Annotated in this window: 50 protein-coding genes and 2 pseudogenes; 23 read left to right on the top strand and 29 right to left on the bottom strand. The window is 69.7% G+C overall.

Annotated features, from left to right (window positions below):
* Positions 1-13: 13 nt before the first annotated feature.
* Positions 14-748 (bottom strand): AraC family transcriptional regulator, encoded by a 735-nt coding sequence (locus F8A92_RS09720; RefSeq protein WP_228389335.1) that lies wholly within the window; start codon positions 746-748, stop codon positions 14-16.
* A gap of 278 nt (positions 749-1,026) precedes the next feature.
* The gene (locus tag F8A92_RS09715) at positions 1,027-1,977 is read right to left on the bottom strand and encodes an NADP-dependent oxidoreductase (RefSeq protein ID WP_153504963.1); all 951 of its coding nucleotides are present in this window, start codon (positions 1,975-1,977) and stop codon (positions 1,027-1,029) included.
* A 153-nt stretch (positions 1,978-2,130) separates the two neighbouring features.
* Here F8A92_RS09715 and F8A92_RS09710 point away from each other — a divergent pair, with 153 nt between their 5' ends.
* Together F8A92_RS09710 and F8A92_RS09705 are read left to right on the top strand one after the other, a co-directional pair.
* Positions 2,131-2,994 carry a LysR family transcriptional regulator gene (locus F8A92_RS09710; RefSeq protein ID WP_153504962.1) on the top strand — a complete coding sequence of 288 codons (864 nt, stop codon included), beginning with the start codon at positions 2,131-2,133 and terminating at the stop codon, positions 2,992-2,994.
* Between the two features lie 324 nt (positions 2,995-3,318).
* Positions 3,319-4,731, top strand: coding sequence for an IS30 family transposase (locus tag F8A92_RS09705; RefSeq protein WP_407643689.1), 1,413 nt, complete (start codon positions 3,319-3,321; stop codon positions 4,729-4,731).
* A gap of 303 nt (positions 4,732-5,034) precedes the next feature.
* On the opposite strand, the gene F8A92_RS09700 is transcribed toward F8A92_RS09705, so the two are convergent.
* Both F8A92_RS09700 and F8A92_RS09695 read right to left on the bottom strand, forming a co-directional pair.
* Positions 5,035-6,006 (bottom strand): amidohydrolase family protein, encoded by a 972-nt coding sequence (locus F8A92_RS09700; protein ID WP_153504961.1) that lies wholly within the window; start codon positions 6,004-6,006, stop codon positions 5,035-5,037.
* Positions 6,003-6,722 carry an SDR family oxidoreductase gene (locus F8A92_RS09695; protein WP_153504960.1) on the bottom strand — a complete coding sequence of 240 codons (720 nt, stop codon included), beginning with the start codon at positions 6,720-6,722 and terminating at the stop codon, positions 6,003-6,005. The genes F8A92_RS09700 and F8A92_RS09695 overlap by 4 nt, the downstream gene beginning before the upstream one ends.
* 89 nt (positions 6,723-6,811) lie before the next feature.
* On the opposite strand from F8A92_RS09695, the gene F8A92_RS09690 reads away from it, so the two are divergent.
* On the top strand, positions 6,812-7,345 hold the full coding sequence (locus tag F8A92_RS09690; RefSeq protein ID WP_153504959.1) for a TetR/AcrR family transcriptional regulator: 534 nt from the start codon (positions 6,812-6,814) through the stop codon (positions 7,343-7,345).
* Positions 7,346-7,475: 130 nt separating this feature from the next.
* Here the strand turns inward: F8A92_RS09690 and F8A92_RS19335 are convergent, their stop codons facing one another.
* Both F8A92_RS19335 and F8A92_RS19330 read right to left on the bottom strand, forming a co-directional pair.
* Entirely contained in the window at positions 7,476-8,099 is a 624-nt protein-coding gene (locus F8A92_RS19335; protein WP_407643688.1) for a transposase, read from the bottom strand.
* A pseudogene (locus tag F8A92_RS19330) lies at positions 7,981-8,325 on the bottom strand (DNA cytosine methyltransferase); the annotation flags it as partial. The gene F8A92_RS19335 and the pseudogene F8A92_RS19330, both read right to left, overlap by 119 nt.
* A gap of 261 nt (positions 8,326-8,586) precedes the next feature.
* On the opposite strand from F8A92_RS19330, the gene mobF reads away from it, so the two are divergent.
* Both mobF and F8A92_RS09670 read left to right on the top strand, forming a co-directional pair.
* Entirely contained in the window at positions 8,587-12,126 is a 3,540-nt protein-coding gene (mobF, locus tag F8A92_RS09675; protein WP_153504958.1) for a MobF family relaxase, read from the top strand.
* Between the two features lie 173 nt (positions 12,127-12,299).
* Positions 12,300-12,599: a hypothetical protein gene (locus F8A92_RS09670; RefSeq protein ID WP_228389333.1), complete on the top strand. Its 300-nt coding sequence runs from the start codon at positions 12,300-12,302 to the stop codon at positions 12,597-12,599.
* Here the strand turns inward: F8A92_RS09670 and F8A92_RS09665 are convergent, their stop codons facing one another.
* From F8A92_RS09665 to F8A92_RS09645, 5 genes are all read right to left on the bottom strand, one after another.
* Positions 12,600-13,589 (bottom strand): tyrosine-type recombinase/integrase, encoded by a 990-nt coding sequence (locus F8A92_RS09665; RefSeq protein ID WP_153504957.1) that lies wholly within the window; start codon positions 13,587-13,589, stop codon positions 12,600-12,602.
* Positions 13,586-14,578 (bottom strand): tyrosine-type recombinase/integrase, encoded by a 993-nt coding sequence (locus F8A92_RS09660; RefSeq protein ID WP_194291431.1) that lies wholly within the window; start codon positions 14,576-14,578, stop codon positions 13,586-13,588. The genes F8A92_RS09665 and F8A92_RS09660 overlap by 4 nt, the downstream gene beginning before the upstream one ends.
* Positions 14,579-14,613: 35 nt before the next feature.
* Positions 14,614-15,783, bottom strand: a complete 1,170-nt coding sequence (locus F8A92_RS09655) for a tyrosine-type recombinase/integrase (RefSeq protein WP_194291430.1) — start codon at positions 15,781-15,783, stop codon at positions 14,614-14,616.
* A 223-nt stretch (positions 15,784-16,006) separates the two neighbouring features.
* A complete protein-coding gene (locus F8A92_RS09650; protein ID WP_153504954.1) occupies positions 16,007-18,478 on the bottom strand; it encodes a heavy metal translocating P-type ATPase in 2,472 nt (823 codons plus the stop codon).
* Complete coding sequence (locus tag F8A92_RS09645; RefSeq protein ID WP_228389332.1) at positions 18,475-18,699, bottom strand: heavy-metal-associated domain-containing protein; 225 nt, start codon at positions 18,697-18,699, stop codon at positions 18,475-18,477. Before F8A92_RS09645 ends, F8A92_RS09650 begins: the two co-directional genes overlap by 4 nt.
* A 139-nt stretch (positions 18,700-18,838) precedes the next feature.
* Here F8A92_RS09645 and F8A92_RS09640 point away from each other — a divergent pair, with 139 nt between their 5' ends.
* Entirely contained in the window at positions 18,839-19,282 is a 444-nt protein-coding gene (locus tag F8A92_RS09640; RefSeq protein WP_153504953.1) for a MerR family transcriptional regulator, read from the top strand.
* Between the two features lie 6 nt (positions 19,283-19,288).
* On the opposite strand, the gene F8A92_RS09635 is transcribed toward F8A92_RS09640, so the two are convergent.
* Positions 19,289-19,678, bottom strand: coding sequence for a heavy metal-responsive transcriptional regulator (locus F8A92_RS09635; RefSeq protein ID WP_153504952.1), 390 nt, complete (start codon positions 19,676-19,678; stop codon positions 19,289-19,291).
* 95 nt (positions 19,679-19,773) lie between these two features.
* Between F8A92_RS09635 and merA the strand changes: the two genes are divergently transcribed.
* The 5 genes and pseudogenes from merA to F8A92_RS09610 all read left to right on the top strand — a co-directional run bounded on the left by merA (position 19,774) and on the right by F8A92_RS09610 (position 25,993).
* Positions 19,774-21,207: a mercury(II) reductase gene (gene merA / locus F8A92_RS09630; RefSeq protein ID WP_153504951.1), complete on the top strand. Its 1,434-nt coding sequence runs from the start codon at positions 19,774-19,776 to the stop codon at positions 21,205-21,207.
* A 45-nt stretch (positions 21,208-21,252) separates the two neighbouring features.
* Positions 21,253-21,924 (top strand): organomercurial lyase MerB, encoded by a 672-nt coding sequence (gene merB, locus F8A92_RS09625; protein ID WP_153504950.1) that lies wholly within the window; start codon positions 21,253-21,255, stop codon positions 21,922-21,924.
* Between the two features lie 56 nt (positions 21,925-21,980).
* Complete coding sequence (locus F8A92_RS09620) at positions 21,981-22,235, top strand: hypothetical protein (protein ID WP_153504949.1); 255 nt, start codon at positions 21,981-21,983, stop codon at positions 22,233-22,235.
* Positions 22,236-22,758: 523 nt separating this feature from the next.
* The gene (locus F8A92_RS09615) at positions 22,759-23,613 is read left to right on the top strand and encodes a TIGR02391 family protein (protein ID WP_153504948.1); all 855 of its coding nucleotides are present in this window, start codon (positions 22,759-22,761) and stop codon (positions 23,611-23,613) included.
* A 91-nt stretch (positions 23,614-23,704) separates the two neighbouring features.
* Positions 23,705-25,993 (top strand): annotated as a pseudogene (locus F8A92_RS09610) (AAA family ATPase).
* A 471-nt stretch (positions 25,994-26,464) separates the two neighbouring features.
* On the opposite strand, the gene F8A92_RS09605 reads toward F8A92_RS09610, so the two are convergent.
* On the bottom strand, positions 26,465-27,064 hold the full coding sequence (locus F8A92_RS09605; protein ID WP_153504947.1) for a hypothetical protein: 600 nt from the start codon (positions 27,062-27,064) through the stop codon (positions 26,465-26,467).
* A 1,141-nt stretch (positions 27,065-28,205) separates the two neighbouring features.
* Here F8A92_RS09605 and F8A92_RS09600 point away from each other — a divergent pair.
* From F8A92_RS09600 to F8A92_RS09590, 3 genes are all read left to right on the top strand, one after another.
* Positions 28,206-28,874 carry a hypothetical protein gene (locus F8A92_RS09600; protein ID WP_153504946.1) on the top strand — a complete coding sequence of 223 codons (669 nt, stop codon included), beginning with the start codon at positions 28,206-28,208 and terminating at the stop codon, positions 28,872-28,874.
* Positions 28,875-28,952: 78 nt separating this feature from the next.
* Positions 28,953-30,158, top strand: a complete 1,206-nt coding sequence (locus F8A92_RS09595; protein ID WP_153504945.1) for an MFS transporter — start codon at positions 28,953-28,955, stop codon at positions 30,156-30,158.
* A 1-nt stretch (position 30,159) separates the two neighbouring features.
* Positions 30,160-31,032: a DNA-formamidopyrimidine glycosylase family protein gene (locus tag F8A92_RS09590; RefSeq protein WP_153504944.1), complete on the top strand. Its 873-nt coding sequence runs from the start codon at positions 30,160-30,162 to the stop codon at positions 31,030-31,032.
* Between the two features lie 34 nt (positions 31,033-31,066).
* Here F8A92_RS09590 and F8A92_RS09585 read toward each other — a convergent pair whose 3' ends face one another.
* Together F8A92_RS09585 and F8A92_RS09580 are read right to left on the bottom strand one after the other, a co-directional pair.
* On the bottom strand, positions 31,067-32,341 hold the full coding sequence (locus tag F8A92_RS09585) for a cation:proton antiporter (RefSeq protein WP_153504943.1): 1,275 nt from the start codon (positions 32,339-32,341) through the stop codon (positions 31,067-31,069).
* Between the two features lie 112 nt (positions 32,342-32,453).
* The gene (locus F8A92_RS09580; RefSeq protein WP_153504942.1) at positions 32,454-32,933 is read right to left on the bottom strand and encodes an SRPBCC family protein; all 480 of its coding nucleotides are present in this window, start codon (positions 32,931-32,933) and stop codon (positions 32,454-32,456) included.
* A gap of 108 nt (positions 32,934-33,041) precedes the next feature.
* Here F8A92_RS09580 and F8A92_RS09575 point away from each other — a divergent pair, with 108 nt between their 5' ends.
* Positions 33,042-34,553 carry a fatty acyl-CoA synthetase gene (locus F8A92_RS09575; protein ID WP_153504941.1) on the top strand — a complete coding sequence of 504 codons (1,512 nt, stop codon included), beginning with the start codon at positions 33,042-33,044 and terminating at the stop codon, positions 34,551-34,553.
* Here F8A92_RS09575 and F8A92_RS09570 read toward each other — a convergent pair.
* Positions 34,550-35,635: an IS630 family transposase gene (locus tag F8A92_RS09570; protein ID WP_153504940.1), complete on the bottom strand. Its 1,086-nt coding sequence runs from the start codon at positions 35,633-35,635 to the stop codon at positions 34,550-34,552. The genes F8A92_RS09575 and F8A92_RS09570 overlap by 4 nt on opposite strands.
* A gap of 43 nt (positions 35,636-35,678) precedes the next feature.
* Complete coding sequence (locus F8A92_RS09565; protein WP_153504939.1) at positions 35,679-37,247, bottom strand: TM0106 family RecB-like putative nuclease; 1,569 nt, start codon at positions 37,245-37,247, stop codon at positions 35,679-35,681.
* A 185-nt stretch (positions 37,248-37,432) separates the two neighbouring features.
* Here F8A92_RS09565 and F8A92_RS09560 point away from each other — a divergent pair, with 185 nt between their 5' ends.
* Both F8A92_RS09560 and F8A92_RS09555 read left to right on the top strand, forming a co-directional pair.
* On the top strand, positions 37,433-38,629 hold the full coding sequence (locus F8A92_RS09560; RefSeq protein ID WP_153504938.1) for a cytochrome P450: 1,197 nt from the start codon (positions 37,433-37,435) through the stop codon (positions 38,627-38,629).
* A gap of 60 nt (positions 38,630-38,689) precedes the next feature.
* Positions 38,690-39,454, top strand: coding sequence for an SDR family NAD(P)-dependent oxidoreductase (locus F8A92_RS09555; RefSeq protein ID WP_153504937.1), 765 nt, complete (start codon positions 38,690-38,692; stop codon positions 39,452-39,454).
* Positions 39,455-39,484: 30 nt separating this feature from the next.
* Here F8A92_RS09555 and F8A92_RS09550 read toward each other — a convergent pair whose 3' ends face one another.
* The 3 genes from F8A92_RS09550 to F8A92_RS09540 form a co-directional block, all read right to left on the bottom strand.
* Positions 39,485-40,489 carry a hypothetical protein gene (locus tag F8A92_RS09550; RefSeq protein WP_153504936.1) on the bottom strand — a complete coding sequence of 335 codons (1,005 nt, stop codon included), beginning with the start codon at positions 40,487-40,489 and terminating at the stop codon, positions 39,485-39,487.
* 123 nt (positions 40,490-40,612) lie between these two features.
* Positions 40,613-41,179, bottom strand: a complete 567-nt coding sequence (locus F8A92_RS09545) for a carboxymuconolactone decarboxylase family protein (RefSeq protein ID WP_153504935.1) — start codon at positions 41,177-41,179, stop codon at positions 40,613-40,615.
* Between the two features lie 17 nt (positions 41,180-41,196).
* Positions 41,197-42,762, bottom strand: a complete 1,566-nt coding sequence (locus F8A92_RS09540) for a serine/threonine-protein kinase (RefSeq protein ID WP_153504934.1) — start codon at positions 42,760-42,762, stop codon at positions 41,197-41,199.
* 105 nt (positions 42,763-42,867) lie between these two features.
* On the opposite strand from F8A92_RS09540, the gene F8A92_RS09535 reads away from it, so the two are divergent.
* Positions 42,868-43,401, top strand: a complete 534-nt coding sequence (locus F8A92_RS09535; protein WP_153504933.1) for a hypothetical protein — start codon at positions 42,868-42,870, stop codon at positions 43,399-43,401.
* A 77-nt stretch (positions 43,402-43,478) separates the two neighbouring features.
* Complete coding sequence (gene rfbB / locus F8A92_RS09530) at positions 43,479-44,477, top strand: dTDP-glucose 4,6-dehydratase (protein ID WP_228389331.1); 999 nt, start codon at positions 43,479-43,481, stop codon at positions 44,475-44,477.
* Between the two features lie 15 nt (positions 44,478-44,492).
* On the opposite strand, the gene F8A92_RS09525 is transcribed toward rfbB, so the two are convergent.
* A complete protein-coding gene (locus tag F8A92_RS09525; protein WP_153504932.1) occupies positions 44,493-45,599 on the bottom strand; it encodes a D-alanine--D-alanine ligase family protein in 1,107 nt (368 codons plus the stop codon).
* An 88-nt stretch (positions 45,600-45,687) separates the two neighbouring features.
* On the opposite strand from F8A92_RS09525, the gene F8A92_RS09520 reads away from it, so the two are divergent.
* The 3 genes from F8A92_RS09520 to F8A92_RS09510 are packed head-to-tail and all read left to right on the top strand — an operon-like array spanning position 45,688 to position 48,091.
* Positions 45,688-47,016, top strand: a complete 1,329-nt coding sequence (locus F8A92_RS09520; protein ID WP_194291429.1) for a UDP-N-acetylmuramoyl-tripeptide--D-alanyl-D-alanine ligase — start codon at positions 45,688-45,690, stop codon at positions 47,014-47,016.
* A gap of 56 nt (positions 47,017-47,072) precedes the next feature.
* Positions 47,073-47,666: a hypothetical protein gene (locus tag F8A92_RS09515; RefSeq protein ID WP_153504930.1), complete on the top strand. Its 594-nt coding sequence runs from the start codon at positions 47,073-47,075 to the stop codon at positions 47,664-47,666.
* Positions 47,663-48,091, top strand: coding sequence for a hypothetical protein (locus F8A92_RS09510; RefSeq protein ID WP_153504929.1), 429 nt, complete (start codon positions 47,663-47,665; stop codon positions 48,089-48,091). Before F8A92_RS09515 ends, F8A92_RS09510 begins: the two co-directional genes overlap by 4 nt.
* Here F8A92_RS09510 and F8A92_RS09505 read toward each other — a convergent pair.
* Positions 48,077-49,240 (bottom strand): amidase family protein, encoded by a 1,164-nt coding sequence (locus F8A92_RS09505; protein WP_194291428.1) that lies wholly within the window; start codon positions 49,238-49,240, stop codon positions 48,077-48,079. The genes F8A92_RS09510 and F8A92_RS09505 overlap by 15 nt on opposite strands.
* A gap of 118 nt (positions 49,241-49,358) precedes the next feature.
* Here F8A92_RS09505 and F8A92_RS09500 point away from each other — a divergent pair, with 118 nt between their 5' ends.
* A complete protein-coding gene (locus F8A92_RS09500; RefSeq protein WP_153504927.1) occupies positions 49,359-50,126 on the top strand; it encodes a crotonase/enoyl-CoA hydratase family protein in 768 nt (255 codons plus the stop codon).
* A 104-nt stretch (positions 50,127-50,230) separates the two neighbouring features.
* On the opposite strand, the gene F8A92_RS09495 is transcribed toward F8A92_RS09500, so the two are convergent.
* From F8A92_RS09495 to mshD, 7 genes are all read right to left on the bottom strand, one after another.
* Entirely contained in the window at positions 50,231-50,779 is a 549-nt protein-coding gene (locus tag F8A92_RS09495) for a YbhB/YbcL family Raf kinase inhibitor-like protein (protein WP_153504926.1), read from the bottom strand.
* A gap of 34 nt (positions 50,780-50,813) precedes the next feature.
* Positions 50,814-51,665, bottom strand: coding sequence for an SURF1 family cytochrome oxidase biogenesis protein (locus tag F8A92_RS09490; protein WP_153504925.1), 852 nt, complete (start codon positions 51,663-51,665; stop codon positions 50,814-50,816).
* A gap of 68 nt (positions 51,666-51,733) precedes the next feature.
* Positions 51,734-52,510 carry a phosphate ABC transporter ATP-binding protein PstB gene (gene pstB, locus F8A92_RS09485; RefSeq protein ID WP_153504924.1) on the bottom strand — a complete coding sequence of 259 codons (777 nt, stop codon included), beginning with the start codon at positions 52,508-52,510 and terminating at the stop codon, positions 51,734-51,736.
* Between the two features lie 31 nt (positions 52,511-52,541).
* Positions 52,542-53,624, bottom strand: coding sequence for a phosphate ABC transporter permease PstA (gene pstA / locus F8A92_RS09480; protein WP_228389330.1), 1,083 nt, complete (start codon positions 53,622-53,624; stop codon positions 52,542-52,544).
* A gap of 8 nt (positions 53,625-53,632) precedes the next feature.
* Positions 53,633-54,643, bottom strand: coding sequence for a phosphate ABC transporter permease subunit PstC (pstC, locus tag F8A92_RS09475; RefSeq protein WP_153504922.1), 1,011 nt, complete (start codon positions 54,641-54,643; stop codon positions 53,633-53,635).
* 186 nt (positions 54,644-54,829) lie between these two features.
* Entirely contained in the window at positions 54,830-55,939 is a 1,110-nt protein-coding gene (gene pstS / locus F8A92_RS09470) for a phosphate ABC transporter substrate-binding protein PstS (protein ID WP_153504921.1), read from the bottom strand.
* 249 nt (positions 55,940-56,188) lie between these two features.
* Positions 56,189-56,730: mycothiol synthase (mshD, locus tag F8A92_RS09465; RefSeq protein ID WP_153504920.1), on the bottom strand; the 542-nt coding region annotated here is incomplete at its 5' end.

Below are 56,730 nucleotides of genomic sequence, written 5' to 3'. Positions count from 1 at the left end.
CAGCGGGCAGTTCTCACGTCCGCCACCAGGCAGCCTCGTGGCCGTCTCCGGGCAGTCTCTCGTGGCCGCCGACACGCAGCATCGTCAGGTAGGCGATCGGGGACTTGCCGTACGCCTCGACGAACACTCGACCGATCTGGGACTTGGACAGGTGCACCTCGCGGGCGAGATCGGTCACCGACCACTGTCGTGAGGGGTCGGCCCGCAGCAGGTCGGCCGCACTCCGAGCCTCCTGTCGTAGCGGTGCAAAGCGGCGGTGCCGTGGCGTCGTCGGCCAGGTGGTGGCTCGCTGGGTCGGCGACGTTCGCACGGCCGAGGTCTTCACGAACGGAGCGACGACGTGTGAGACGGAAAACCAGAGAGCCTGAATTCGATAGAAGTTCGCCACCGGCTCGTCCTTGACGTCCAGCGTCACCAGCTCATCCAGCCACGGCATTAGCAGCCCGGCTCTGTCCTGGCCGATGCGGAGAACCTGGGCAGGTTCGGTGTAGATCGTCGCCGCGAACTCCTGCGCATCGAGGCGGTCCTGTAGCAGGCCGATGTACTGCCAAAACACTTGATCGATCACGTAGTCGGTGTCGGCGTAGATGGTCGTGGCAGTGACGTGCCCGTCAGGCTCACCGCCGCAGAGCACGTTCGGGCCGATAAGCACGACATCGCCCAGGTTCACGGCCCTCGTTCCGAACTCGCTGAACAAGATGGCCGAGCCGTCGCGAACCACGATCACCCTTACGCAGTCGTACGCCACCGGTCCGACGGCACGGTGCACCGTGCCCGTGCGCGCCGAGACCGGCTGGTCGCCATACGTTTGTGACATGGGGCAGTCCTGAACGAGGCAGCACGAAGCCAGGAGCGGGCCTCTTCGCGGCCCTAGGTCAAGGAGCCGACATCTGCGATGAAGGGGGTTGGGCGTGCTTTGTCGGCTCCCCGCGTAGGTCTGTGAGGACGGCCTGTTCAAGGTCCGCCCCTGCATCGAATGTCATGGCGGGGATGAGGCCTCGTGAGCCGGGTGGTAGGTGCCAGTCGCTATCGAAGACGAATCACGGTCTTACCGCGAAGTCCGCCGTTAACCGGTGCGACTCCGCGGGCGGCATCCTCAAGCCCGATCTCATGAGCGATGACAGGCCGAATGGTGCCGGCGGCCAACGAATCAGCGAGCTGGTCGAGCCGAGCTGGCTTCTCGTCGAGCACGTAGTCCATTGCCACGATTCGGTTCTGCGAGCGCAGGGAGTCAGGCACGCCATAAGCCGTCGATACGACTGTCCCGCCGTCCCGCACGCCCTCCGCGGCGACTTCCACGCTGTCCGCCGCACCGGCAAAATCGAGAACGGCGGCGAAACCGGTTGCGCCGAGGCCGACAACTGCGTCTGCGAGGTCCCCATCGCGGGGTAGAAGCTCGTCGACTCCGAGTTCGCGTAGCGCATCGGTAACTTCACCGCGGGCCGGTGCAATGACACGGATGCCTCGCGCCTTCGCCTCCTGAACAGCGAACGTGCCGACGCCGCCGGTTGCACCGAGGATCAGGATCGTGTCGCCTGGCTTCGCGCCGCTGCTGTCGAGGGCGCCCGCGGCGGTCATGGCAGCAGTGGGCGCCGCCGCAGCGTACTCAAAGCCGACGCTGTCAGGGATGCGGCGCAGCGCCCCGAGGGTGGGCCGGGCCTGCACAAGGGCGGCCTCGGCGAAGGTACCGAACTGCATCGGGACGCCCCAGAATTGACCGAACACACGGTCACCCGCCGCGAACTCGTTGACGCCGCTGCCCAGGCGTCGGACGACGCCCGCGCCGTCAAAGCCCAGAATGAGCGGGAAGCGGAACTCGCCGAGCCCGGCGAGGTACCCGGCCGCGACCGCCTCATCGAGAGGATTCCGCGACGCCGCGTAAAGTTCCACCTCGATCTCGCCCGCGCCCGGGTCGGGTAGCGGGACGTCGATGAGGTGAGGTTGTTCCCCGTAGTTTTCGATGCCGATTCCCTGCACGTGCTGCTCCTCTATACCGATCCGACGGTGACGCGAGTGACGCGCCACCTCAAGGCTTTCGGCTCTCGCGAGGAAACTGAAGGTCCGGTTCGGCAGCCATTCATACCGCTAAGGCACGAATGGTATGAACGTTCTGGTCATAGACTGCTTACCGTGCCTGTCGAGCCGCGGTCGTTGCGCTACTTCGCTGCCGTCGCCCAGCAGCGCAGCTTCGCTCGCGCAGCGGAGGAGTTGGGGATCGCCGCGCCAGCGTTGTCCCGCGCCGTTCGCGCCCTTGAGTCCGAACTCGGCGTCGTGCTCCTTCGCCGAACAACCCGATCGGTCACACTGACCGATACGGGATCCGCTCTCCTGGCGGACATCAAGCCTGCATTGGAGGATCTGGACGCTGCAACTCGCCGTGCTCGCCGCGCCGCGGCCCCGACGCGGAGTGTCCGCCTTGCGGTGAAGGCGGATGCTGACGGCGGCCTGCTGGACGACGTTCTGGCTGCGACTGCGGCCGAGCCCGGTTCTGAACCTGTCGCCGTGAAGCTCTGCGCCTGGGGAGAGCATGCGGACCTCATCCGTAAAGGCGAGGTCGATGCCGCACTCGTCTACGACCCATACGATCGACGGGGCCTTGATACCGAGACAATATTCACTGAACCGCGAGTCGCTGCCCTGCCTGCCGACCACCCCCTTGCTTCAAGCGGTTCGGTCACACTTGCCGCGCTCAACATCCCTGTCGAGAGCCTTGATCGCGAAGCCGAGCGGGTTTTCGATACCCATCAAGCAGCCGACCTCGCCCAACTCCTCACCCTGATAGCCCTGGGCGGCACCGTAACGACGGTGTTGGCGAGCTCGATCGCCACGCGATATCCGCGACCGGCAATTAGCTATGTCCCGATCGCCGACGCACCGCCCGCATCCCTCACGATCGCTTGGCACCAGAACGCCCACTCGACTGCCGTGGCCGCGCTTGTCCGCGGTGCTGTCGCTGCCGGCGCCGAGAAGCGTCTGTCGCACGCTGGGCCGTGAGCTGCGTCCGCAGCTCTTTCTCGGGCAAGGCGGGCTTGACCGATCATCGCCTGGCCGCACGAACGCCCCTGAATCGCTGCCGTCAAACGGGAAGACGCCCGCGATCACCCCAGGCGTAAGAACCAGATCGTGCGGGCGCTAAAGGCTTCTCGATAGCGAGAGTCGAGTCCGCCATAGCGGAGAACAGTGACCCGCCCCGCACACGCCGGTCGTTGTTCGCGTCGTTCGGTTCACGCATAAGGACTCCGGCAGATAGGGCGGATTCAACTGGTCGTCGCAACACCTCGATCACGGAGGTGTTCGATGGGACGACCGAGGAAACCGATGCCGCAGGCGCCGGCTGGGGCGCGACGGCAGTGGGCCGCGGACAGGGCGATGCGGGCGCCGATGCGCTCACCGGGCCGGCCCGAGCCGTCGCGCGCTGTGCAACGGGAGTTCTGGCGGCTGATCGCGACGGGGATCACGACGGTCCGGGCCGCTGAGGGGGTCGGCGTGTCGGCGCCGGTCGGGATCCGATGGTTCCGTCACGCTGGCGGGATGACACCGCTGAGCCTGGACGAGCCTACTGGCCGGTATTTGTCGTTCGCCGAGCGTGAGGAGATCGCGCTGCTGAAGGCCCAGGACAAGGGCGTGCGGGAGATCGCTCGGGAGATCGGTCGCGATCCCGGGACGGTGTCTCGTGAGCTGCGCCGCAACGCCGCGACCAGGAGCGGCAAGCTGGTCTATCGCGCCGTGGTGGCGCAGTGGAAGGCGCAGCAGGCCGCGAAGCGTCCGAAGACGGCGAAGCTGGTGCGCGACGAGCGGTTGCGCACCTACGTGCAGGATCGGCTCGCAGGCAACGTCCGTCGGCCCGACGGCACGATCGTGTCGGGTCCGAAGACGCCGCCGTGGAAGGGTTTGAACAAGCCGCATCGTCAGGACCGGCGGTGGTCGACGGCATGGAGCCCGGAGCAGATCGCGCAACGCCTGAAGGTCGAGTTCCCTGATGATGAGTCCATGCGTATCAGCCACGAGGCGATCTATCAGTCGCTGTTCATCCAGGGGCGTGGTGCACTCAAGCGTGAGCTAGTCACGTGTCTGCGTACGGGCCGCGCCCTACGGGAGCCGCGGGCCCGGTCCAGGAACAAAGCGCAAGGACACGTGACCGCTGACGTCGTCCTCAGCGAGCGTCCCGCCGAAGCCGAGGACCGCGCTGTCCCAGGTCACTGGGAAGGCGACTTGATCATCGGTGCAGGCCGCTCAGCGATCGGCACCCTCGTCGAGCGCAGCAGTCGCTCGACGCTCCTGGTGCACCTGCCGCGCCTCCAGGGATGGGGCGAGAAGCCGTACGTGAAGAACGGCCCCTCGCTCGGTGGCTACGGTGCCGTCGCGATGAACGCCGCGCTGACGGCGTCGATGACCAAGCTGCCCGAGCAACTGCGCAAGACCCTGACGTGGGACCGCGGTAAGGAGCTCTCGAATCACGCCCTGTTCGCGTTGGAGTCCGGGACACGGGTGTTCTTCGCTGATCCGCACTCGCCATGGCAGCGCCCGAGCAACGAGAACACCAACGGCCTCCTACGGCAGTACTTCCCCAAGGGAACTGACCTGTCGCGCTGGTCTGCCGAAGACCTCGAAGCCGTCGCGCACGCGCTCAACAATCGGCCCCGAAAAGTCCTCGGCTGGAAGACACCCGCAGAGGTCTTCGACGAGCAACTACGCTCTCTTCAACAGGACGGTGTTGCATCGACCAGTTGAACCCGCCTAGGAATGCGGGCACTTCCTTCGAGCAGATGCACGATCTTGCTCTGATTAAACACGGTCCTCGTTGTCGGTCTCGTGCGCACATGTTCGACGGAACTGACCCAAAGGGGGCGGCCATCAGGCCCGACCGGAGCCGCTGTCGAGGGGACCGATGCAGCCTCTCTCGCCTCAACGCGCGCCCTGCTCATCGCGGTCTCCGCAGGCCGTACCGTTGCTGTTTGCGAGCTTGAGAAGGAGAGCGCCAACCTTCATCAGTTGAACCCGGGCAGCCGCTTGGGAGGGCAACGGCGAGCCTCGTCAAATCCGGAACAGGGTGCGCGCATTGCCGGAGGCGAACGCGTTCCGTGCGTTGTCGTCGGCGAAGGCGGCGAGGAAGTGGTCGATCTCCTGGCGGCTTGGCGTCTGGAACGGATAGTCGGTGGAAAAGAGGATGCGGTCGGCTGTCGTGACGGCGAGGGTGTGCTGGAGCAGGGCGGGGTCGAGTATGCCGGAGGCGGTGATCCACACGTTCTGCCGCAGGTATTCGGTGATGGACCGGTCCAGGCCGGCGATGCGGGCGAGGCTGTCGGCGCGCTGGTGCCAGAACAGCAGCAGCTCGCCCCAGTGTCCGAGCACGAGCTGGAGGTCCGGATGCCGGTCGAGGACGCCGCGGGCCATGAGACGCAGCGCGGCGGTGCCGGCCTCCAGGTGCCAGCCCCACGCGAAGGTGGAGAGGGCGAGGTCGGCGGTGTCGCCAAGCCCGCGATAGGCGGTGTCGCGGACGGCGTCCGCGGGGATCTGCGGATGGATGAAGATCGGCTGATGCAGATGCGCTGCGACCGCCCAGATGTCGTCGAATCGCGGATCGTCGAGCGGGAGCTCGCCGACGCGGCCGTAGACCATCGCGCCGGTCAGCCCGAGTCCCGTGGCGCGTTCGAGTTCGGCGCCGGCTGCGGCGGGCGCCTCCAGCGGCAGGGTCGCCATGGCACGGAACCTGTCCGGATGCGCGCGGACGGCAGCTGCCGCAGCATCGTTCGCGTCGCGGCTGAGCGCGATCGCGTCCGACGCCGTCACACCCTGGGTCCCCGGGGGCGCGAGTGACAGCACCTGCATGTCGACGCCCTGCTCGCCCATGGCCGCGATGCGTCCCGCGCCGAGCTCGGCGAGTCGGCCTGCGGTGTCGCCCTGCTCGTTCAACACCAGGCTGTCGTCGACGGGACCTGGCGCGGTGCGCAGCGCGCGGTCGACGCGGCCGAGCGTCCAGTGCTCCTCGATGCCGATCAGGCTCACCAGGCCACCGTCTTCCCGTGGCGGTCCAGGTACTGGAGCCCGGGGGTGCCGCGCTGCGCGTCGATGGTGTCGATGAGCGGCGGGATGCTGTCGCTGATCTCGAGCATCGCGTTTGGTCCGCCGAGGCCGGTCTTGACCCAGCCGGGTGCCAGGAGGAGCAGCGCGCGCTGCTTGCCCTCATGACGGACGGCGTAGCTGCGGAACATCTGGTTGAGCGCCGCCTTCGTGGCCCGGTACACCTCGAAGCCCCCGTTCGTGTTGCCGGAGACGCTGCCCTGGCCGGAGGACATGACGGCGATCGTGCCGGCCGGGTCGACGAGCTTCTGCAGCTCCTCCACGGTGCGCATGACGCCGAGGACATTGGTGTCCATCATCCGCTCGAAGTCGCGCGTGTCGATGTCCGCGCCGATTGCGTCCTGCGGGGCCAGCGAGATCCCTGCTACGACGAACAGCAGGTCGAAGACGCGGCTTGCCAAGCGTTGGCGCAGCGCGGCAATCTGGTCTGGCTCGGTGACGTCGACTCGCTCGATCTCTACTGCCGAACTGTTCCGGCGCGCGAAATCATGCAGCGGTGACGGCTCGTCGTTCTGCACGGTGCCCACCACGCGTGCACCGCGAGCGACGTAGTCCTCGACGATCGCCTCGCCCAAGCCTCGCGAGGCTCCGATGACGAGCACGTTCTGGTTCGGTGTCGTTTCCTGTGCTGTTTCATTCATGGCTTGCGGTCCTTCCTGCGCCGATCGCCTTTCGCTCATCGGCTGTTGAGTGAATCTATCGCATGGCTCAACGTGTGTAGAGTGAATGCATGCAGGCACGACAGACCCGGGCAGAGCGGCGAACGGCAACTGCGGCGCGGATTCTCGAAGCAGCGCAGATCGAGTTCGGCACCCATGGCGAAAGCGCGACCATCCGAGGCATCGCGCGGCGAGCCGGGGTCGACCCGTCGCTCGTGCTGCAGCACTACGGATCGAAGCAGGCGCTGTTCTCGCTGGCCGTGCGTCCGGCGACGGACTTGACCGCGGAAGGCGTTCCGGCGCACCTGGCGGAGGTCCTGGGTCTCCGGCTGAGCGAACTCCCCCCGGAGACGCGCGCCCTGATGCGCTCGATGCTCACCTCATCCGAAGCGGCGACCGTGATGCGCGATTACCTCCAGGAGCGGGCAGCGAACCTCGCCCAGGCGATGACCGGCGAGGACGCCGAACTGCGCGCCGCCGTCATGGTCTCGAGCATCCTCGGCATCACCATCGCCCGGCACTTCCTGAACCTGGCACCGCTCGCCGACCTCGGCAACGAACGGATCGCCGCCCTCTTCGACGCGTGGCTAGTTCCGCTAGCCTGACGGTGAGGACGTCGTTGTTCTTACTCCGAGGCCGATGCGAAAGTTGCCGGGGCTCGAAGGCGACGGCATTGATGCCATGCCGTCGTGGTGATGTTCGAGTTACTCGAAATCCCGTGACAAGGGGCTCTGCTTACTTGAGGTGGGGGCTGGTCAGTCCGCCGCCGATCAGGAGCATGCGTAGGCGGTAGTTGTCGTAGTTGCGGAACCCGCGGGCGACGCGTCGGTGGAGTTCGATGAGACCGTTGATCGCCTCGGTGCCGCCGTTGTTGGATCGGCCGGTGTCGAAGTAGGCCAGGAACGCGTGACGCCAGCGCTTCAGGGTTCGTCCGAGTCGTGCGATCTCGGGGATGGGGCAGGTCGGGAACGAGTCGAGGACCTTCTCGGCGATCTTGCGGCCCTCGGCCGGGTTGGGGTGTCGGTAGGCCGAGCGGAGCTGTTGGGCGCACGACCACGCGAGATAGACCGGCAGGTGCTCGTCGGGTCGGGCCGCGATCGCGTTCTCGAGCCTGGTCCACTGCTTGGCGGTGAGCTTCTCTGCGCCGGCGCGCAGGAGGTTCGTCTCCTTCCGGGGTTGCGCGACTGGCAGATGCGGAGAGCAGGCCGCGGACGTTCTCGATGACGACCCATTCGGGTTGCAGCGCCTCGATGGCCGTCGCCATATGCGCCCACAGCCCGGAACGGGTGCCGGGCACGAGGCCTGCTCGCTTGCCGACCGTGGAGACGTCCTGACAAGGGAATCCGCCGCAGAGCACACCGACCGGCTCGACAGTGCTCGAGTCGATGGCGGTGACGTCTCCGAGGTTCGGGGCGTCGGGCCAGTGGTGGGCGAAGACGCGGGCGACGGGATCGTTGATCTCGGAGAACCAGACCGTGCGGGCGTCGAAGACCTCCTCGACGGCGAGGTCGAGTCCGCCGTACCCGGAGAACAGCGACCCGACCCGCCGACGGCAGTCGTGTTTTTCGTCGCTGACTTCGTGCATGAGGACTCCGGCAGATCGGTGATCCTCGGCCGTCATCCTCGCTAAGAGACCCGGCCGGGCTGGTCACCTGCCAGGTGCTCGCCGTCCTCCCGCGACCGGCCCCGCGCCAGCCGCCCCGCCCCGCCGGGCGCCCTCGCCTCCACCCCGTTTCTGAGCCACCACGCCTCTTGCAGATCGAGGCCGCCCGTCCTTCGTGCGGGCGATCGCTCACCTCCCCAACGAGCAAGCGGAGGCGGAGCGGTGACGGTTTCGATGCGCGTGATGAGCGCGGGCGACGGCTACAAGTACCTGCTGCGCACGGTCGCCGCGGCAGATGGGGACAGGTCGCTCTCGACGCCGTTGACGCGGTATTACAACGCCGAGGGCACCCCGCCCGGTAGGTGGCTCGGCGCCGGAGTCGCAGGGCTCGGCGGCGGACAGATCGCGGAGGGCGATCAAGTCTCCGAAGCTCAGCTCCAGCTCCTCGTCGGCATGGGCCGCGACCCCATCACCGGAGCCCCGTTGGGCCGGGCCTACCCCGAGTACCAGCCCGTCGCGGAGCGGATCGCGCAGCGCGTCACCGACCTCGACCCCGAGCTGGGTCCTGCGGCTCGCGGCGAGGCGGTCGCTGCCATCGAGACCGAGGAAGTCGAACGCGGCGCGAAGAGGGCCGTCGCCGGCTATGACTACACCTTCTCGATCCCGAAGTCCGCATCCGTGCTCTGGGCGGTCGCGGACGCCGGCACACAGGCCCTCATCGGGCAGGCGCATCACGCGGCGGTTGCGGAGGTGGTTGCGTTCATGGAGCGAGAGGTTGCGGCCACGCGCACGGGCGCAACCGGCCGCGACGGCGCGATTGCACAGGTCGACGTTCACGGGCTGATCGCCACCGCCTACGACCACTACGACAGCAGGGCCGGCGACCCGCACCTGCACACGCACGTCGTCATCTCCAACAAGGTGCAGACCGTCCTCGACGGCAAATGGCGCTCCCTCGACGGACGGCCGATGCACGCCGCAACCGTCGCTCTCTCCGAGCTGCACGAGGCAGTGTTCGCGGATCATCTGACCCGGATGTTCGGCGTGACGTGGGAGGCCCGTCAGATGGGTCGGGACCGGAATCCGGCGTGGTCGATCGCCGGGGTGCCGGAGGAACTGGTGGCCGAGTTCTCAACGAGGTCGCGGCACATCGACGCCGAGACCGATCGCCTCATCGACCGCTACGTCACCGAACACGGGCGGCGCCCGTCGCCAGCGACGATCATGAAGCTCCGCGCTCAGGCCACCCTCTCGACCCGGCCGGAGAAGGAGATTCACTCGCTCGCGGACCTCACCGCCGATTGGCGGGCTCGCGCCGGTCGTGTCCTCAATGCGGACGCGACAGCGTGGGCGCGGAGGGTCGCGGCGAACGAGGAGCCGCTGCTGCTCCGGGTCGACGACGTGCCCTTGGACGTGATCGCGTCCCTCGGAGGAAGCGTGGTGGAAGCGGTCGGTGAGAAGCGGTCGACCTGGCGGCGCTGGAACCTCACGGCCGAGGCGGCCCGGCAGACGATGGGCTACAGGTTCGCCTCCACCGAGGATCGGGAGGCCGTCGTCGGCCTGGTCGTAGACGCCGCCGAGGCCGCGTCTCTGCGGCTGACCCCTCCCGAGCTCACGTCGAGCCCCGCCGCGTTCCGCCGGTCGGACGGGACCAGCGTGTTCCGGCCGAAGCACTCGGCGGTGTTCTCCTCCGAGATTCTGCTGGCGGCCGAAGACCGCCTCCTCGAGCGCGCTCGCGCGACGACTGGCCCGATCGTGCCGCTGGCGACGGTGGAGCGGATCGTGGCCAGGCCCGACCGGGAGGGTCGACTGCTTGGCGACGACCAGGCCGCGGCGCTGGCGAAGGTCGCCGTATCCGGGCGCATCGTCGATGTCCTCGTGGGGCCGGCGGGTGCGGGCAAGACCACGGCCATGTCCGCGCTACGGCGAGCGTGGGAGCGCGAGCACGGCCCCGGCTCGGTGGTCGGGCTCGCGCCGTCCGCGGTCGCGGCGCAGGTCCTCGCGGATGACCTCGGCATCCAGACCGAGAACACCGCGAAGTGGCTCGACACGCACGACCGCACCGGCGAGACGTTCAGCGTCGGGCAGCTCGTCATCGTGGACGAAGCATCCCTGGCCGGCACGCTCTCCCTCGACCGCATCACCGCCCTGGCCGCCGACGCGGGGGCGAAGGTGCTGCTCGTCGGGGACTACGCCCAGCTCCAGTCGCCGACCGCCTCCGGGGCGTTCGCGCTTCTCGTCCACGACCGCGATGACGCGCCCGAGCTGATCGACATCCACCGCTTCACGAACCCCTGGGAGAAGGTCGCATCCCTCGGGCTGCGGCACGGGCACACGGAAGTCATCGACACCTACATGAAGCACAGCCGCGTGATCGGCGGCGAGACGGAGGCGATGGTCGACGTAGCCTACGCGGCATGGCGGGCCGACCGCCTCGCCGGCCGGGCCACGATCCTGGTCAGCGACTCGAACGAATCCGTCCAAGCGCTCAACCAGCGCGCCCGTACCGACTTGATCCTGGACGGCACCGTGAACGCGCTGCGCGAGGTCGAACTGCACGACGGCACGAGGGCCGCAGTCGGAGACTCGGTCATCACTCGGCACAACGACCGCCGCCTGCGCGCCGGCCGCGGCTGGGTCCGGAACGGCGACCGATGGACGGTCACCGAGGTCCGGGATGACGGCTCCCTCACCCTTCGCCGCGTCACCCGCAAGTGGGGCGGGTCGGTCGTGCTCCCGGCCGACTATGTGGCCGAACACCTTGACCTCGGCTACGCCGTCACCTCCTACCGCGCCCAGGGCATCACCGTCGACCGCTCCCACGTCCTGGTCGACGCGGCCATGACGCGGGAGAACCTATATGTCGCGCTCACCCGTGGCCGCGACGCCAATCTCGCCTACGTCGCGATCGACCAGCCCAATGACTCCCACGAAGGGCCGCACCCTGGCGACAACATCGAGACCACGGCCAGGTCGGTGCTGTTTGGGGTTCTCCAGCATGTCGGCGCCGAGCTCTCCGCCCACGAAACCATCACCGCCGAGCAAGACGCCTGGGGGTCGATCGCCCAGCTCGCCGCAGAGTACGAGACCATCGCCGCCGCAGCCCAACACGACCGCTGGGCGAGCCTCATCCACGCATCCGGGCTCACCGGCGAGGAAGCAGAGGCCGCGATCGAGTCCCCGGCGTTCGGCGCCTTGACCGCCGAGCTGCGCCGGGCCGAGGCCAACCACCACGACATCGACGTGCTGCTCCCGCGCCTCGTCCGCTCCCGTGGGTTCACTGACGCCGACGATATCGCCGCCGTCCTCCACTACCGAGTCGCCAAAGCTAGCGAGGGGCCCGCCGGGTCCGGCCGCGCACGGAAAACTCCGAAGCTGATCGCCGGCCTCATCCCCGAAGCCACCGGCACCATGAGCCCGGAGCTTCGGCAGGCGCTCACCGAGAGGCGTGACCTCATCGAGGCCCGCGCAGTCGCGCTTCTCGACACCGCGCTCACGGAGGACCAGGACTGGACGAAGCTCCTCGGCAGCGCGCCGAAGCAGGCTCGCGCCGCTGCGGCGTGGCGGTACGCTGCCCGCGCTGTCGCCGCCTACAGGGGCCGCTACGGCATTACCGGCAACGCTCCGCTCGGGATGACCCCGCCGGAGAGCGAGGCACAGAAGATCGACGCGGCCCGAGCCCGCGCCGCCCTCAACCGAGCTCGGAGCCTCACCGACGCTGAGCGACAGGCGCAGGAACCGCGCCGCCGTACCGGACCGGAGCGGGTCGGGCCGAGCCTGTAGACCGGCGCGAGCGGCGTGGGATCGCCGGCGCACCTCTTACGGATGTCCCCGCCGAGTCGTATTCTGGGAGCGAGGCAGATTCCTCCTTGATCTGGCGCCCCGTTCGGGCAGGCCCTCGGGCCACTCTCTCCGCACTGTCTCGTCACTTGACCGTGCAATGAGAGGACAGCGCAATGATCCGCCTGCTCTGGGCTGGCAGCGTCCACACCCGAGACTTCCTGCGGCGCTACATGCCCACCAACATCCTGCTCGACCTGATCCGCACCCGCCGAGGCCTCAAGTGGGGCGTCCCCGCGATGCTCCTGGCCGTGCCTTACCTGCTCGCCGCGAGCATCTGTACCCATTTCATCGCGAACGGCGCCCCCAGGCTGGCTAAACATCCTTGTGCTCCTGTTCATCTGTTATGCCGAGTCTCAGGTTATGCCGACTTGAATCTGTGGCAGGCGGTGCCCGGGGTGGTTTGGTCGGCATAGTCAGAGGCTGGCGAGGAAGGCGAGGACTGGGTCGGGCGGCAGGTAGCGGCCAGCGACGGCGTCTTGCGGGGTGATCTTCGCGATGGCGTTCTCCTTGATGGTCATGTCGGCATGCAGGTAGATGTTCGTCGTGGCGATCTGTTCGTGACCGAGCCAGCGCGCGATCACGGTGGTGTCGACGCCCGCGTGGAGTAGCCGCATCGCGGCGGTGTGGCGCAGGGTGTGGGCGGTGACACGCTTGCCTGCCATTGAGGGGCACATCGCTTCCGCTCGGGTCGTGGCCAGGTCGATGCGGCGTTCAACCGCGTCCCGGCTCAGCGGTCGCCCGGTCGAGGTCGCGAACAGTGGGGCATCGGACTGCCCGCCGCGCTCCCTGATCCAGGCATTCATCACCGCGACGGTGGCCGGCAGCAGGGGCGTGCGGCGTTCCTTGCGACCCTTGCCGATGCAGTGGACGTGGGGTCCGGCTCCGAGGTGGACGTCGACCACCCTCAGGCCTGTCAGCTCGCTGACGCGAAGGCCCGTTTGGATCGCCAGCGTGAACAGCGTGTGGTCACGACGTCCGGTGCGAGTGGTCTGGTCGCAGGCGGCGAGCAGGGCGTCGGCTTCGGCGTGGTCGAGGTAGGTGACCAGGTTGCGCTCCATCCGTGCCGTGGGGATCGCGAGCACGCGCTGGATCACGGCGGCGTGTTCGGGGTGCCGGAGCGCCGCGTAGCTGAAAAGGGAGTGGATCGCGGCGAGCCGGGCGTTGCGAGTGCGGACGCTGTTGCCGCGGACCTGCTGGAGGTAGGTCAAGAAGCCGGTGATGCAGGGTGCGTCCAGGTCGTTGACCTGCAACGCCGATGGCGCGGTCCCGGTCTGGGCGGTGACGTATCCCAGCAGCAGTCGGAAGGTATCGCGGTAGGCGGCGATGGTGTGGGGACTGGCGCGGCGTTGGGTCATCAGCCGGTCGGTGAAGAACGCTTGCAGCAGCGGCGCGAGGCTGGTCACGACGCATCCACCCTTCCCGCGTCTCCGCCCTGGTCTAGGCCCTGCAGGTGCTCGCTGATGGAAAGACGGTCGGCGGCGTAGGCCATGAGTTCGGGGGTCGCGGTCAGATACCAGTAGGTGTTGGCCGGGTGGGTGTGTCCCAGGTAGGTCGACAGCACCGGCATCTGTGCGGCGACGTCGCGGCCGTCTCGATACCAGCCCAGTAGCGTATTGACCGCGAACGTGTGTCGCAGGTCGTGGATGCGCGGCCAGAACTGCTCGGTCCGAATGCCTGCCCAGGTGGTGACCTGTCGGAACGCGTGGTGCACGTTGCACGGTGGCAGCGGCCCACCGCTCGGCAGCGTGAAGAGCCTCGGCCCGTCGCCGTTTTGGCTCACTTGGCCGCCGTTGCGGTGGGCCGGGGCGATCCGGTTAACGTAGTCGCGCAATACGTCAGTAGTGGTCGGGTGTATGGGCACCAGCCTGGGGTCGCGGGACTTGCCCCGGGTGATGGTCAAGGTCCCGGCGTCGAGGTCGACCTCGTCCCAGCCCAGTCCGAGGGCTTCGCCGAGCCGCAGCCCGGTTGCGGCGATCAGCCCGAAGAGCACCGGGTAGAGGTGTCGGCGTCCATAGCGGATCAGCCCCGTGCAGGTATCGAGCAGCGCCGCGATCTCCTCGGCCGTGTAGATGTAGGGCATTGGGCGCGTCTTGCGCCAGCCGAACACGTCACGCGGCGAGATCTCGTGGACCGGGTCCAAGGAGTGCAGGTAGGTGGCGAACCCGCGGATCGCGGTCAACCGGACCGTCGCTCGAGTCACAGGGCGATGGGTCTGCCCGGCTGGGAGGGCACCGGCCCACGCGATCGCGTCGGCCACGGTGAGCACGGTGATCCCCGACCGAGCCAGGTCGACGGTGAACCGTCGCAGCAAATGCTCGTCCCAGACCAGCGCAAACCCGAGCGAACGCCGCAACTTCAGATAGTCCTCGACCCGACCAGCCCACGTGTCCACCAAGGTCTCACTCCGGGCGACGTCCGCCCCGGGGCTCATTGCGAGTCTCCCGCCGGCCAAGGGAGCGCGAGGCTTCGGAGCCGTTCGACGTCGACGCGAGCGTAGTTGGCTGTGGTCAGCGGGTCGTGGTGGCGCAGCACCTGCCCGATCGCGGGCAGCGGGACCTCGGCACGAATCATCTCCTCGCCCAGCGAGTGCCGCAACAGGTGCGACCCGGTCGGCTGGATTCCGGCGCGTTGGCAGGTCCGGGCGATCATCGAGGAGACCGTGACCCGATCCAGCGGCCGTCGTGGAGCACGTGCCGCGAGGAACACGGCGCGCAACTCGGGTGCGTCGGTGGGCCGCGACCCCATCAGGTAGTCGACCAGGGCATTGCCGACCTCGGCCGGCAGCGGCATTCGCTCATCACGGTGACCCTTGCCGCGTACGACGATCTCGCCGTGATGCCAGTCGATGTCACTCAACTGAAGCCGAGCAACCTCGATGGCCCGCAGTCCGAGCCGGGCCAGCAGCAGGATCACCGCGTAGTCACGGCGGCCGACCATGGTGCCGCGATCACATGCCGCAAGCAGCATGGTGGTCTGCTCCCGGCTGATCCCGACCGGCAGCAGCGAGGGCTGGTGGGACTTCACCGCCACGGTCGCGCCGGTCAGGTCGCGGTCGATTAGCCCGGTCAGGAACGCATAGCGCAGAAACGACTTGATCGTGTAGCCGAGCCGCTTAACCGACGACACCGCGTGATCGGCGCCCTCGTCCAGCAGCGCCCGAGTGACATGGGCCGTGGTCAGCTGCTCGACACCTTCCGCAGGGCAGTAGTCGGCCAGGAACCGGCGTACTCGCGCCACCTGTGCTGCCGTTGTCTTCGGCAACAGGCCACGCTCGGCCAGCAGATACCGCTCGAATCCCGCGACCGCCAACTCGGTCGACGTCGACGGCGGCTTCTCCTCGACTGGAAGCACGCCCAGCCCGCTCAGGTAGCCCAGCAGCAAGCGCAGCGCCCGCCGTGAGTACAGCGCCGTGTAGGTCGCGCGACGCTCGGTCAGGAACTCGTCGACCCGAGCCTCGATGAGCTGTCCGACCCCCAGGCCGTGCGCGTGCATCCAACGGCTGAGATGAGCCAGCAGCCGCACCTGATGCTCCACCGACAACGGCATGAAGCCCCGTCGCCCGAGCTCTGCCGCAAACCCAGGCCCGTACGCGGCCAACGGTCCGGACAACACGACGCCCTTCGGCGTCCTCGCAGGAACCGTCATGATCGTCTCCTTTTCCGTAAACAGCGAGAAGGACAGGCGACCAGCAGCACCGCGTTATGCCAACAAGATCACCGGCGGCACGCGGCGGGCAGGGGCCGGTGCCGCCGTTACGGTGAGGCTGCAGGCCACCTGCCCGCGGCTCCGACCAGGCCCGCCGCCGTGGGCGTGGGCAGCCTCACGGCGACGCCTGCGCGGTGTGAGCGGAAGCCCGACCCGGACGCTCGGGGGTGCGGCCGACGCTGCCGATGGCCCGGACGAGCAGGGTGGGTCGGGCGCCGATGGAGTTGGCGAAGATGGCGGTGACCGACGCGGCCATGGCGATCATCGCCCAGACCGGGTAGACCAGGCCGGTGGCGGCGGCCGGGATGCCGATGCCGTTGAACGCGAAGGCCAGGGCGACGTTCTGCTTCACCTTGCGGTAGCTGGTGCGGCTGATGTCGTGGGCGGTGAGCAGCAGGTGCAGGTGGTCGCGGACCAGGATAATGTCGGCGGACTCCATCGCGATGTCGGTGCCGGTGCCGATTGCGATGCCCACGTCGGCCTGCATCAGAGCGGGGGCGTCGTTGATCCCGTCGCCGACCATCGCCACCCGCTGTCCGCCGGCCTGCAGCTCGCGGACGACCGCGGCCTTGTCGTCGGGGTGGACCTCGGCGTGCACGTCGGTGATGCCGACCTGGGCGGCGACGTGGGCGGCGGCGCGGCGGTTGTCGCCGGTGAGCAGCACCGGGGTGATCCCGATCCGGCGCAGCGCAGCGACGGTCTCCGCGGCCTCCGGGCGCAGCGTGTCGCCGAGCGCGATCACCCCGGCCGCCGCGTCGTCGAGGGCCACCGTGATGACGGTGTGCCCGGTGCGCGTCCAGGCCTCGATCGCCGGGTTCAGCGGCGTGGTGTCGATGCCGTGCTCGGCCAGCAGGGTGGGCCGGCCGACCAGCACCCGCCGGCCCGCGACCTCGGCGGCCACCCCCAGTCCGGTGAGGGAGGTGAACTGGCCTACCTCCGGCCAGCTGAGTCCGCGGTCGTTCGCGGCAGCCAGCACGGCCCGGGCCAGCGGGTGCTCGGAGGAGTGCTCCGCGGCCGCGGCCAGGGTGAGCAGCTGGTCCTCATCGATGCCGTGGGCGTGGATGCCGCGGACGGTGGGCCTGCCGACAGTCAGGGTGCCGGTCTTATCCAGGACCATGGTGCGGACCTGGCGCAGGGTCTGGAACGCCTCCCCGGTACGCATCACGATCCCGTCGCCCGCGGCCTGGCCGGCGCCGCGCACGATGGCCAGCGGGGCGGCGATACCGACCGCGCACGGGTACCCCATCACCAGCACCGACAGCGCGGCGAAGATCGCCCGCCGGGCGTCCAACTCGCCGGTAGCGATGGTTGAGCCGGCAAGCCAGGCGAGCAGGGCCACCGCGGAGGCGGTCAGCACCAGCGGGGTGTAGAACCGCAGGACGCGGTCGACCAGGTGCAGGATGCCGGGCTTGAGGGCGCGCGCGTCCTCGACGTGCCGCACGATCTGGGCCAGGAAGGTCTCCTCGCCCACCCGGGTGACCTCCACCAGCAGGGTGCCGGTCCCGTTGACAGACCCGCCCACGACATCATCGCCGGGTACGCGTTTCACCGGCACGGGCTCGCCGGTGACCATGGACAGGTCCAAGGTCGAGTAGCCGGAACGGACCAGGCCGTCGACCGGGACCCGCTCACCGGGCCGGATCCGGACCAGGTCCCCGATCCTGACCTGGTCGAGGTCGACCTCGGTCTCGGTGCCGTCGCGGACCACCCAGGCGACATCGGGGCGCAGGTCGAGCAGCTTCTTCACCGCCTGGCTGGAACGGGTCTTGACCAACAGCGAGAGCCACTCGGAGAAGGTGTGGTAGGTGGTGATCAGCACGGTGACGGTGAAGAACGCGGCCGTCGGATAATCGGGCAGCAGGCCGGTCAGCCCGATGATGCCGCCGGCGATTCCGGCCAGCGCGCCCACCTCCAACAGCACGTGCTGGTTGAGGATGCCGCGCCGCGCGGACTGGTAGGCCATCCGGGCGAAGTGCGGGGTCACCACCGCCATCATCAGCACCGCCAGCGCACCGGTGACCCAACCGGTGAGCTCCTCGCCGAGCCCACCGGTGCCCCGCAGCGCGAGCGCCGCCGCCCCCGGGGCAACGACGCCGAGCGTGCCCGCCGTCGCGCGCACCCGGCCCGCGGGCCGCAGGATCGCCGCCGCGACCGGCACCATGAGCGCCACCACGGACGCGGACACCAGCGCCCCGGCCAGCCCGGCGGCCGCGACCAGGGCGATCGCGGTCAGGCTGGCGCCGACCGCGGCCAGCAGCCGCAGTCCCTCGCGCACCAGCACGGCCTCCTCTTCCTCGAAGGGCCGCAGCTTGCGCGGGTCGTACAGGTCGTAGCCGATGTCTCGCAGCGTGGCGAGGATCTGGCCGCCGCTGACCTGGTCCGGGTTGTAGTCGACCAGTGCCTGCTCGTGGGTCAGGCTGACGGCGACCTTCGCCACGCCCGGTTGGCGGCGCAGCGCCTTCTCGATCGTGCCCGTGCACAGCGAGCAGTGCAGCCCGGAGATCCGGGCCCGAACTCGCGCGTGCCCGGGAAGGTTGCTGGGCTCGGCCGCCCACGCTGGCGTCTGATCCCTCACCGTGGTGGTCACGACCGCGTCTCCTGACCGGTGACGGTGTAGCCGGCCTCGGCCACCCGCGCGGTAACCGCGTCGCGGTCTGCCCCCGGGTCCAGCTCGACGCGCAGAGTCCCGGTGGTGTGGTCCGCAGTGGCGTCCCGAACTCCATGCACACGGCCGACTGCGGTCGCTAGCCGCTGCTCGCACCCGACACAGTCCATTCCCTCCACCTTGAGCACCATCCGCTCGTTCATGACCGGCTCCGTTCCTGCGTCTCCCGCGGGTTGCCCTACTGGCGCGTCCCGCCCGATGGTGAGAGGCTAGAACCTGGCCCCAGGGGCCACGTCAAGTCCGGAATCAGCCATCGAATTTCCCACGTCACCGGAGGACCCAATGACCATCGACCAGAGCCTCCACACCGTCAGCCGCGCAGCCCAACGGGCCGGCGTGACCCGCAAGGCCATCCGCACCTGGGAGGACAGGGGTCTGCTGCCACCCGCCGAGCGCACCGAGGCGGGTTACCGGCTGTTCACCGATGACGACATCGACGTGCTCCGGTTCATCCGGCAGGCGAAGACCCTCGGCCTGACCCTCACCGAGGTCAACGACATCCTCGACCTGCAACGCGGCGGTGCCCAACCGTGTGGCCGGGTCACCCAGCTCCTCGACACCCACATCGAACAGATCGACCGCACTCTCGCCGAACTCCGGCAATTGCGGCGGGCCCTGCTCAACGCCCGCCGAAGAGCCGACCAGATCCGCCGGGCCGGCGGCGACGCCGTCGTCTGCCGAATCATCGAAACCGCAGAAGACTCAGACCAACTGCCGCCCGACTGAACATCCTCACAGGTATCGGCAGACCTGGTCGGCGCTGCAGGTCTCGGGCTCCACCTGGGTGGCCTGGTCGCGGAGCTGGGTGATGGTCGCGCGCAGCTCGAGAAGCTGGGCGATCTGCTGGTCGAGGTCGACAAGGCGAGTGTCGAGGAGGTCCCGGACGTGTTCGCAAGGCGCTTGCCCGCGGTCGCGAATGTCGAGGATCTGACGGATCTGGGCGAGGGCGAGTCCCGCGGCCTGGCCGCGATGGATGAAGTCCACCCGGGCAACGGCCTCGGGGCCGTAGTCCCGGTACCCGGCCGGGGTCCGGTCGGCGGGCGGCAACAGGCCTTCGGCCTCGTAGAACCGCAACGTCTTCGTGGTGGCGCCGGCAGCCTTGGCGAGCTCTCCGATTCGCACTACCTCGCGCCTCCCCTGCTGGATTGACCTTCCCCTGTACTGGAAGGTCCAGTATGGCCGCATCGGACCGGGAACCCAACGAACCGGAGGAACCAATGACCCAGGACAGGGTTGATCTGGCGGTGATCGGGTCGGGTGGGGCGGCGTTCGCCGCGGCCATCCACGCCACCGCTCTCGGGAAGCGGGTGGTGATGATCGAGCGCGGCACGATCGGTGGCACGTGCGTGAACACCGGCTGCATCCCGTCCAAGGCACTCATTGCGGCGGCGGAGGCCCGGCACGTCGCCGCGGACGCCGACCGCTTCCCGGGGATCACCGCCGCCGCCACCGGACCGGTGGACATGGCCGGACTCATCGGCGGGAAGCAGGCGCTGGTGGAGTGGCTGCGGGCCGAGAAGTACCTCGACATCGCCGACGCCCACGGCTGGCCGATCCTGCAGGGGACGGCGAGGTTCGAGGGCACACCCGACTCGCCGGTCCTGCTGGTCACCACCGCCGACGGCACGAGCGAGCCGATCGAGGCCGACCACTACCTGGTCGCCACCGGCGCCCGGCCCTGGATCCCCCGGATCGATGGCCTGGACGCTGTCGACTACCTGACCTCCACCTCGGCGATGGAGCTGACCGAGGTCCCGGAGTCGCTGCTAGTCCTCGGCGGCGGCTACGTGGCCTTGGAGCAGGCGCAACTGTTCGCCCGGCTGGGGTCGAAGGTCACCATGCTGGCCCGCTCCCGGCTGGCATCCAGGGAGGAGCCGGAGGTCTCCCAAGCACTGCAGCAGGTCTTCGCCGACGAGGACATCCGCGTCGTGCGTCGGGCTCTCGTCTCCAAGGTCCAGCTCGACGAGGCGACCGGCCAGGTGGTCGCCACCGCGTCGATGTCCGGCGGCCAGGCGGAGTTCCGGGCCCACCAGGTGCTGGTCGCCACCGGCCGTCACCCGGTCACCGACGGCCTGAACCTGGAGGCGGTGCAGGTCAAGACCGGCGACCTGGGCGAGATCGTGGTCACCGACCAGCTGGTCTCCTCCAACCCGCGGATCTGGGCTGCCGGCGACGTCACCGGCCACCGCGAGTTCGTCTACGTCGCCGCCCACCACGGCGCCCTGGTGGTCGATAACGCCTTCGCCGGCGCGGACCGGTCGGTGGACTACACCCACCTGCCCCGGGTGACCTTCACCAGCCCCGCCGTCGGCGCGGTCGGCATGACCGAGGAGCAGGTGCTCGCGGCTGGCATCCGCTGCGATTGCCGGGTGCTGCCGCTGGCCTACGTGCCGCGGGCGCTGGTCAACCGCGACACCCGCGGCTTCATCAAGGTCGTCGCCGACGCCGACACCGGCCGCATCCTCGGGCTCACGGCGGTCGCCAAGGACGCCGGCGAGCTCGCCGCCACCGGCGTCTACCTGCTGGAGGCCGGCATGACGATCGAGCAGGTCGCCCACTCCTGGGCGCCCTACCTGACCATGGCCGAGGGCATCAAGATCGCCTGCCAGTCCTTCACCACCGATGTCTCCAAGCTCTCCTGCTGCGCCTGACCCGCCGCAACCAGAACCTCCACAACCCGAAGAAGGACAGCATCCATGACGAACCCCATTCCCAGCCCATCTGCCAGCCTCGTCGACCGGCTGGCCACCCCCACCGAGTCCGGGTTGGACCTGGTGCTGTTGGTGCCGCTGCTGCGGCTCCTGGCAGGCGGCGAGCCGGTCGAGGTAGCCGCGCTCGCCGGCGCCGCCGGGCGCACCGTCGAGGAGATCCGCGACCGGTTGGCCGCGGTACCCGACACCGAGTACGACGAGGACGGTCGGATCATCGGCCAGGGCCTGACCCTGCGCCCCACCCGGCACCGGTTCCCCGTCGACGGGCAGGAGCTCTACACCTGGTGTGCCCTGGACACCCTGATCTTCCCGACCCTGCTCGGCCGCGCCGCACGCGTCGAGTCCACCTCGCCCAGCAGCGGCCAGTCGATCCGAATCACCGTCGAGCCGGCAGGCGTCACCAGCGTCGAACCCGCCACTGCAGTGGTGTCCCTGGTCAACCCCGCGGACATGATGTCCTCGATCCGCTCCTCGTTCTGCAACCAGGTGCACTACTTCACCTCGCCCGAGGACGCCCGCCCCTGGCTGGAGGCGCACCCCGGCGGCGAGGTCCTCCCCGTCGCCGACGCCTACCAGCTCGGCGCCACCATGAGCCGTAGCGCTCTCGAACAGCCCAACGCGGACATCGATCCTGCCGCCGGCTCCTGCTGCCACTGATCAGGGCTGTCCAGACCGAACCAAGTGCAGCACCGAGAGAGCAAGACCGACCGCGAATGAAAAGCCCCCGGAGCCCACGTCGAACCCCCGACCAGCCCGGATCGGGCTCGCTGCTCTGGGGCGCCGGCGCGGCACTGCCGGCGGTGCTCTGCTGTGCCGGGCCCGCACTGCTCGCTGCCGGCGCCGCGTCCGGCGTGCTGGGTGCCATCGGCGCCTGGCTGGCCAGCCCCTGGGTCATTGGCCTCGCCGTGGCGATCGCCGCCATGGCCGTGGCCGGCCTCGTGCGGCGCACCGGCGAGCAACACGAATGACTGCTGCGCACTCCGGACCGGTCCCTCCACCACCGGCGCCGCCACGCCGGGCACCGGCCGAGACGAGGACCCGCTGCTCTAGCGATGAGCTGCGGCCCGTATCGCCCGCGCCTCGTTATGCCAACGGGGTCACCGGTGCACAGGCGACACCAGCCGCGCGACCAACCCAGTTCGGCATAACCAAGTCCCCGGCATAACAGAAGCTATGCCGATGTCGGCATAGCGGCTGGAACGCGATGAAGTTCCTCGTCATGGGACCGGTCAGTCTCGTCCTGCTGATACGAGCGCACGTTCAGCAGGCCATCGCCCGGCGCCATCCTCGGGTGGCAGAAAGTGACAGCCGGGCGCCAGCGGAGGTGTGATGCACGAGGTGAGGCCAGACCCTTGTCGCTGACGCTCAACACGCGGAGCGATCGTCGTGTCGGTGCCGCGATCGAGTCGATGCGCGGGATCATAGGAACGTCATGACAACTACTCGCTAGGCGCAGCACCTTGGTCCGTCGCCTGAGAACAGGGACACTCGATGGCGACCGCCGCACCTCAACAGACACCCCGGAAGATTCCGCCTTTCTCCCCGGACTTCGTCAAGGGCGTCTGTGACGTGCTTGCGCAGACAGACTTCCCCGGACTTACGGGTTCAGAGATCGACTCCTTGCTCCAAATGGTGCGGGTCAGCCAGCGTGAGCCCGGGGGCAACAAGCGCGAGAGCTTGTATGTCACTCTCTACAACATCCAGGTTCGACAGCACGCCGGCAACGTCGTCGGCGGGTTCATCGCGAAGGCCATGAGTCCAGGCAGGTATGCGGCTCAGCCAGGTCGTTTCAACGACCTGCGCGACCAGCTCAACGAGTTCCTCGTCTTCTACGGCTACTCGGTCAGTGATGCCGGCAAGCTCGTAACCGGACAGAGGGCATCCAGTATCTCTGAGGGTGCTGCCCTCGCGGGACGCCTTCAAACTGAGTTGAAGCGCCGAGGATGTCACGCCGAGCTGCTCCGCTACTGCGACGAGGAACTCGTCAGCCGCTCACTGTTCCACGCCATGTCGGAGGCATCAAAGAGCATTCCGGCGAGAGTCCGTAACATCACGGGTCTCGCAGGTGATGGCGCAGCTCTCTACGACGGCGTGTTCGGCACCAATCGCGAACATCCCGTTTGGTCCATCAACGCCCACGAATCGGACTCCGACATCAGCGAGCACCGCGGCTTCAAGAACCTGCTCGTAGGCATTCACGGGCACTTCCGAAACCCACGTGCGCACTCCAGCCGAATCTTCAAGGATGAAGAGCTGGTCGACTTCTACGACGCGTTCTCGCTCTTTTCCTACGTACATCGTCGGCTCGACTCAATGAAGAAACTGACCCCACGAGGTGACAACTGATGACTAAACCGCGGGGCGACAGCCCGAGACTCCTTAGCTTTTCGGACGCGGCCGCATCGCAAGTACCAAGTATCGGGGCTGAGGTCTGAAAGTGCTTCGCCGACTCGACCTCAAGGACTCCTGGCGTTCTCTCGACAAGGGCTTCTGGCCCGACGACCTCCCCTTGGGTGATCGCACCGTCGTGTACGGGCACAACGGCAGCGGCAAGTCGACACTGTCCGAGTTGCTCCTCAGCCTCGCGGAGGGCGCCTGCGCGACTGCTGTTACTTGGGAAGACGAGAACAAGCACCGCGCGAACGTCGCAGCGGGCGGAGTCGGTCCCACGGTCTCGATAGCAGTGTTCACACGCAAGTGGGTCGAAGCCAATCTGTCCGCCTTTCTTGACGGCGCCGGCGCCTCGGCCATCGTGACATTGGGACGGGAGGCTATCGACGCCAAGGAGGAGGAAGACCGACTTACCGAGGAAATCGCCACGTTGCGAGAAGAGGCCACGGAGACTGCCAAACAACAGAAGGCCGCCAACGACAAGGTGGCCAAGCTCGCCCGCGACCTCCAGGACCGTATCGTCTCCGAGCTCAAAGAGTTCGACTACAACTACTTTACGAAAAGCCGGTTCTCGGTCCCCAAGGTTCAGGACGATCTGCGCAAGTACAGGGGCGATTTTCCGGACAGCAACGCCCACGCAGAAGCCCTCAAACGCCTGGGTGAGGGGGCACCATCCCTCGTGCCGGAAGTTGCCGCTCCGCCCGCCCGTGCGGCTAATGCTCTGACTGGTCTGGCGGAGCTACTGGCCGAGACGCCCACCCGAGTTGCGATTCAGGCGCTGGAGGGCAACCCGGCAGCTCAGACATGGGTCGAGACGGGTCTTCAACTGCACGAAGGGCTCGACCACTGTCTCTTCTGTGCCGGAGAGATCGGCAGCGCACGACGCGACCAGCTCGCTCGTCACTTCGACGAGAGCTGGCTGCAGATCCGCGGTAAAGCGAAGGCTCTTCTCGCTACCGTCAGGGACGAGAGACAGGCGCTCATCGACTGGCATGCCGCGCTGCCGGCCACGACGAGCTTGGCTAGTGAACTGCAGTCTGTTTACGAGGATGGCGTCAAGCGAGCCGAGATCGAGGTGGATAACCGCGTCGCCGCGCTCCTGGTAATCGAGACGGCCCTCAACGCCAAGGTCGAGGACCCCAGTGCCACGCCATCCACGCCAAGCTGGTCGGCGCTTGAAACCGCGCCGTCGACCACGGTGCTGGCCGGAGCGATCGCAGAACACAACGCGCAGGTGCGACGCCACGCAGAGGTCACCGCCGAGCGAAAGCAGGCCGTCCTCGACCATCTGGTCGGATCGCAGAGTGAGACATTCCGAGGACTCGAGGCGCAGGCCAAGGAGGTTTCTGGGAAGAGCGAAACTGCAACCAAGGCAGCTGACCTGGCAGAGCGGCGTCTCGACGAGCTGCGTCAGGCGCAATTCACAACCAAAGACATGGCCGACACCCTGACCCACGATCTCGCCCGCGTCTATGGCAAGGACCACCTGAGCGTGACGGTTACGGCCGACGGGAAGTCGTATTCCTGCCGTCGTGGAGACAAGCCTGGCACGGACCTCAGCGACGGTGAGCGGACCACCCTGTCTCTGCTCTACTTTCTGAGGAAGTTGGAGGATGAGTAGATTCCGGGCCGCAACCCTTCGCAGCGCATCGTGGTCATCGACGATCCGTCCAGCTCACTCGACCGGGAAGCGCTCTTCGCCACCCACCAGTGGCTGATCGACACCCTCAAAGGTTTCGGCCAGTACGTCATCCTGACCCACGACTTCAGTCTGTTGCGACTGTTCATCAAGTCGCAGAAGAACGCCTGGGGCGCCTCGATGAGCAAGATCAAGAAGGGAAACGCGGATGAGATTCGCTTTCCGAAGGTCTCGTTCCTAGAGATGTACGCGGCCCCGATCGAGGGTGAGCGACGTTCTCGAATCGGAAAACTTCCGCGTGTGCTGCTCAACAACACGTCGGAATACTCCTACCTCTTCTCGATGGTCATGGCCGGCGTCGCCGATGTCAACGACGACGAACGTCTCTTCCTACTCCCGAACGCCGCTCGCCGGGTCCTTGAAATCTTTGCCAGCTACAAGGCGCCCCACCGATCCGATTTCCTTCAGCAGCTCGAAGTCCTCGTGGAGTCTCAGACAGGAGAGCCGTATCGAGACGTCTACGACTTCTGCAATCGCTTCTCCCACGGCGAAGGGAGCGAGAGTATCGACGTGCTCGACGCCCGCGCCGTCCACGGACAGATTCGTCGATGCATGGAGTTTCTGCGCGCGATCGACGATGAGCACTTCGGGCGGATGTGTACGGCGAGCGGAATCGACCCGCTCACGCTCCGCTGATCAGCGACGAGCGCGACGGCCTCGGGGGCGGATTGTCCCTCCTGCATCCAATACCGCTCGGCGCACTGCTTCGTCACCGATGCCCATGCAGCGGGCGACCTGCACGAGCGTCATTCCGCTCTCGTAGAGCGACGGCGCTCGTGCCCGTTCTTCGGCATCCAAGCCTGCGACCCGAACCGGGACGCCCTCGCGCCTGACAAGCGCTGGGATCGTGCTGCGGTGTACGCCATACTTTGCGCTGATCGCCTTGACGGCGATCCCAGCCTCGTAGTCGGCCAGCAGCTCGGCACGCCTCGACGGGCCCAGCCGTGTTTGAGACTGCACGCGTTTATTCGCCACCGGACCTCGCGTATCCCGCCTCTCAGGCCCCCGTGCCCGCGTTCCGCGTCGCTCAGACCCCCTGAGAACACGGCGAATCAGGGTTCGGAGGGCCGGACGGGTGTTTGAGAATCGTCCGGGAAGGCCCACCATCTAGAGAGGGCGGACAGCGCGCGGGTGGTTCCTCCCGCGCAACGACTCGTGGGCGGCCAGGCCGGCCGCCACGAACAGCAGGCCGATCAGCGCCAGCGGGACGACGATGACACCGGAGGACCCGCCGAGGATCGAACCGAGCGGACGGCCACCGTCGGGGCCGCCCGCCACTGCTGCGCCGAGCATCGTCGCGGCGAGCTGGACCGCGGCCAAGACGACCAGGAGGACGCCGGCCAGCAGCGAGCGGTAGAGGCCGAGGAACGCCAGCGCGACGCCCAGCGCGAACACGCTGATCGCCGAGACCGGCCCCATGCCGCTGCGCGTCCTGGTGCCGGCGATCTCGTAGACGATCGCGAGGATGGCGATCAGCACGGTCACCACGACGAAGACGGGTGCGGCGCGCTCCTTGCGCACCAGCGCGTAGGCGATCAGCGCGAGCATCGGAACGGCCCACGCCGCGGTCAATGCGACCGCCGGCCAGCCACCCGGGTCGGTGAAGGTCTCCCCGACGACGAACGCGATGCCCACCACCCCGAACAGCATCATCAACGTGAACGCCACATACCTCAGTGGTCTGGCCGCGCCTGCCATCGCGCTCATCTCCCTGCTCATCCGGACGACGTCCGGTCGCGAGGAACCTCTCCTCGATTCCAGGATCGGGCCCCCGACCGTCCCGCAACAGAGCAGTACGTCCCGACGCTGGCCTCGTTTCGAGCGGTCGCCTTCGTGTGATTGTCGCCTTCCCGTGGTCGTCGACTTCGCGTGGTTGTCGCCTTCCTGTGGTCGTCGACTGGAGCGTGGCGAGGGAGCGCCAGCGACCGACGCCGCGCGGAACGGAGACGTCGGTAGCTGGATGCGGAGCGGTGGGCCCTGTGGAGCGGTGGACCGTGTGGAGCGGTGGGCATGGGTCGCTGCGGGCGTCTCCGCTCGCTCGGACGGGCTCCTTCGTCGCCGTCCTCCCTCGGTCGACGACCACAAGGAGCATCCCGTGACGGTCGCCACGAAGGAGCGTTCCGTATCGGTCGCCTTCCTGTGGTCGTCGACTGGAGCGTGGCGAGGGAGCGCCAGCGACCGACGCCGCGCGGAACGGAGACGTCGGTAGCTGGATGCGGAGCGGTGGACCCTGTGGAGCGGTGGACCGTGTGGAGCGGTGCGCATGGGTCGCTGCGGGCGTCTCCGCTCGCTCGGACGGGCTCCTTCNGTCGCCGTCCTCCCTCGGTCGACGACCACAGGGAGCGTCCGGTAACGGTCGCTCGAAGGAGCGTTCCGTATCGGTCGCCTTCTGTGGTCGTCGACTGGAGCGTGGCGAGGGAGCGCCAGCGACCGACGCCGCGCGGAACGGAGACGTCGGTAGCTGGGTGTGGAGCGGTGGACGCTGTGGAGCGGTGGACCGTGTGGAGCGGTGGGCATGGGTCGCTGCGGGCGTCTCCGCTCGCTCGGACGGGCTCCTTCGTCGCCGTCCTCCCTCGGTCGACGACCACGAGGAGTGTCCGGTATCGGTCGCCACGAAGGAGCGGCCGGTATCGGTGGCCACGAAGGAGCGGCCGGTATCGACGACCACAAGGAGCGGCCGGTATCGGTGGCCACGAAGGAGCGTCCGGTATATCAGGCCGCCGGCGCCAATCGCGACCGCAGGGCCGAAAACCCGCTTGCGAGCACCGGAATGTGGGTAACGTCCGGACAAAGCACGTTCACGAGGTGTCCGGCTGCTGCCGGCGCCCGGACTCGAGGAGCTGCACAGATGGAACCATGGGTTTGGATCGTCATCGCGGTCGTCGTCCTGATCATCATCGCGCTGATCATCGTGGCGATGCGCAAGAACTCCGCCTCGGCGAAGCGCGAGCGGGCGAACGAGCTGCGCGAGAAGGCGCAGGAGCGCGACATGCACGTGCGCGAGCGTGAGGCCGCGGCCGCCAAGACCGCGGCGGAGGCGGACGCCGCCCGCGCCGAGGCCGAGAAGCGCGCCGCGGAGGCCAAGCAGCGGGCGATCGAGTCGGACCGTCTCGCGCAGCAGGCGCACGCGAAGAACGCCGAGTACCAGGAGGCTCGTTCCGACCGGGACGATCTGCTGCGCCGCGCCGACGAGATGGACCCGGACGCCGACGTCCGGGACGGGCAGTACGCCGGACGGCACGCCGACGCAGGCACCCGCGATCCGCGGCACGCCGACAGCCCGGAGCACCACGCACGCCACGAGGCCGGTCGGCAGGGGCTGGATCCGCGCGACGACCGCGCTGCGGTGCCCACGGACGGTCGGACGGTCGACGGCCCGAGCTCCCCGCGAGAGGCACTCGACCCCCGCGGTGACCGCAACGGCGACGGCCACGTCGGGGTGGGCGAGCGGGCCCACAACAAGGTGGACGACGTCCGCGGCCGTCGCGACGTCGACGGTGACGGCCGCCGCGGGTAGGCCGTAGTCCGTAGCCGGGCAGGCGCGGCGTCGGCAGGGCGCCTCGACCGTGCGGGGCGGGCAGTGTTTGATCAGGGTATGCCGCTGCCTGCCACCGCCCCCACCGACGGCTCCGCAGGGATCGACTCGCCGCGCGCGTGGCTGATCGTCGTCGCGGCCTTCCTGAGCACGTTCACCGGGTTCGGCCTGGTCTACAGCTTCGGCGTGTTCTTCGAGGCGATGTCCGAGGAGTTCCACGCCGGGAGCGCGGCGACCGCCTTCATGATCGCCGTCACCAGCGCCATCTACTTCACGCTGGGGCTGTGGACCGGGCGGCTCGGTGACCGGGTCGGCCCGAAGCCGCTGCTGGTCGCCGCCGCCGTGTGCATCGCCGGCGGCATGATCGCCACGTCACGGGTCGACTCGATCGTCGTCGGCTACCTCACCTACGGCCTGGGACTCGGGATCGCGGTGGCGTGCGCCTACGTGCCGATGGTCGCCTTCGTCGGCGGGTGGTTCCGGACCCGCCGGACGACGGCGCTCGGCGTCGCGGTCTCCGGCATCGGGGTCGGGACGCTCGTGATGGCGCCGATCTCGCAGGCCCTGGTCGACGCGTACGGCTGGCGGCAGGCGTTCGTGGTCCTGGGCGTCGGCGGCGCGGTGGTCATGCTGATCGCCGCGGCGCTAGCGAAGCGCCCGCCCCTGGCGCCCTCCGATGAGCCGGTGAGGACCTTCCGCCAACTGCTGGCCAACCGGCAGTTCCTGGCCCTCTACGCCAACGGGATCCTCATCGGGCTGGCCATCCTCATCCCGTTCGTCTTCATGAAGAACTACGCGGTGGGCCGCGGGGTGAGCCCCGCGAGCGCGGCGGTGCTGGTCGGCGTCATCGGCGCGTCGAGCGTGGTCGGCCGGCTCGGGCTCGGCTCGCTGGGCTCCCGCTTCGACTCCCTCGGGCTGCTGCGGTTCAGCTTCCTGCTGATGTCTCTGAGCTACTTCCTCTGGCTGTTCGCCGGGGGCGGGTTCGGCATGCTGCTGACGTTCGCGGTCGTCTTCGGCATCGGGTACGGCGGCTACATCGCGCTGATGCCGGCGACGATCGCGACGGTGTTCGGTCCGGTGGGCATGGGCCGCACGCTCGGCCTGCTCTACACGTCGGCGGCGATCGGCGGCCTGCTCGGGCCCACGATGATCGGGGCGATCATCGACGCGACGTCGTACCGCTGGGGAATCATCACGACGATGGTCATGATCTTCGCCGCCTTCGCCTGCCTGTACCTCGTCCGGCGCGACGCGGAGCGGCACTGACATGCCCGAGGGCGACACCGTCTTCCGGGCCGCCGCCGCGCTGCACCGCGCGCTCGCCGGGCATCCGCTCACGCGGGCCGAGGTGCGGTGGGGGACCAAGAGCATCCCGGACGTCGTCGGCCGGCCGACCCTCGAGGTGATCTCCCGCGGCAAGCACATCCTGCACCGCATCGACGGCGGCCTCACGGTGCACAGCCATCTGCGGATGGAAGGCAGCTGGCGGGTGGTGCCCGACGAGCGGCTGCGCCCGCGCGAGCTGCACGACCCGGCCATCCGGGCGCTGTTCGCCGCCGCCGGACGGCACGCGATCGGTCGCCGGCTCGGCATGCTCGACGTGCTGCCGACCGCTCAGGAGGACACCCTGGTCGGGCACCTCGGTCCCGACCTGCTCGGCCCCGACTGGGACGCCGACCGCGCGATCGACGCGCTGCTGGCCGACCCGCGGCCGATCGGCGAGGCGCTGCTCGACCAGCGGCTGCTCGCCGGGATCGGCACCATGTACGACGCCGAGACGCTGTTCCTGGAGCGGGTCGCTCCATGGACGCCCGCCGGCGAGCTCGGACGCGAGGTCGTGACCGATGTGGTCCGCCGGGCGCACCGGCTGCTGGTGCAGGGCAAGGAGCACGCGATCCAGTCGACCACCGGCAGCCGGCGCCGCGGCGAGGAGAAGTATGTGCACGCCCGGTCCGGACGGCCGTGCCGCCGGTGCGGAACGACGATCCGGGTCGCGATGATCGGGCCCGCGCCGTACGACCGGACGATGTTCTACTGTCCCTCCTGCCAGGGCGGGCTCGGACCGACCGACGACGGCGCGCGGCAGGCACCCCTCGGGCACCGCGAGACGCCGACGCGGCGCCCGGGAGGCTACCGGTGAGGACGGCGGCTCGGGAAGCCGTCGCCGCAGGGACCTACGCGGCTTCCTTCTCGCGGTCGAGACGCTTCATCACCGGCGTCGCGGCGATCCCGTGCACGAGCACGGAGGCCACCACCGTCAGCCCGACCGTCGCCCACAGCCAGTCGATCTGCGCGAAGTTCCCGTGCGTGGTGGCGTAGGCCAGGTAGTAGAGGGAACCGATTCCCCGTACGCCGAAGAACGCCACCGCGGCGCGCTCGCCCCGGCTGAACTGCCCGGCGCGCGCGACCGACAGCCAGCCGAAAGCCGGCCGGATGACGAACAGCAGCGCGCCGGCGATCACGAAGCTGCGCCAGTCGACGGCGTCCAGCAGCCCGCTGGAGACGGCGTACCCCAGGAACAGCAGCAGCAGGAGGGTCATCAGCCGCTCGAGCCGCTCGATCACCTGGTGCATGAGCTCGTGGTAGTAGTGGCTGCGCTCGCTCGCGCGCAACGTCATCGCGGCCGTGAAGACCGCGAGGAAGCCGTAGCCGCCCGCCAGCTCGGTCAGGCCGTAGGTCACCAGCACCACGGCGACGGCCAGCAGCGGCTCGCCGGTCTCGGCCGTCCGCAGCGCGCGATGGGGCGCGCGGAACGCCAGCTTGCCGATGACCCATCCGGTGAGGTAGCCGATCAGCACGCCGATCACGATCTTCCCGACGAGGTACCAGCCCACCCACTTCAGGCCCCACCCGGCCACGCCGCCCGCGGTGCTGATCAGGATCGCGGCGTGCACGAACGGGAAGGCGAGCCCGTCGTTGAGCCCGGCCTCGGAGGTCAGCGAGAAGCGCACCTCGTCGCGCTCGTCGATCTCCTCGGGCTCGGACTCGACGTCGGGCCCCTCGACCTGGACGTCGGAGGCCAGCACCGGGTCGGTCGGGGCGAGCGCCGCACCGATCATCAGCGCCGCGGCCGGCGCGAGCCCGAGCAGCCCCCAGCCCAGCAGCGCGACCGCGCCGATGCACAGCGGCATGGCGATGCCGAGCAGCCGCCAGCTCGCGCCCCAGGAACGCCAGTCCGCCCACCGGCGCAGGTTCAGGGGGCGGTCCAGGGCCAGCCCGACACCCATCAGCGCGACGAGCACCGTCATGCCGGTGATCTGCTCGGTGAGCACCGGGTGCTCCTGGGGCAGGATCGACACGCCGTCCGCGAACGGCATCATGCCGATCACCCCGCCGACGATCACCAGGATGATCGGGGCCGAGATCGGCAGCTCCTGGAGGGGGCTGCTCAGCACGACGGACAGCAGCAGGGCGAGCCCGACCAGCAGCAGGACGATAGAGGTAGTCATCGGTCGCTCACGGACGAAGGTGCGGTCACGCGATCGGCGACCCGGGGTACCGGCCGATTATGTCAGCGCGGGCGGCCGACGGTGGCCCGTTCGGTACGGGGAGTGCGGCATCTCAGGAGTACGAGCTCACCAGGTCGATCAGCCGCTTGATGCTCAGCCGCATCTCCTCGGCGCTGATCCGCGGCAGCCGGTAGGTGGCCAGGTACTCCGGGTCGGTGACGCGCGACCAGTCGCAGGTGAGGGTGACGACGGTCTCGCCCTTCGGGCCCACGTCGAACTCCCAGTCCCAGCGGATGCCCAGCGGCGGCCGGCCGGGCCTGGCCGGCATCCAGGCGATCTGGACGTCGGGCACGAAGGCCACCACGTGGTTCTCGCTGACGTACTTGCCGCGCGGCGCGAAGTCCATGTGCACCCGGAAGGTGTCGCCGACCGCCGTGATCGGCCGGTCGTCCGCGCTGACCAGCGTGCCGGACCCGTCGATGCGCACGTGGTGGGCGGGCACGCTCAGATAGTCGAAGAGCCGGGGGATCCGTGCGTCCGTGACGACGGACACCCGTAGGTGGGTCGCGGGCTCCGCTGGCTTCGGGCTCATGCCTATGCACGGTAACGCCCGCGGGGAGCCCACGCGACAGCCCGGCCGCCGCTCGATCGTAGAGTGGGCCCCACCACACTCCCCATCCCGTCACACGAGGAGTCCTTCATGCCGGTCATCGAGGCGCAGGCCAACACCATCGACAGCCCCATCGCCCGGCAGGCCCGCCGGCTGCCGCGCAAGGTGGCGATGACCTACGACGGGAGGTCGTGGACCTACGCCGAGCTGGACGCCGCGATCTCGCGGGTCGCCGGCTACCTCGCCGAGCTCGGGCTGCAGCCCGGCGAGCGGGTCGCGGCCTACGGCCAGAACTCCGACGCGTTCGCCATCCTGTACTTCGCGTGCGGGCGCGCGGGCATGGTGCACGTGCCGATGAACTACGCGCTCACCGGCGACGAGCTCGCGTACCTGATCGACGACTCGGGTGCCTCGGCGATCTTCGTCGACCCGCACCTCGAGCAGTACGTCGACGCGCTGGACGACGTCCCGCCGATCCGGCGCTCCATCACCGAGGGGCCGGACAGCGTGCTCGCCCGGGCCGGCTCCGGCGACGTCCCCACCCCGCCGCCGGTCGCGCAGACCTCCGACCTCGTGCAGCTGCTCTACACCTCGGGGACGACGTCCCGCCCCAAGGGCGCGATGATGACCCACCGCGCGTTCGCCTACCACATCGCTAGCAACATCGTCGCGCTGGACATCACCGAGCACGACGTCAACGTGCAGTGCATGCCGCTGTACCACTCGGCCGGCATGCACGACTTCCTCGAGCCGTTCCTGGCCGCGGGCGCCACGACGCACCTGCTGCAGGTGCCGGACATCCCGAAGATCATGCAGAAGGTCGAGGAGGTCCAGGCGACGACGCTGTTCCTCGCGCCGACGGTGTGGGTGCCGCTGACGAACCATCCGGACTTCCAGACGCGTGACCTGTCCAGCCTGCGCCGCGCGTTCTACGGCGCGTCGATCATGCCGGTCCCGGTCGTGCGGCGGCTGATGGACCGGCTGCCGGGCCTCGGGCTGTACAACTGCTTCGGGCAGTCCGAGATCGGGCCGCTCGCGACCGTGCTGCGGCCGGAGGAGCACGAGGGCCGGATGGACTCCTGCGGCCGGCCGGTCCTCTACGTGGAGATGCGGGTGGTCGACACCGAGATGAACGACGTGGCGCCGGGCGAGACCGGCGAGGTGGTCTACCGGTCGCCGCAGCTGTGCGAGGGCTACTGGAACAAGCCCGAGGCGACGGAGGAGGCGTTCGCCGGTGGCTGGTTCCACTCCGGCGATCTGGCCCGCATCGACGAGGACGGGTACATCACGGTCGTCGACCGGATCAAGGACGTCATCAACACCGGCGGCATCCTGGTCGCCTCCCGCGAGGTCGAGGACTGCCTCTACACCCACCCCGCCGTCGCCGAGGTGGCGGTCATCGGGCTGCCGGACGAGAAGTGGATCGAGGCGATCACGGCGTACGTCGTGCGCAAGGACGACGTCGACAAGCACGAGCTGATCGAGCACACCAAGAGGTCGCTGGCGAAGTTCAAGATCCCCAAGGACATCCGGTTCGTGGAGGAGCTGCCGCGCAACGCCTCGGGCAAGCTGCTGAAGCGGGTGCTACGCGACAACGCCTAGTGTCCTGAGTCATTGATTCGCGTGCAGTAGCGCGCGATGGAGCCGAGGATCTGGTCGGCGGTCTTGACCCACACGTAGGGCTTGGGGTTTTCATTCCAGGTCTTGATCCAGGCTCGGATGTCGGTGTTCAGAGCGCGGACGCTGGTGTGCGCGCCGCGTTGCAGCTTCTTGGTCGTCAGCTCGGAGAACCAGCGCTCGACCAGGTTGAGCCACGAGCTCGAGGTTGGGGTGAAGTGCACGACGAAACGAGGGTGGGCCAGTAGCCAGCGTTGGATCGCTGGCGTCTTGTGGGTCGAGACGTTGTCCATCACCAGGTGCACCGTCAGGTCGTCGGGGACCTCCTTGTCGATGGTGGTCAGAAACTTCTTGAACTCGATCGCCCGATGCCGAGCGTGCAGGGATCCGATGACCTTGCCGGTGGCGATGTCCAGCGCGGCGTAGAGGCTGGAGGTGCCGTGCCGCGTGTAGTCGTGGGTGGCGCGCTGCGGCGTTCCGGGCATCATCGGCAGGATCGGCGCGGTCCGGTCCAGTGCCTGGATCTGGGACTTCTCATCGACGCAGAGCACCACGGCCCGTTCCGGTGGGGCGAGGTAGAGCCCGACGACGTCCTTGACCTTGTCGACGAACTGCGGATCCTTCGACAGCTTCCACGAGTCCTGGCGGTGTGGCTGGAGGCCGAACGCCCGCCAGATCCGCGAGACCGCGCTCTGGGTCAGCCCCGACTCCGCCGCCATCGACCTGGTCGACCAGTGCGTGGCGTCCCGCGGCGCAGATTCCAGCGTCTTGACGATCACCGCCTCGACCTGCTCGTCGGTGATCGTGCGGGGCCGGCCCGGCCGGGGCTCGTCCAGCAGCCCGTCGAGCCGATCGGAGACAAACCGTGAGCGCCACTTCGCCACCGTTCCGCGCTGAACGCCGAGCTCCTCCGCGATCTCGGTGTTCGAGCCGCCGCGTGCACAGCGCAACACGATCCGCGACCGCAACGCCAACGCCTGAGCGGTCTTCGGACGCCGCGCCCACCGTCGCAACGTCTCGGCTTCTTCCTGGCTGAGAACCAGTTCCTCGAGCTTCGGGTTCGGCATACCCCAAGTCTAGATACTGCAGGTCTTCTTTTGACTCAGGACACTAGCGTGCGTCGCGCAGCCGCAGCAGCCAGTCACGCAGCCGCAGGGTGGAGACGCAGTCGTACCGGTTGTAGTCGGCGATCTCCGCCAGCACGTCGCCGGCGCGGCACAGCTGCCCCGCCCGGCGCAGCTCGGCATACCGCTCGTAGCCGGCGACCGACGCGGCGCCGTCGAGCACGGTGCCGGTGCGCAGCTCGTCGCCCATGTACAGTGGCTCGATCTTCTTCAGCCCGTAGCCCGGCTGCGACGTCCGGACGCTGCTCTTCACGACCGGCAGCAGGTCGACGAACACGCCCCGCGCCACCCAGTCGTCGACGACCTGCTCGGCGAAGCCGTGCCGCTTCGCGATCTCCTGCAGGACGACGATCTCGTAGCTGCTGTAGTGGTAGACGTGCAGGTCGGGGTGCGCGACCAGCCGCTCGGTCAGCAGCCGCACGAAGTCGCGCAGCGCCGCCAGCTCGGCGTCGCGGTCGTGCGCCCAGAACGCCAGGTACGTCTCCCGCGCGTCCGGCAGCACCATGCCGAACAGGTAGTGCAGCCCGCGGGCGTCGCCGCCGTCCCACATCGGATCGCTCTCGAAGTCGAAGAACAGGTCGCCGTCGCTCGGTGAGGGCAGCGCGTCGAGCGCGGAACGGTCGTAGACCTCGAACACCGGCGGCAGCTCGCGGCTCGGATCCAGCTCGGCCCCCGGCGGCAGCTGCCGCACCTGCAGCCGGGCCTGCGCGCGCAACGTCTCGAAGCGCGCCTCGTCCAGCCCCTCGATCGGGCCGGCGGCCACGGCCAGCTGGTCGATCGTGCGGACGCCGGCCGCCCGCAGCAGGGCGCGGTCGGGCATCCGCAGCCCGGCGGTCAGCCGCACGTCGCGGGCGAGGGTCATCTCGCGCTGGCAGGTCGGGCACCAGCCGCAGGCGGCGATGGAGTCGTCGTCCCACGACGCGGGGGCGTCGGCGACGAGACGGACGTCGAGGGCCGCCTCGAGCGCGGCGATGACCTCGCGTGCCCGGTCCATCGCCTCGAGCAGCGGGACCGGGAGCCGCTCGCCACGACCGGTGGCCAGCACCGCGTCCGCCTCGAGAGCGACGCCGCGGGACAGCAGCCCGAGCGCAAGGGCGCCGATCTGTGCCAGGTAGACGTCTTTCAGCCGCAGACCCAGCCGCACCTCGACCAGCTGCCACCGGTCGTGGACGCGCACGAGGTAGTCGGCGGCGCCGTACAGCCGACCGGCCGCGACCGGCACCTGCGCGACGACCTGCGGACCGGTGCCCAGCAGCGCCACGGCGTCCGCGGCCGCCGTGGGTGTCACGGGGCCGCCGGACCCGAGGTCGAGCACCCCACCCTCGCGCCCCGGCGAGTGGTCACCGTAGCGGCGGCGGAACTCGTCGCGAACCTGGTCCTGATGAGCTCGACCGGCCTCGCCCAGCCGGTCGCCGAGCACGTCGGGTGGCTGCGGCACCGCGGGGACGCGCCTGCCGAGCAGGGCGTCGACGCCGCGCAGGGTGGCGAGCTGGCAGGTCAGGAACGCGCGCAGGTCGCCCGGCGAGTAGCTGATGGTGCCGTTCTCCAGGCGCATCGGTTCCCTTTCGTCGGCCCGACCGTATCCCGCCCGTCGGACAGATCCGCGCACGCCCGGTGCGACGGTGGGGGTTCTCACCGGCCGGATCCGCGGGCCCAGGGCGCCGCGGCGCTAGGGTCGGGGGTGGTAATCGAGGCAGCGGGCCGCCCGCTGCCGACCCTGTCGACAACTGGAGCAGGTCCATGACCGCCGAAGTCAACTTCACCCTCCCGCTGCTGCGCGACGGCGTCAGCCCGGCGTACGAGCTCAGCGCGCTGCGCACCGAGGCGCCCGTCGCCCGGCTCGAGCTGCCCGAAGGGATGAACGTCGATGCTTGGCTCGTGACGCGCTACGACGACGCCAAGGCCGTGCTCGGAGACCACCAGCGGTTCTCCAACGACTTCACCAAGCTCACCGAGGCCGGCGAGCTCACCGAGCTGATGAACCAGGACCCCGGCGGTCTCGGCCTGCTCGATCCGCCGGACCACACGCGGCTGCGCAAGATCGTCACCCCCGAGTTCACGATGCGCCGGCTGCGCCGGCTCGAGCCGCTGATCGAGCGGATCATCCGCGAGCGGCTGGACGCGCTCGAGGCGGCCGGCCCCGGCGCGGACCTCGTCGAGCTGTACGCGGTCCCGATCCCCGCGCTGGTCATCTGCGAGCTGCTCGGCGTCCCCTACGAGGACCGCGACGAGTTCACCGACCACAGCGCCGATCGGTTCAACTTCACCGGCGACATCGGTGACTCGCTGGGCGAGATCGGCGAGTCGCTGAAGTATCTGCGCGGCCTGGTCGCCAAGATCCGCAAGGAGCCCAACGACGGGCTGATCGGCCAGATCATCGCCGAGCACGGCGACGAGATCGACGACATCGAGCTGGCCGGGCTCGCCGACGGCATCCTCACCGGCGGCCACGAGACGACCGCGTCGATGATCGCGCTGGCCGCCCACCACCTGATGCGCGACCCCGCGCACGTCACCGCGATCCGCGAGGCCGACGAGAAGCAGGCCCAGGAGATCATCGACGAGCTGCTGCGCTTCATGACCGTGGTCCAGGTCGGCTTCCCGCGGCTGGCCAAGGAGGACGTCGAGATCGGCGGCCAGCCGATCAAGGCCGGCCAGCTGGTCCTGGTGTCTCTGGCCGCGGCCAACCGCGACGACGCGCTGACCCCCGACGCCGACACCTTCCAGATCGGCCGGGGGAGCACCTCGCACCTCGCCTTCGGCTACGGAATCCACCGCTGCGTCGGCGCCGAGCTGGGTCGCATGGAGCTCAAGGTGGCGCTGCCCGAGCTCTTCCGCCGGTTCCCGGGCCTGTCGCACGCCGGCGATCCCGACGACGTCGACTACCGGTTCTTCTCGATCGTGTTCGGTCTCGAGTCGCTGCCGGTCAGTTGGTAGCGCCCGCCCTGCCCGGTGCGGCGGGAGATAGGGCGTCGGCGCAGGCCCTAGGATCCCTGCATGACCTCCTTCGCTGAGCAGACCCGCTTCGACGGCAAGACCGTCCTCATCACCGGTGCCTCCTCCGGCCTCGGCGCCGCCATGGCCGTCGCGTTCGCCGAGCAGGGCGCCGAGGTCGCGATCTGCGGACGCCGCCTGGACCGCGTCGAGCAGACCGCGGCCGCCGTCGAGCAGACGGGACGCCGGTGCGTCGCGGTGCAGGCCGACACCAGCTCGCCCGAGGACTGCGAGCGGTTCGCGCAGACCGCGTACGACGAGCTCGGCCGCATCGACGTCCTGATCAACAACGCCGGTATCGGCACCGCCGTGCCGATGACCCGCGAGACGGTCGAGGAGTTCCGGTCCGTCGTCGACGTGAACCTCAACGGGGTGTACTGGATGAGCCAGGTCGCCGTACGGCGCATGCAGCCCGGCAGCAACATCATCAACATCTCCAGCGTGCTGGGCACCTGGTCGGCCGGCCTGCCGCAGGCGGCCTACTCGGCCACCAAGGCGGCGCTGCTGGGCCTGACCCGCGACCTCGCCGTCCAGCTCACCGGCCGCAAGGGCATCCGCGTGAACGCCATCCAGCCGGGCTACTTCCCGACCGAGATGACCGACCAGCAGGACGCCGACTTCCTGAAGGGCATCGCCGACCTGGCGCCCATGGGGCGGACCGGCGACGTGGCCGAGCTGGTCAACGCGGCGGTGTTCCTCGCCTCGGACGCCGCGTCGTACATCACCGGCACGTCGCTCGTCGTGGACGGCGGCCTCACGGTGCGCTGACCGGCCCGCCGAAGGACCGGCGCCGCGACGTCAGTCCTTGTAGGCGCGGCGCGTGCGCCAGGCCTTCGCGAGGCCCAGGTACGCGCCCGCGTTGCAGGCCGCCAGCGCCAGGAGCAGCACCGCGTTCAGCAGGTGGTCGTCGAGGAACGGGTTGGTCGCGACGTTCTTCGTCCCGGTTCCCGCGCCGTGGCCGGCGGGCCAGGAGGCCAGATACATCAGCGCCAGCATGACCACCCCGGAGATGGCGGCGATCCAGGTGAGCACCTTGCCGAGGCCGAGGATGAGCACGATGCCGATGCCCGCGAGACCGATCATGAACAGCCAGTCGGTCCAGGACTGGTCGGCGAAGTACTGGAACAACGGGTGGAAGGGGTTCTTCGGATCGTCGAGGACGCCGCCCAGGAAGCCCTTCGTGGGCTTGCCGCCGTTGATCCAGGCCCGCTCGCTCGTCGTGCTGAAGCCGAGCCCGAACGTCTTGTCCACGAAGGCCCACAGGAACTGCCAGCCCAGCAGGATCCGGGTGAGGCCGAGCAGCCAGCCGCCCACCTTGGAGATGTGGAAGCCGCGCTTGACCACCCCGGGCTCCTCGACGCGGTCCGGGACGCCGTCCGCGTCGCGGTCGATCCCCTCCCCGGTGATGAACCGCTCCTCCGGGCGGGCGTCGTAGCGGTCGTGCGGTCCGTCGTCCCGCACCGGGGTGAAGGTTCGCGTGGGCTCGTCCACGTGCGGATGCGCGTCGTCCGCGTACCGCCCCGGACGGTCACCGTCGTACCCGCCCGCCGCCTCGGCGCCGTAGTGCGTCGGGCCGCTTCCGTCATGCCGCACCTGGTACGGGTCGGTGCTCGGCCGATCGAGCCCACCGGGAGCCGGGTGCACGCGAGTGGCATCGTCGTCGCCGAGCCGCACCCCGTCGACGCCCTCGGACGGACGGTCGTAGAACGGCCCCGGCTCGCTGGTCGGTGCCGGGTCGCGTTCGGCGTCCGCCGCTACGTCGCGGGACGGCTCGTCGCGGGGGTCGTCCTTCTTGCCGAACATGACTGCCTCCAAGGGAGCGCGCCGGGGCGCTGTCGATCCGGGTCGTGGTCCTGCTGTCCAGTCTAGTTCGCGGCGGCGGCGCTCCCAGGGGATTCGCGGCTCGGGCGCGGCGCCGGCCGCGCGCTAGCGCGGCGGCTCGATGCCGAGCGCGCGCAGCAGCAGCGCGAGGTGGGAGTAGTGCCCGACGATCGCGCACAGCTCGACCAGCCCGCGTTCTCCCCACGCGCCGGTGACCTCCTCGACCAGGGGGCCGGGGATGCGCTCACCGGCGAGGATCGCGCGGGCCGCGCGCCACGCCAGAGCGATCTCCGGCTGTCCGGGTGCGCGACCCGCACGGATGGCCTCCAGGTCGTCCTCGGCCATCATGGCGGCGTCCCGCACGATCGCGGCGTGTGCGTACCACTCGAACTCCGCCGCCCAGTGCACCGAGGTGGTGAGGATGGCGGTCTCGTTGACGGCCCGGGGCAGCGACGCATCGTTGCGCAGCGCGAGCCCGAGCTGCCCGATCGCCTGGCCGATGGCGGGCGTGCGCAGGATCGGGTCGAACGGGCCGAGCAGAGCGCCGTCGGCGTCCGTGAGCGGCACGAGGGTGCTGATGCCGCGGCGGCCGCCGAGGATCGCGTCGTACAGCGGCCGCTGCTCGTCGGTGAGGTCGTCGGGGCCGAGGGGCCGCAGGACTGGTTCGGTCATGGGCGGAGTCTCCCACGTCACTTGGGCGTGACGACCCGCGTCTCCTGCGGCACGGCCATCGCGCTGAGGTAGTAGGCGTCGCCGATCTTCACCACAGTCGCGATCTGGTCCTCCTCGACGTACTGGTCGGCCTCGTCATAGACGCAGTGCATCCAGACGGTGCCGGCGGCCACGTCGGCGGCGTACCCGTCGCACGCGACGCTGTTCACCGAGCTCCAGTAGGCGGCGTACTTGCCGTAGTCGCCCTTGAGGCCGCCGGTCAGGTACTGCTGGTAGGCCGTCTTCGGGTCATGCGGCAGCAGCGCGTAGTACTGCGCCACCGCCGCCTCCATCGCCGCCTTCTCCGCGTTGGGGTCGGCGCTCGGCGTCGCCGTCGGGGAGGAGGTCGCCGTCGACGACGGGGCGGTGGACGGCGGCGCACTGCTCGGCACGGGCGCGTTGGAGAACTGGTCGCTGGGCCGGTCGTCCCGGGAGGTCTCCGGTGCCGACGCCGGCGCGGTCGTGCGCGGCCGGCTCGAGCCGTCGGCCGCCGTGACCGCGTCCGTCGAGCCGCCGCGCGCCACGACCAGGGCGACGACGAGGGCGCCCACGAGGGCCACGGCCGCCACGACCGCCGCGATCAGGGCACCGCGTTTCCTGGTCGGCGGCTCCGCCGGCGGCCACGGCGCGGCCGGCAGCGCGACGCCGCTCGGTGCCCCGGCTACCGGCCCGGCGTACGGCGGCGGTGGCTGGAATGGGACCGGCGGGGCGACTCTCGCGTCGGACACTGACAGGTTGGCGCGCGGGTCGGCCAGCTCGCTGAGCTTGTCGGCGGCCATGGCCATGCTCCACCGGCGCTCGGCGTCGGTGTCGAGCAGGTGGGAGAGCGCCGGTGCGAGGATCCCGGCCCGCGTGGGCCGGGCCGGTTCTTCGGCGCCGATCCGGTACAGCGTCGCGATGGTGTTCTCGTCGAGGCCGAACGGCGGCCGGCCCTCCAGCGCGTGGAAGATCGTCGCGCCCAGCGCCCAGACGTCGGAGGCGGGGGACGGCGTCCGGCCGCGGGCCAGCTCGGGGGCGAAGTACGCGGGGGTGCCGGCCATCAGGCCGGTGCGGGTGAGCTGGGGATCGGTGCTGCCCTTGGCGATGCCGAAGTCGGTGATCTTGGCGACGCCGAACCGGTCGACCAGGATGTTGCTGGGCTTCACGTCGCGATGCACGATGCCGAGGCGATGCGCCGCGGCCAGCGCCTTGGCGACCTGCGCCGCGAGCGGCGCGATCTGCTCCGGCGCGAGCGTGCCGTGCTCCTTGATCAGCTGCGAGAGGTTCTTGGCGTGCAGGTACTCCATGACCAGCCACGGCTGGCCGTGGTGCTCGATGACGTCGTAGATGGCGACCGCGTTGGGGTGGTTCAGGGACGCTGCGAGACGGGCTTCGCGGCGCGCGCGGGCGGCGCCGTCCGCGTCCTCGCCCGGCAACGACCCGATCTGCTTGATCGCCACGTCGCGGTCCAGGACCTCGTCCCGGCAGAGCCACACGGTGCCCATCCCGCCGCGGCCGATGGGCCGCCCGATCCGGTAACGGCCGGCGATGAGCTCGTCCTCCACTGGAGACCTTCCCGTCGTGCGACATCAGAAGCGTAGCCGTCCGACGTCCCGCGGGACGGTCCGGTTGCGGCGGCGTCGCCGTCCCGCGGATGGCACGATAGAGGCATGACTCTGATCCTGGTTGCCCCTGGCGGTGGTCGCCCGAACGTCATCGCGGCCGGCATGGCGGCGGCCGCGGGGCTCCGCGGCGCGCGGGTGAATCTCGGCTCGATCCAGGAGCCGGAGATCGACACCGCCGGCTTCGCGGCGGCGGTGCAGGGCCTGCTGCGGGAGGTCGAGCTGGTCGTCGTCTACCTCGAGGAGGGTGTCGGCGACGCGGCGTTCGTGTACTCGGTGTGCGAGGCGATCGAGGACGCCGACATCGACCTCGTGCTCCACGTCGCCTGCGGGCGCTCGACGGACGACGCCGTCGAGGCCGTCGACGCGCTGCGCGCCAAGGGCATCGAGCCGAGTGGGCTGGTCATCGACGGGGCCCCGAGCGACGGCGAGAAGTACACCGAGGCCAGGCAGTTCCTGGCGGCGGTCGTCGGTGTGCCGGTCGTCGGCGCGCTGCCCGAAGGGGCCGAGGCCCTGGAGCCGCAGGAGTTCGCCCGCCGGTCGGTCACCTGGTTCGACGAGGACACCGAGTACGACGACTGACGTGCGGGCCGGCAGGCGCCGGCGGGCGACGCGCTAGCCTAGATGCTCAGTAGACCCCACCGGAAGGCACTCGTTTCATGACCCGCATGCTCGTCACCGGAGCCGCAGGCTTCATCGGAGCCAACTTCGTCATCCAGGCACTGCGGACGAATCCGGACTTCGACATCACGGTCATCGACGCGCTGACGTACGCCGGCAACCGCGACAACATGAAGACCTTCGAGGACAAGATCTCGTTCGTGCACGGCGACATCGCCGACCGGGCGCTGATGGACAAGCTCGTCGGGGACACCGACCTCGTGGTGCACTTCGCAGCCGAGTCGCACGTCGACAACTCCCTCGACGACCCGTCGCCGTTCATCAACAGCAACATCCTCGGCACCTTCTCGATCCTCGAGGCCTGCCGCAAGCACGGCAAGCGGCTGCACCACATCTCCACCGATGAGGTGTTCGGCGACCTCCCGCTCGACTCGCCGGAGAAGTTCCGCGAGGACACGCCGTACGACCCGTCGTCGCCGTACTCGGCCTCGAAGGCCGCCTCCGACCATCTGGTGCGGGCGTGGATCCGGTCGTTCGGACTGCAGGCCACGCTGTCGAACTGCGCGAACAACTACGGGCCGTACCACCACGTCGAGAAGTTCCTGCCGCGGCAGATCACGAACATCCTGACCGGGGAGCGCCCGAAGCTCTACGGCGCCGGCGTCAACGTGCGGGAGTGGACGCACGTCGACGACCACAACGCGGCGGTGCTGGCGATCCTCGAGAAGGGCCGGATCGGCGAGACGTACCTGATCGGCTCCGGCGAGGAGCGCCAGAACAAGGACATCCTCGCCGAGCTGCTCGAGGTCATGGGCCAGCCGGCGGACGCCTACGACTTCGTGCCCGACCGCCCGGGTCACGACCTGCGCTACGCGATCGACTCGACGAAGATCCGCACCGAGCTCGGATGGGCGCCGAAGTACCGCACGCTGCGTGACGGCCTCGAGGCGACGGTCGAGTGGTTCCGCGAGAACGAGTGGTGGTGGAAGCCGCAGAAGGCCGCCACCGAGGCGAAGTACGCCAAGCTCGGCCGCTAGCCGCGCCGGCCGCCGTCAGCGGGTCGTGGAGATGGCGGCGCGGCGGACGTGCCGCCGGACGGCGATGTCGACCAGGCGATCGATGAGCTCGGCGTAGCCGACGCCGCTCGCCTCCCACAGCTTCGGGTACATCGAGTACGGCGTGAAGCCCGGCAGCGTGTTGGGCTCGTTCAGCAGCCACCCGGCACCCGGCCGATCCGGGGTGCCCTCGTCGTAGAAGAAGTCGATGCGGGCCAGGCCCGAGAGGCGGAACGCGGTGAACGCGCGGGTCGCCAGCTCCTGGACGGCGGCGACCTCGTCGGCGTCCAGCGACGCCGGAATCTGCAGCTCGGCGCCGCCGGTGACGTACTTGTCCTCGTAGTCGTAGAACTCCGCGCCGGGGATGATCTCGCCGGGCACCGACGCCTCGGGGATCAGGTCACCGAGCACCGCGACCTCGATCTCGCGGCCGTGCACGCCCGACTCGAGGACGAGCACCTCGTCGTACTGCAGGGCCTCCTTGATGGCGCCGGGCAGGCCCTCCGCGCCGGCGACCTTGCTGATCCCCACCGACGAGCCCATGTTGGCCGGCTTGACGAAGATCGGGAACTGCAACGTCGTCGCCGCCCGCCGGGCGAGGGCTTCGACGGACTCGCCGCCGCCGTCGCGGTACTCGATCCAGTCGCCCTGCGGGATGCCGGCCTGCGCGGCCACCACCTTCGCCATGCCCTTGTCCATGCCCACCGCCGAGCCGAGCACGCCGGTGCCGACGTACGGCACGCCCGCGAGCTCGAGCAGCCCCTGGATGGTGCCGTCCTCGCCGTGCGGCCCGTGCAGCAGCGGCAGCACGACGGTGGGCAGCCCGCTGCCGGTGTCGGTCAGCAGGTCGATCGGGTTCACGACGGTCCCGGCGGGCTCGAGCGAGCCAGGGAGGGCCGCGCCCTCCGCGAGCGCCGCGATGGCCGCGTCCTGGCGCAGCCAGCGCCCGTCGCGGGTGATCCCGACCGGCACGAGCTCGTAGGCCTCCCGGCGCGCCGCGGCGAGCACGTGCGCCGCTGACGTGCAGCTCACCTCGTGCTCGGCGGAGATGCCGCCGAACAGGACGACGAGACGAATGCGGTCGGGACTGGCGGTGCGGGACATGGCCTCCAGCCTACGGGCGGCGGATCGCCGAGCCGGGCGCCTCCTCCCGGACGCGCGGTCCCGGTGCCGAATCTCGTATCGTCGGTGGGTGAGATTCACCAGCAGTGACGTTGCCCTGGCCACCTCCGGCGAGCTTGTCGGACCCGACGTCGAGGTCCGCGGCGCGAGCATCGACTCGCGGTCGGTGGTCCCCGGCCAGCTGTTCGTGCCGATCGTCGCCGAGCGCGACGGGCACGACTTCGTGCGGACCGCGATCGAGGCAGGCGCCCCGGCCTATCTGGCCAGCCGCGAGGTGCCGGACGCCCAGGCGACGGTGGTGCGCGTGGCCGACACCGCTCGTGCCCTGATGGATCTCGGTCGCGCGGCGCGCCGCCGGCTGCCCGGCCGGGTCGTGGGCGTCACCGGGTCGGTCGGCAAGACGTCCACCAAGGACCTGCTCGCCCAGGTGCTGCGCACGACGTACGTGACCGCCGCGAACGAGCGGTCCTTCAACAACGAGCTCGGCCTTCCGCTCACCCTCCTCGGCGCGCCCGACGACGCCGAGGCGGCCGTCGTCGAGATGGGCGCCCGCGGCGTCGGCCACATCGCGCTGCTGTGCTCGATCGCCGCGCCGACCGTCGGCATCGTGACGTACGTCGGTGGTGCGCACCTGGAGCTGTTCGGCTCGGTCGAGGCGGTCGCGCAGGCCAAGGGCGAGCTCGTGGAGGCGCTGCCGCCGGACGGTCTGGCGGTGCTCAGCGCCGACCAGGACCTCGTGCTGGCGATGCGCTCGCGGACGTCGGCGCCGGTGCTGACGTTCGGCCGGTCGGCCTCCGCGGAGGTCTCGGCCGAGGACGTCGTGATCGACGAGGTGCTGCGCCCGCGGTTCACCTTGCGGACGCCGTGGGGGAGCGCCGAGGTCCGTCTGCGGGTACGCGGGGAGCACCAGCTGTTCAACGCGCTCGCAGCCGCGGCCGCCGCCGGCGGTCTCGGCGTACCGGTGGAGGCCATCGCCGCCGGGCTGGGTGGTGCCGAGATCTCCGGGCTGCGGATGCAGCTGGACCGGGCATCCTCCGGCGCGGTGGTGATCAACGACGCCTACAACGCCAACCCGACCTCGATGAACGCGGGGATCGACGCGCTGCTGTCGCTCCCGGCCCGGCGTCGGCTGGCCGTGCTGGGCGTGATGGCCGAGCTCGGCCCGGACGCGGCGCGGGAGCACCGCGAGATCGCCGAGCGCGCGACCGCCGCGGGCATCTCGGTGATCGCCGTCGCGGCGCCCGACTACGGCTCCGGCGCACGGCACGTGCCCGACGTCCAGGCGGCGGTCGACGCCCTCGGCGAGCTGGGCGACGGGGACGCCGTCCTGGTCAAGGGCAGCCGGGTGGCCGCGCTGGAACGGGTCGCGGAACGGCTGCTCGACACCCCCAGACGATAACAACCGCCAGAGGTTGATCTTTGCGAATTCAACCGTGAGCGGTTTATGATTGCGGTGTGTTCGCGATGACCATCGACCAGCGCTCGTCACGCACCCGCGCCGACCGGGTGCCGCAGCTGCTGGCCGCCCTCGAGGCCGTCGAGACGGTGCTGCCCTTCGAGCGCACCGCCGGTGACGAGGTCCAGGGGCTGCTCGCCTCGGCGAACGGGGTGATCGAGGCGGCCGAGCTGGCGCTTCGCGAGCGAGACTGGTCGATCGGTCTCGGCCTCGGTCCGATCGAGACGCCGCTGCCCCGTTCGGTCCGGGAGGCCCGTGGGCCGGCGCTGGTACGGGCGCGCGAGGCCGTGGACGCCGCCAAGAAGGCGGCCGCGGTGCGGCTGGCGGTGCGTGCCGGCTCCGTCGCCGCGGAGGCGGACCCCGAGGCGCTCCTGAGGCTCGTCGGCGCCACCGTGCAGCGGCGTACGCCGGCCCAATGGCGGGTGATCGACGCCGTCCGCGCCGCCGGTGATCGAGGCACGGCGGCGCGCGGGCTGGGCATCACCGTGCAGGCGGTCTCCAAGTCGCTGCTCACGTCCGGTGAGGATGTCGTCCGCGACGTCTATCCTCTGCTCGCACGCTTGCTCGACGAGGTGAACGGGGGCACGACATGAACGGCTGGCTGCAGGCCGCGATCGTCGTCGGCTCTCTCGTGCTGTCCGCCGCGCTGGGCTGGGCGGTCACCGTCGGGGTGCTCAGGATGGCCAAGGCGCCCCAGACCAAGGCCCCCGCGTTCGCCACCGACCGGCAGGGGCACGAGGTGCCCGTCCTCCAGGCCCGCGCGGAGGCCGCCGCGCGTGAGCCGTTGCTGCGCGGCGGCATGTGGATCGGCATCATCGAGCGGGTCGCCGTCACGGGGTCGATCCTGGCCGGCATGCCGGCGCTGATCGCGGTGGTGGTCGCCGTCAAGGGCCTCGGGCGCTACCCGGAGCTGAAGGAGCAGGCCGGGGCCAGCGAGCGGTTCATCATCGGCTCGCTCGCCTCGCTCACCGTCGCGGTCCCCATGGGGCTGCTGGGGGCCTGGCTACTCGACCACTGAGGCCACCAGCCGGGCGGCCGCCAGCACCGCGTCGTCGTCGCCGAAGTGCCCGACGAGCTGCATGCCCAGCGGCAGCCCCCGGTCGTCGTGCCCCGCCGGGACGGTCGCGGCGGGCAGCCCGAGCAGGCTGGTGACGACGGTCGGCAGCGGGTCGCCGGTCGACTCCAGCCCGGCGGGCGCGGCGCCCACCGCCGCCGGCAGCACGAGCACCTCCCACTCCCCGGCCGCGGCCCACCGCGCGGCGAGCTCGCCGCGACGTTGCAGCGCCCGCAGGTAGCCCGAGCGGTCGGGATCGCGGCCGGTCTCGATCGCATCGCGGACGAGCTCGCCGACCCCGGCGTAGCCGGGGTGCGTGCGCAGCCACCCCAGAGCGTCGAAGACCTCGGGATGGAAGACGTCGTCCCACAGCTCGGACGCCGCCCGGAGGTCGACCGGGATCGCGGTGCGCGAGGCGTGGCCGTCTCGCAGCAGCGCGGCAGCGACCGCGGCGTACCGCTCGAGCATCGCGGGCTCGAACACCCCCGGCAGCTCGCCGTCCAGATCGACGACGCCCAGCCGCGGGGTCGCGCCGCCGCCGGACAGGGCGAGCAGCGCCGCCGCGAGCCGGGACAGCACCGGCAGGTCGGCCGCGAGCAGGCCGGGGTGGTCCATCGAGCGCGCCATCGGCGTCATGCCGGCGGTGCTGAGCCGGCCGTACGTCGGCTTGAAGCCCACCACCCCGCAGAAGCTGGCGGGCCGGATCGTGGAACCCTTCGTCTGGCTGCCGAGCGCGAAGTCGACCAGCCCGCCGGCCACCGCGGCCGCCGAGCCGCTGCTCGACCCGCCGGGAGTGTGCTCGAGGGCGCGCGGGTTGCGGGTGGTGGTGGGCCGGAAGTACGCGTACTCGGTCATCCGCGCCGTCGCGACGAGGGTCGCACCGGCGTCCAGGCACTGCTCGACGACGCGGGCGTGGGCGGCGGCCGGGCGCTCGTCGTACGCCGTAGACCCGTTGCGCTTCACCCGGCCCGCGACGTCGAACGAGTCCTTCACGGCGAAGCTGAGGCCGCTCAGCGGCCCGTCGCCGGTCGGGAGCACCGGCTCGTCGAGGACTTCGGCGAGGGAGTCGATGTGGGCGTCGCGCCGGCGGAGCTCGTCCGGGTCGAGGATCATGCGGCACTCCATCAAGGCATCGGTAAGCCGGACGGCGCCGGCGGGTACGGCATGATCTTGCCATCGCCTGTGGCGGCGGCCACCGAGGTGCAGCGGACGAGGAGTGTGCAGCGTGGGGATGAGCGACGTACGGCTGGAGCGCGAGGGACCGGTAGCGGTGGTGACGATGGCGCGGCCCGAGCGGCACAACGCCGTCGACGGCCCGATGGCCGCCGAGCTGGCCGAGGCGATGCGGGAGGTCGACGCCTCGGATGCCGCGGTCGGCGTCCTGCGCGGGGACGGGCCGTCGTTCTGCGCGGGCGCCAACCTCAAGGCGGTCGGCGGCGAGCGCGGCAACCGGATGGCGCCGGACGGCGACGGGCCGATGGGCATCAGCCGGTTGCGGATGCGCAAGCCGGTGATCGCCGCCGTCCACGGATACGCGGTGGCCGGTGGCATGGAGCTCGCGCTCTGGTGCGACCTGCGGGTGGTCGAGCGGGGCGCCACCTTCGGCATCTTCTGCCGCCGGTGGGGCGTGCCGCTGGTGGACGGCGGCACCGTCCGGCTGCCGCGGCTCATCGGGCAGAGCCGCGCGCTCGACCTGATCCTCACCGGCCGCCCGGTCGGCGGCCCCGAGGCCTACGAGATCGGGCTGGCGAACCGGCTGGTCGACGACGGGACGGCGACCGAGCAGGCCATCGCGCTCGCCCGGGACATCGCCCGCATGCCGCAGGAGTGCCTGCGCAACGACCGGCAGTCGGTGCTCGGCCAGTGGGGCCTGGACGAGGAGGCGGCGATGCGCGCCGAGTTCGGCCTCGGCGTCGAGTCGCTGCGCGCGGACGGCCTGTCCGGCGCGCGCCGGTTCGCCGGCGGCGCCGGCCGCGGCGGCTCCTTCGACGACCTCTAGACCTCGCTCCGCGAAACGTCGCGCCAGAGGCCCGCTAGCCACCCCGGGTGGACAGCGGGCCTGCAGGGCGACGACTTCCGGAGCGCCGGCGACGCGGCAGAGACCTAGTGGCCGTAGGTCGGGGTGAGGATCGCCCGGGCCAGCGTGTGATACGCCAGGTTGAACGACACGAACGCCGCCGAGGCCTCCTTGGGGAGCTCCAGCGACTCCACGTCGATGGCGTGGACGACGAAGTAGTAGCGGTGCGGGCCGTCGCCCTCCGGGGGAGCGGCGCCGCCGAAGTCGTAGGTGCCGTAGTCGTTGCGCGCGTGCCAGGCGCCGCCGGGCAGCGAGCCGCCCTCGGAGCCCGCGCCGGTCTCCAGCGACGTCACGTCGGCCGGCAGGTCCAGGACCAGCCAGTGCCAGAACCCGCTGGGCGTCGGCGCGTCCGGGTCGAAGCAGGTCACCACGTAGCCCTTGGTGCCCTCGGGGGCGCCCTCCCACGACAGCGCCGGCGAGATGTTCTTGCCCTCGGGGTTGGCCATCGGGTGCACCTGGTCGAGGCTCATCTGCTCACCGTCGCGCACGTCGGTGCTGGTCACGGTGAACGAGCCGACCTTGGGCAGCAGCTCGTACGGATCGGGATGCTGGGGACGCTCGAGCGGGTTGGTCATTCCTACCTCCACGAATCGATGGTGCCTGTCGTGCTCACCCTATTCGCTGCGCCGCAGTGGCCTCGTCGGCCGTGCGGGAATCGGCCTGCGGCCGGTCGTCGGCCTCGTAGTCGTCGTACTCGTCCTCGCCGAGCAGCCGGTCGATCGCCTCGCGGCGGGCGAGGTAGCCGAAGCCGAAGAGCGTGAGCAGCGAGAACAGCCACCACTGGACGGCGTACGACAGGTGCGGCCCCTCGTCGGGCTCGGGGACCGGGATCCGCGAGATCGCCTCGATCGCGGCTCCGGACGCCGGCTTCTCGGCGGCGGCCTGCACGTAGCCGCCGGCCAGCGGGACGCCGAGCTCGCGCGAGAGGACCTGGGTGCTCAGGGCGCGCACGCTGCGGTAGCCGCCGACCTGCTCGACCCGCGTCGCGGCGCTGGTCGCGCGGTAGGTCGACTTCACGTAGCCGGTGATCGTGACCGTGCCCTCCGGCGTCCGCGGCAGCGGCGGGACGTCGGTCGCCGTCTTGCCGGCGAGGATGTAGCCGCGGTCGATCAGGTACGTGACGCCGTCGTCGCCCTTCAGCGGCACGATGACCTCGAAGCCGACGCCGCCTTCGAACGTGCGCTGGCGGATCAGCACGACTCGGTCGCTCAGGTAGCTGCCGGTGACGGACACCCGGGTCCACTCGGCCGACGTGGCCGGCGCCTTGTCGGGGCTCGGCGGGAGCAGCGATCCGGCCGGCACCGGCGTGGCGTGCTGCGCGGTCGCGACGGCCGCGTTGATCGCCTGCTTCTGATGCAGCCGGTCGAGCTGCCAGAACCCCAGCCGCACCATGGTCGCCGCGAGCAGCAGGGTGACCAGCAGCCCGGCGATCCAGCGAGGGGTGGCGAGGAAGCGGTACACACGACAACGGTACGCGCCGGCGCGTGGGCGACGGCGTCACACCCGGGGCCGCCGGGGTGCAAGGAGGGCTAGCCGAACCGGCCGGTGATGTAGTCCTCGGTGCGCTTGTTCGACGGGTTGGAGAAGATCTTCGAGGTCTCGTCGAACTCCACCAGCTCGCCCGGCTCACCCGTCGCCTTCAGGTTGAAGAAGCCGGTCATGTCCGAGACCCGCGCGGCCTGCTGCATGTTGTGCGTGACGATGACGATCGTGTACTGCTCCTTGAGCTCCTTCATGAGGTCCTCGATGGCCAGCGTGGAGATCGGGTCGAGCGCCGAGCAGGGCTCGTCCATCAGCAGGACGTCGGGCTCCACCGCGATCGCGCGCGCGATGCACAGCCGCTGCTGCTGACCGCCCGACAGGCCCGCGCCGGGCTTGCCGAGCCGGTCCTTGACCTCGTCCCAGAGGTTCGCCCCCCGCAGCGACTTCTCGACGATCTCGTCGGTCACGCTCTTCTTGGTGCGGCCCTGCAGCTTCAGGCCCGCGACGACGTTGTCGTAGATCGACATCGTGGGGAAGGGGTTGGGTCGCTGGAAGACCATGCCGATCTGCCGGCGCACGTTGACCGGGTCGACGCCGGGGCCGTAGATGTCCTCGTTGTCCAGCAGCACCTCGCCCGTGCAGTAGGCGCCCGGGATGACCTCGTGCATCCGGTTCATGCTGCGCAGCACCGTCGACTTGCCGCATCCCGAGGGGCCGATCATCGCGGTGATGCTGCGCGGCGCGACATGCATCGACACATCCTTCACGGCGAGGAAGTCGCCGTAATAGATGTTGAGGTCCTTGACGTCGATGCTCTTGCTCATGTGTGTCCGCTTCTATCGAAGGTGTCGATGACTACTTCTGCTTCACGCCGGTGTAGCGGGCCAGGATCCGCGCCCCCAGGTTGAGCAGCATGATGAGGATGATCAGGGTCAGCGCCGCAGCCCACGCGCGGTCCGCGTTGGGGGACGTCGGGTCGCCGGCCGCCAGGTTGAAGTACTTGTTGACGAACGTCGGCAGGGTCTCCATCTGACCGGTGAACGGGTCGGAGTTGATCCGGATGTTGGTGCCGACCAGCAGCAGCAGCGGCGCGGTCTCGCCCATGATCCGGGCGACGCCGAGCATCACGCCGGTGATGATGCCCGACATCGCGGTGGGCAGCACGATCTTGGTGATGGTGCGCCACTTCGGGACACCGAGCGCGTACGAGGCTTCCCGCAGGTCGTTGTGGACCAGCTTGAGCATCTCCTCGGTCGAGCGGACGACGATCGGCAGCATCAGCAGCACGAGCGAGAGCGCGCCGGCGAGGGCGGTCTTCTGGAAGCCGAGGGTCAGCAGCCAGAACGCGTAGATGAACAACCCGGAGACGATCGACGGGACGCCGGTCATGACGTCGACGAAGAACGACACGGTGCGGCCGAACCAGGTCTGGCCGCCGTACTCGACGAGGTAGATCGCGGTGAAGATGCCCAGCGGGACGGCGATCACCGCGGCGATCAGCGAGACGATGATCGTGCCCATCAGCGCGTGGGTCGCGCCGCCGCCGGGCATCGCCGAGGCCACGCCGAACATCGAGTGGGTGAGGAAGTTCAGATCCAGCGCGCGCAGCCCGCGGCTGAGCGTGTACCAGATGATCAGCACCAGCGGCAGCAGCGCGAGGGCGAAGCACACGTAGATCAGCGTGGTCGCCATCCGGTCGCGCGCCTGCCGGGGCCCTTCCATCGCGAAGCTGAGCGCCGTCTGCAGCACCAGGTACATCAGCAGCGCGACGACGACGAAGCCGGCGGCTCCCTGCAGCGGCGTGATCGCGAACAGCAGCAGGGTGAGCCCGGCGGCGACGACCGGGACCGCCCACACGATCGGCGTCGGCAGCTTGCGTCCGGCGAGCGAGTCACCCTCGCGCTTTGTGCGCCGCGGCGCGGCGGAGGGGGTGCTCATGGTGTTCATCAGTCCTTCACCATTCCTCGCCGCAGGATCGCCTGGGCGATCGAGTTGACGACCAGCGTGATCATGAACAGCACCATGCCCGAGGCGATGAGGGCGCCGGTGCCGGTGGCGCCGGCCTCGCCGTACTTCAGGGCGATGTTGGAGGCGAAGGTGATGCCGCCGGACTCGGTGATGTGCCAGTCGACCTGGTAGACGGCCGACAGGATGTAGGCGACGGCCATCGTCTCGCCGAGCGCGCGGCCCAGGCCGAGGATGGACGCCGAGACGATGCCCGGCCGCCCGAACGGGAGCACCGACATGCGGATCATCTCCCAGCGGGTGGCGCCCAGCGCGTACGCCGCCTCGACGTTCGTGCGGGGGACCTGCCGGAACACCTCGCGCGCGAGGGCCGCGACGATCGGCAGGATCATGATCGCCAGGACGACGCCGGCGGTGAGGTCCGAGCGGTTGTTGGGCATGTTCTCCGGGCGGTAGGCCAGCACGTAGGTCCAGCCGAAGTACTTGTCGAGCCAGATCGTCAGGCCGGTCATATTGGGCGCGAGGAAGAACACGCCCCACAGGCCGTAGACGATCGACGGCACCGCGGCCAGGATGTCGACCAGGTAGGCGAGCGTCGTGGCTACCCGCCGGGGCGCGTAGTACGAGATGAACAGCGCGATCCCGACCGCGATCGGCACGGCGAGGATCATCGCGATGATCGAGGTGATCAGCGTGTGGAAGGCGAGCGCGGCGATGCCGAACATCGGCGCCTGCGCGTCCGGCTGCCACGCGGAGAAGGTGAGGAAGTTCGCCTGGTTGGCGCTGAGGGCGTCGATGGCCCGGTAGATCAGGAAGAAGGCGATCGCCGCCATCATGATCAGCACGACGGTGCCCGAGCCCGCCGACAGGCTCTTGAACACGCGGTCGCCCAGGCGTACCCGCGAGCCGCCGCGGGACGGGTCGGACGCCGGCGGCGTGGGCGCGCCGGCGCCGTCGGGCGCGACGACCGAGGTCTCGCTGGTGGACGTCATCTCGATCCTTCTGGTGGGAGTGATGCTTGCGCGCGGTGGGCGCTCCCGCCGCGCGGCGCGGTACCGATGCTGCCAGGCGAGTGGCGGCCGCGGCTACCGGTACCGGTCATGCAACGGCAGCGCGCCGCACGCGGCCGGGGGGCCACGCGCGGCGCTCTGGGCGTTGCTGCCGGCAACGTCGCGGTACTAGCCGATCGCCTCGACGGCCTTCTTGACGTCGGTCTGGAGCTGCTCCGGCAGCGGCGAGTAGCCGAGCTGGTGCAGCGCCTTCTGCCCGTCGGTGGAGGTGTAGGTCAGGAACGACTTGACGGTCTTCGCCTTCGCCGCGTCCAGGCCCTTCTCGCAGGTGATCTCGTAGGTCACGAGGACGGCGGGGTAGGCGCCTTCCTCCTGCAGACCGTAGTTGATCTTCAGCTTGATGTTGTTGCCCTCACCGGTGCGCTCGGCGGCCGCGACGGCCTTGCCGACCGACTTGTCCGAGATCTCCACGCCGCCCTTGCCGGAATCCAGCGCGGCGGTCTTCAGCGAGTTCGCCGCGGCATCCGGGCCGTCGACGTACGAGATCGCGCCGTCGGTCGACTTGACCGCCGAGACGATGCCCGCCGAGTCGGGGGCACCCTGGCCGCCGGGGGCGGCCCAGGACTTCGCCGGCTCGAACGTCCACGCACCGTTGCTGGCGGCCTTGAGGAACTTGGTGAAGTTCTCGGTGGTGCCGGAGTCCTTCGAGCGGTGCACCGTGGTGATGCTCGTCGAGGGCAGCTTCGCGTCCTTGTTGAGCGCCTTGATGGCCTCGTCGTCCCACTTGGTGATCTGGCCCGAGAAGATCTTCGCCAGCACCTCGGCGTTGAGGGTCAGCTTGTCGACGCCCGAGACGTTGTACGCCACCGCGACCGGCGAGATGACCATCGGGATGTTGATGGCCTTGCCGCTCGCGCAGCGCGCGTCGGCCTGGGCCTGCTCGTCGTCCTTCAGGGACGAGTCCGAGCCGGCCATGTCCGTCTTGCCGGCGATGAAGTCCTTGATGCCGGCGCCCGAGCCGCTGGGGTCGTAGTTGACCGCGATGTCCGCGCAGCTCGAGGCGAACGTCGACTGCCAGGTGTCGATCGCCTTGGCCTGGGCGGACGAGCCGCTCGCGTTCAGGTCGCCGGTGCCGCAGTCGATCTTGGTGGCGGAGTCCGAGCCGCTCGCGGCAGAATCGCCGCCGCCGCCGGCTGCGTTGTTGTCCGAGCAGGCGGAAATGAGGAGCGAGCTCGCGGCGGCGATGCCGGCGAGCGCGTAGGTACGTGAGCGCTTCACCTACTAGTTCCCTTCTGGGGGTTGTTTGTGATCCGTGGTGGAGGGCCGTTCGAGCTATCGACCGGTGGCGAACAAGTGGTTCGCATGCCCAGAAGCGAAGTTAGGCAGGCAAGGTGACGCCGCAGACCGCGCTGGGTTAACGGAACATGAATTCGGCTCACCGTGAGCCAAAGCACACCGTGTCGAGAAGGTGTCCAGGAGGTGAACGAGCCACGGTCGCCGCGTGGCGCTCCGGCGAGTATCAGGTGGTCAGCGGGTGCGCCACTGGGCGTCGGCGTGGTGGTCGTCGAAGCCGAGGGAGCGGTAGAGGGACACCGCCGTGCGGTTCTCGCCGTCGACGAACAGGGTGATCTCGCGGACGCCGGACCGGTTGAGGTGCTCCAGCCCCACCGCGGTCATCAACCGGCCGAGGCCCAGGCCCTGGGCGCGTGGGCTGACACCCACGACGTACACCTCCCCGGTGTGCGGCTCGGCGATCTTGGTCCAGTGGAAGGCGAGCAGCTCGCCGTCGCGCTCGGCCAGGAAGAACCCGGCCGGGTCGAACCACGGCTCGGCCATCCGCTCGGCGAGGTCCTGCTGCGTCCAGGCGCCCTGCTCGGGGTGGGTCGCGAACGCCTCGGCGTTGACGCGCAGCCACGCCGCATCGTCCTGGCCGGGGACGAAGGTGCGCACGACGACCCCGGGCGCGGGCTCGGGGACGTCGACCTCGCCGGCCGGCCTGCGCAGCTCGAGCAGGGTGCGGATCCGTTCGGCGCCGACGCTCGCGCCGAACGCCGCCGCGGCCGGCAGAT

This window comes from Cumulibacter manganitolerans (assembly GCF_009602465.1).
Lineage (GTDB): Bacteria > Actinomycetota > Actinomycetes > Mycobacteriales > Antricoccaceae > Cumulibacter > Cumulibacter manganitolerans.
Note: the sequence above shows the minus strand (reverse complement) of the source record. Positions and strands in the feature narration are given on the sequence as shown.

Bases quoted from the DNA above. Each gene is read 5' to 3' on its own strand.
- rfbB (WP_228389331.1), top strand. From the start codon at position 43,479: ATGACCCGCATGCTCGTCACCGGAGCCGCAGGCTTCATCGGAGCCAAC.
- merB (WP_153504950.1), top strand. From the start codon at position 21,253: ATGACGAACCCCATTCCCAGCCCATCTGCCAGCCTCGTCGACCGGCTG.
- F8A92_RS09590 (WP_153504944.1), top strand. From the start codon at position 30,160: ATGCCCGAGGGCGACACCGTCTTCCGGGCCGCCGCCGCGCTGCACCGC.
- F8A92_RS09555 (WP_153504937.1), top strand. From the start codon at position 38,690: ATGACCTCCTTCGCTGAGCAGACCCGCTTCGACGGCAAGACCGTCCTC.
- F8A92_RS09535 (WP_153504933.1), top strand. From the start codon at position 42,868: ATGACTCTGATCCTGGTTGCCCCTGGCGGTGGTCGCCCGAACGTCATC.
- F8A92_RS09600 (WP_153504946.1), top strand. From the start codon at position 28,206: ATGGAACCATGGGTTTGGATCGTCATCGCGGTCGTCGTCCTGATCATC.
- F8A92_RS09705 (WP_407643689.1), top strand. From the start codon at position 3,319: ATGCCGCAGGCGCCGGCTGGGGCGCGACGGCAGTGGGCCGCGGACAGG.
- F8A92_RS09550 (WP_153504936.1), bottom strand. From the start codon at position 40,489: ATGTTCGGCAAGAAGGACGACCCCCGCGACGAGCCGTCCCGCGACGTA.
- F8A92_RS09495 (WP_153504926.1), bottom strand. From the start codon at position 50,779: ATGACCAACCCGCTCGAGCGTCCCCAGCATCCCGATCCGTACGAGCTG.
- F8A92_RS09695 (WP_153504960.1), bottom strand. From the start codon at position 6,722: ATGAATGAAACAGCACAGGAAACGACACCGAACCAGAACGTGCTCGTC.
- F8A92_RS09640 (WP_153504953.1), top strand. From the start codon at position 18,839: ATGACCATCGACCAGAGCCTCCACACCGTCAGCCGCGCAGCCCAACGG.
- F8A92_RS09580 (WP_153504942.1), bottom strand. From the start codon at position 32,933: ATGAGCCCGAAGCCAGCGGAGCCCGCGACCCACCTACGGGTGTCCGTC.
- F8A92_RS09605 (WP_153504947.1), bottom strand. From the start codon at position 27,064: ATGAGCGCGATGGCAGGCGCGGCCAGACCACTGAGGTATGTGGCGTTC.
- F8A92_RS09510 (WP_153504929.1), top strand. From the start codon at position 47,663: ATGAACGGCTGGCTGCAGGCCGCGATCGTCGTCGGCTCTCTCGTGCTG.
- pstC (WP_153504922.1), bottom strand. From the start codon at position 54,643: ATGACGTCCACCAGCGAGACCTCGGTCGTCGCGCCCGACGGCGCCGGC.
- merA (WP_153504951.1), top strand. From the start codon at position 19,774: ATGACCCAGGACAGGGTTGATCTGGCGGTGATCGGGTCGGGTGGGGCG.
- F8A92_RS09500 (WP_153504927.1), top strand. From the start codon at position 49,359: ATGAGCGACGTACGGCTGGAGCGCGAGGGACCGGTAGCGGTGGTGACG.
- F8A92_RS09595 (WP_153504945.1), top strand. From the start codon at position 28,953: ATGCCGCTGCCTGCCACCGCCCCCACCGACGGCTCCGCAGGGATCGAC.
- pstA (WP_228389330.1), bottom strand. From the start codon at position 53,624: ATGAGCACCCCCTCCGCCGCGCCGCGGCGCACAAAGCGCGAGGGTGAC.
- F8A92_RS09560 (WP_153504938.1), top strand. From the start codon at position 37,433: ATGACCGCCGAAGTCAACTTCACCCTCCCGCTGCTGCGCGACGGCGTC.
- F8A92_RS09585 (WP_153504943.1), bottom strand. From the start codon at position 32,341: ATGACTACCTCTATCGTCCTGCTGCTGGTCGGGCTCGCCCTGCTGCTG.
- F8A92_RS09615 (WP_153504948.1), top strand. From the start codon at position 22,759: ATGGCGACCGCCGCACCTCAACAGACACCCCGGAAGATTCCGCCTTTC.
- F8A92_RS09620 (WP_153504949.1), top strand. From the start codon at position 21,981: ATGAAAAGCCCCCGGAGCCCACGTCGAACCCCCGACCAGCCCGGATCG.
- F8A92_RS09505 (WP_194291428.1), bottom strand. From the start codon at position 49,240: ATGATCCTCGACCCGGACGAGCTCCGCCGGCGCGACGCCCACATCGAC.
- pstB (WP_153504924.1), bottom strand. From the start codon at position 52,510: ATGAGCAAGAGCATCGACGTCAAGGACCTCAACATCTATTACGGCGAC.
- F8A92_RS09545 (WP_153504935.1), bottom strand. From the start codon at position 41,179: ATGACCGAACCAGTCCTGCGGCCCCTCGGCCCCGACGACCTCACCGAC.
- F8A92_RS09670 (WP_228389333.1), top strand. From the start codon at position 12,300: ATGATCCGCCTGCTCTGGGCTGGCAGCGTCCACACCCGAGACTTCCTG.
- F8A92_RS09525 (WP_153504932.1), bottom strand. From the start codon at position 45,599: ATGTCCCGCACCGCCAGTCCCGACCGCATTCGTCTCGTCGTCCTGTTC.
- F8A92_RS09565 (WP_153504939.1), bottom strand. From the start codon at position 37,247: ATGCGCCTGGAGAACGGCACCATCAGCTACTCGCCGGGCGACCTGCGC.
- mobF (WP_153504958.1), top strand. From the start codon at position 8,587: ATGAGCGCGGGCGACGGCTACAAGTACCTGCTGCGCACGGTCGCCGCG.
- F8A92_RS09575 (WP_153504941.1), top strand. From the start codon at position 33,042: ATGCCGGTCATCGAGGCGCAGGCCAACACCATCGACAGCCCCATCGCC.
- F8A92_RS09570 (WP_153504940.1), bottom strand. From the start codon at position 35,635: ATGCCGAACCCGAAGCTCGAGGAACTGGTTCTCAGCCAGGAAGAAGCC.
- F8A92_RS09690 (WP_153504959.1), top strand. From the start codon at position 6,812: ATGCAGGCACGACAGACCCGGGCAGAGCGGCGAACGGCAACTGCGGCG.
- F8A92_RS09645 (WP_228389332.1), bottom strand. From the start codon at position 18,699: ATGAACGAGCGGATGGTGCTCAAGGTGGAGGGAATGGACTGTGTCGGG.